48 protein-coding genes (2 of these 48 running past the window's edge) are annotated in these 57,671 nt (G+C 62.2%); 22 read left to right on the top strand and 26 right to left on the bottom strand.

Going from position 1 to position 57,671, the window contains the following annotated elements; genetic code table 11:
• Positions 1-183, bottom strand: the beginning of a protein-coding gene (locus tag BLS26_RS24615; protein ID WP_092515185.1) for a class I SAM-dependent methyltransferase. The gene continues 1,128 nt to the left of window position 1, outside the view; only the first 183 of its 1,311 coding nucleotides appear in the window; it begins with the start codon at positions 181-183; the stop codon falls past the left edge of the window.
• Positions 184-378: 195 nt separating this feature from the next.
• Between BLS26_RS24615 and BLS26_RS24610 the strand changes: the two genes are divergently transcribed.
• Positions 379-909: a dTDP-4-dehydrorhamnose 3,5-epimerase family protein gene (locus BLS26_RS24610; protein WP_092515184.1), complete on the top strand. Its 531-nt coding sequence runs from the start codon at positions 379-381 to the stop codon at positions 907-909.
• 10 nt (positions 910-919) lie between these two features.
• On the opposite strand, the gene BLS26_RS24605 is transcribed toward BLS26_RS24610, so the two are convergent.
• The 4 genes from BLS26_RS24605 to BLS26_RS24590 form a co-directional block, all read right to left on the bottom strand.
• Positions 920-2,218: a DUF4910 domain-containing protein gene (locus BLS26_RS24605; protein ID WP_092515183.1), complete on the bottom strand. Its 1,299-nt coding sequence runs from the start codon at positions 2,216-2,218 to the stop codon at positions 920-922.
• 35 nt (positions 2,219-2,253) lie between these two features.
• Entirely contained in the window at positions 2,254-3,339 is a 1,086-nt protein-coding gene (locus BLS26_RS24600) for an NAD(P)-dependent oxidoreductase (RefSeq protein ID WP_092518528.1), read from the bottom strand.
• A gap of 156 nt (positions 3,340-3,495) precedes the next feature.
• Entirely contained in the window at positions 3,496-4,452 is a 957-nt protein-coding gene (locus BLS26_RS24595; RefSeq protein ID WP_244541678.1) for a GNAT family N-acetyltransferase, read from the bottom strand.
• Positions 4,453-4,842: 390 nt separating this feature from the next.
• Positions 4,843-6,744, bottom strand: a complete 1,902-nt coding sequence (locus tag BLS26_RS24590) for a glycoside hydrolase family 55 protein (RefSeq protein ID WP_244541677.1) — start codon at positions 6,742-6,744, stop codon at positions 4,843-4,845.
• Positions 6,745-7,000: 256 nt separating this feature from the next.
• Between BLS26_RS24590 and BLS26_RS36920 the strand changes: the two genes are divergently transcribed.
• Both BLS26_RS36920 and wecB read left to right on the top strand, forming a co-directional pair.
• Positions 7,001-8,803 carry a WecB/TagA/CpsF family glycosyltransferase gene (locus tag BLS26_RS36920; protein ID WP_244541676.1) on the top strand — a complete coding sequence of 601 codons (1,803 nt, stop codon included), beginning with the start codon at positions 7,001-7,003 and terminating at the stop codon, positions 8,801-8,803.
• Between the two features lie 18 nt (positions 8,804-8,821).
• Positions 8,822-10,033 carry a non-hydrolyzing UDP-N-acetylglucosamine 2-epimerase gene (gene wecB / locus BLS26_RS24575; RefSeq protein ID WP_092515182.1) on the top strand — a complete coding sequence of 404 codons (1,212 nt, stop codon included), beginning with the start codon at positions 8,822-8,824 and terminating at the stop codon, positions 10,031-10,033.
• A 55-nt stretch (positions 10,034-10,088) separates the two neighbouring features.
• Here wecB and asnB read toward each other — a convergent pair whose 3' ends face one another.
• Entirely contained in the window at positions 10,089-12,029 is a 1,941-nt protein-coding gene (gene asnB / locus BLS26_RS24570) for an asparagine synthase (glutamine-hydrolyzing) (RefSeq protein ID WP_092515181.1), read from the bottom strand.
• A gap of 153 nt (positions 12,030-12,182) precedes the next feature.
• Here asnB and BLS26_RS24565 point away from each other — a divergent pair, with 153 nt between their 5' ends.
• Positions 12,183-13,424: a glycosyltransferase family 4 protein gene (locus tag BLS26_RS24565; protein ID WP_092515180.1), complete on the top strand. Its 1,242-nt coding sequence runs from the start codon at positions 12,183-12,185 to the stop codon at positions 13,422-13,424.
• Here the strand turns inward: BLS26_RS24565 and BLS26_RS24560 are convergent.
• On the bottom strand, positions 13,421-14,683 hold the full coding sequence (locus BLS26_RS24560; RefSeq protein ID WP_092518520.1) for an acyltransferase: 1,263 nt from the start codon (positions 14,681-14,683) through the stop codon (positions 13,421-13,423). The two genes, BLS26_RS24565 and BLS26_RS24560, sit on opposite strands and share 4 nt — an antisense overlap.
• 246 nt (positions 14,684-14,929) lie before the next feature.
• Between BLS26_RS24560 and BLS26_RS24555 the strand changes: the two genes are divergently transcribed.
• The 3 genes from BLS26_RS24555 (at position 14,930) to BLS26_RS24545 (ending at position 20,416) form a co-directional block, all read left to right on the top strand.
• On the top strand, positions 14,930-16,381 hold the full coding sequence (locus BLS26_RS24555; RefSeq protein ID WP_244541675.1) for an O-antigen ligase: 1,452 nt from the start codon (positions 14,930-14,932) through the stop codon (positions 16,379-16,381).
• Between the two features lie 196 nt (positions 16,382-16,577).
• Positions 16,578-18,851 carry an AAA family ATPase gene (locus BLS26_RS24550; protein ID WP_092515179.1) on the top strand — a complete coding sequence of 758 codons (2,274 nt, stop codon included), beginning with the start codon at positions 16,578-16,580 and terminating at the stop codon, positions 18,849-18,851.
• 260 nt (positions 18,852-19,111) lie between these two features.
• Positions 19,112-20,416 (top strand): polysaccharide biosynthesis/export family protein, encoded by a 1,305-nt coding sequence (locus BLS26_RS24545; protein WP_371360663.1) that lies wholly within the window; start codon positions 19,112-19,114, stop codon positions 20,414-20,416.
• Between the two features lie 90 nt (positions 20,417-20,506).
• On the opposite strand, the gene BLS26_RS24540 is transcribed toward BLS26_RS24545, so the two are convergent.
• Positions 20,507-21,112, bottom strand: coding sequence for a DUF1080 domain-containing protein (locus tag BLS26_RS24540; protein WP_092515177.1), 606 nt, complete (start codon positions 21,110-21,112; stop codon positions 20,507-20,509).
• Between the two features lie 229 nt (positions 21,113-21,341).
• Between BLS26_RS24540 and BLS26_RS24535 the strand changes: the two genes are divergently transcribed.
• The 3 genes from BLS26_RS24535 to BLS26_RS24525 all read left to right on the top strand — a co-directional run bounded on the left by BLS26_RS24535 (position 21,342) and on the right by BLS26_RS24525 (position 23,477).
• Positions 21,342-21,806: a cupin domain-containing protein gene (locus tag BLS26_RS24535; RefSeq protein ID WP_092515176.1), complete on the top strand. Its 465-nt coding sequence runs from the start codon at positions 21,342-21,344 to the stop codon at positions 21,804-21,806.
• A 49-nt stretch (positions 21,807-21,855) separates the two neighbouring features.
• On the top strand, positions 21,856-22,974 hold the full coding sequence (locus BLS26_RS24530) for an amidohydrolase family protein (protein WP_157676579.1): 1,119 nt from the start codon (positions 21,856-21,858) through the stop codon (positions 22,972-22,974).
• Positions 22,975-23,135: 161 nt separating this feature from the next.
• Complete coding sequence (locus tag BLS26_RS24525) at positions 23,136-23,477, top strand: hypothetical protein (protein ID WP_092515174.1); 342 nt, start codon at positions 23,136-23,138, stop codon at positions 23,475-23,477.
• Positions 23,478-23,484: 7 nt separating this feature from the next.
• Here the strand turns inward: BLS26_RS24525 and BLS26_RS24520 are convergent, their stop codons facing one another.
• Positions 23,485-27,600, bottom strand: coding sequence for a GAF domain-containing protein (locus BLS26_RS24520; RefSeq protein ID WP_092515173.1), 4,116 nt, complete (start codon positions 27,598-27,600; stop codon positions 23,485-23,487).
• Positions 27,601-28,006: 406 nt separating this feature from the next.
• On the opposite strand from BLS26_RS24520, the gene BLS26_RS24515 reads away from it, so the two are divergent.
• From BLS26_RS24515 to BLS26_RS24495, 5 genes are read left to right on the top strand one after another with little or no spacing between them, the layout of a single operon-like run.
• Complete coding sequence (locus BLS26_RS24515) at positions 28,007-29,059, top strand: Ldh family oxidoreductase (protein ID WP_092515172.1); 1,053 nt, start codon at positions 28,007-28,009, stop codon at positions 29,057-29,059.
• 25 nt (positions 29,060-29,084) lie between these two features.
• Positions 29,085-30,452 carry an LLM class flavin-dependent oxidoreductase gene (locus tag BLS26_RS24510; protein WP_092515171.1) on the top strand — a complete coding sequence of 456 codons (1,368 nt, stop codon included), beginning with the start codon at positions 29,085-29,087 and terminating at the stop codon, positions 30,450-30,452.
• Between the two features lie 23 nt (positions 30,453-30,475).
• Positions 30,476-31,261: a fumarylacetoacetate hydrolase family protein gene (locus tag BLS26_RS24505; protein ID WP_092515170.1), complete on the top strand. Its 786-nt coding sequence runs from the start codon at positions 30,476-30,478 to the stop codon at positions 31,259-31,261.
• A 3-nt stretch (positions 31,262-31,264) separates the two neighbouring features.
• A complete protein-coding gene (locus tag BLS26_RS24500; protein ID WP_092515169.1) occupies positions 31,265-32,998 on the top strand; it encodes a thiamine pyrophosphate-requiring protein in 1,734 nt (577 codons plus the stop codon).
• A gap of 31 nt (positions 32,999-33,029) precedes the next feature.
• Positions 33,030-34,010 carry a tripartite tricarboxylate transporter substrate binding protein gene (locus tag BLS26_RS24495; RefSeq protein WP_092515168.1) on the top strand — a complete coding sequence of 327 codons (981 nt, stop codon included), beginning with the start codon at positions 33,030-33,032 and terminating at the stop codon, positions 34,008-34,010.
• On the opposite strand, the gene mctP is transcribed toward BLS26_RS24495, so the two are convergent.
• The 6 genes from mctP to BLS26_RS24465 all read right to left on the bottom strand — a co-directional run bounded on the left by mctP (position 33,994) and on the right by BLS26_RS24465 (position 40,908).
• A complete protein-coding gene (gene mctP, locus BLS26_RS24490; protein WP_092515167.1) occupies positions 33,994-35,490 on the bottom strand; it encodes a monocarboxylate uptake permease MctP in 1,497 nt (498 codons plus the stop codon). The two genes, BLS26_RS24495 and mctP, sit on opposite strands and share 17 nt — an antisense overlap.
• 13 nt (positions 35,491-35,503) lie before the next feature.
• Positions 35,504-35,683, bottom strand: coding sequence for a DUF3311 domain-containing protein (locus BLS26_RS24485; RefSeq protein ID WP_092515166.1), 180 nt, complete (start codon positions 35,681-35,683; stop codon positions 35,504-35,506).
• Positions 35,684-35,817: 134 nt separating this feature from the next.
• Positions 35,818-36,447: a hypothetical protein gene (locus BLS26_RS24480; RefSeq protein ID WP_157676578.1), complete on the bottom strand. Its 630-nt coding sequence runs from the start codon at positions 36,445-36,447 to the stop codon at positions 35,818-35,820.
• A gap of 96 nt (positions 36,448-36,543) precedes the next feature.
• The gene (locus BLS26_RS24475; protein ID WP_197681276.1) at positions 36,544-37,569 is read right to left on the bottom strand and encodes a tripartite tricarboxylate transporter substrate binding protein; all 1,026 of its coding nucleotides are present in this window, start codon (positions 37,567-37,569) and stop codon (positions 36,544-36,546) included.
• Positions 37,570-37,764: 195 nt separating this feature from the next.
• Positions 37,765-39,036, bottom strand: coding sequence for a 2-hydroxycarboxylate transporter family protein (locus BLS26_RS24470; RefSeq protein WP_197681365.1), 1,272 nt, complete (start codon positions 39,034-39,036; stop codon positions 37,765-37,767).
• A gap of 423 nt (positions 39,037-39,459) precedes the next feature.
• A complete protein-coding gene (locus BLS26_RS24465; protein ID WP_157676577.1) occupies positions 39,460-40,908 on the bottom strand; it encodes a porin in 1,449 nt (482 codons plus the stop codon).
• 477 nt (positions 40,909-41,385) lie between these two features.
• On the opposite strand from BLS26_RS24465, the gene BLS26_RS24460 reads away from it, so the two are divergent.
• From BLS26_RS24460 to BLS26_RS36915, 4 genes are all read left to right on the top strand, one after another.
• Positions 41,386-42,117, top strand: a complete 732-nt coding sequence (locus BLS26_RS24460; protein WP_244541674.1) for a response regulator transcription factor — start codon at positions 41,386-41,388, stop codon at positions 42,115-42,117.
• Positions 42,095-43,477: a sensor histidine kinase gene (locus BLS26_RS24455; RefSeq protein ID WP_172804680.1), complete on the top strand. Its 1,383-nt coding sequence runs from the start codon at positions 42,095-42,097 to the stop codon at positions 43,475-43,477. The genes BLS26_RS24460 and BLS26_RS24455 overlap by 23 nt, the downstream gene beginning before the upstream one ends.
• 176 nt (positions 43,478-43,653) lie before the next feature.
• Positions 43,654-44,574, top strand: coding sequence for an ABC transporter substrate-binding protein (locus BLS26_RS24450; protein WP_157676576.1), 921 nt, complete (start codon positions 43,654-43,656; stop codon positions 44,572-44,574).
• Positions 44,550-44,750, top strand: a complete 201-nt coding sequence (locus BLS26_RS36915) for a hypothetical protein (RefSeq protein ID WP_244541673.1) — start codon at positions 44,550-44,552, stop codon at positions 44,748-44,750. The genes BLS26_RS24450 and BLS26_RS36915 overlap by 25 nt, the downstream gene beginning before the upstream one ends.
• A 94-nt stretch (positions 44,751-44,844) precedes the next feature.
• On the opposite strand, the gene BLS26_RS24445 is transcribed toward BLS26_RS36915, so the two are convergent.
• Positions 44,845-45,753, bottom strand: a complete 909-nt coding sequence (locus BLS26_RS24445) for a LysR family transcriptional regulator (RefSeq protein ID WP_092515159.1) — start codon at positions 45,751-45,753, stop codon at positions 44,845-44,847.
• 140 nt (positions 45,754-45,893) lie between these two features.
• Here BLS26_RS24445 and BLS26_RS24440 point away from each other — a divergent pair, with 140 nt between their 5' ends.
• The 3 genes from BLS26_RS24440 to BLS26_RS24430 all read left to right on the top strand — a co-directional run bounded on the left by BLS26_RS24440 (position 45,894) and on the right by BLS26_RS24430 (position 49,320).
• Positions 45,894-47,132, top strand: coding sequence for an HlyD family secretion protein (locus tag BLS26_RS24440; protein WP_092515158.1), 1,239 nt, complete (start codon positions 45,894-45,896; stop codon positions 47,130-47,132).
• A 165-nt stretch (positions 47,133-47,297) separates the two neighbouring features.
• Positions 47,298-48,785 (top strand): MDR family MFS transporter, encoded by a 1,488-nt coding sequence (locus BLS26_RS24435; RefSeq protein WP_371361016.1) that lies wholly within the window; start codon positions 47,298-47,300, stop codon positions 48,783-48,785.
• A 73-nt stretch (positions 48,786-48,858) separates the two neighbouring features.
• Entirely contained in the window at positions 48,859-49,320 is a 462-nt protein-coding gene (locus BLS26_RS24430) for a carboxymuconolactone decarboxylase family protein (RefSeq protein WP_092515156.1), read from the top strand.
• A gap of 131 nt (positions 49,321-49,451) precedes the next feature.
• On the opposite strand, the gene BLS26_RS24425 is transcribed toward BLS26_RS24430, so the two are convergent.
• From BLS26_RS24425 to BLS26_RS24375, 10 genes are all read right to left on the bottom strand, one after another.
• Positions 49,452-50,309, bottom strand: coding sequence for a D-amino-acid transaminase (locus tag BLS26_RS24425; RefSeq protein WP_092515155.1), 858 nt, complete (start codon positions 50,307-50,309; stop codon positions 49,452-49,454).
• A gap of 129 nt (positions 50,310-50,438) precedes the next feature.
• Complete coding sequence (locus BLS26_RS24420) at positions 50,439-51,170, bottom strand: amino acid ABC transporter ATP-binding protein (RefSeq protein WP_092515154.1); 732 nt, start codon at positions 51,168-51,170, stop codon at positions 50,439-50,441.
• A 9-nt stretch (positions 51,171-51,179) separates the two neighbouring features.
• Positions 51,180-51,872, bottom strand: coding sequence for an amino acid ABC transporter permease (locus BLS26_RS24415; RefSeq protein ID WP_092515153.1), 693 nt, complete (start codon positions 51,870-51,872; stop codon positions 51,180-51,182).
• A 10-nt stretch (positions 51,873-51,882) separates the two neighbouring features.
• Positions 51,883-52,614 carry an amino acid ABC transporter permease gene (locus BLS26_RS24410; protein WP_092515152.1) on the bottom strand — a complete coding sequence of 244 codons (732 nt, stop codon included), beginning with the start codon at positions 52,612-52,614 and terminating at the stop codon, positions 51,883-51,885.
• Between the two features lie 230 nt (positions 52,615-52,844).
• Positions 52,845-53,756, bottom strand: a complete 912-nt coding sequence (locus tag BLS26_RS24400; protein WP_092515150.1) for an amino acid ABC transporter substrate-binding protein — start codon at positions 53,754-53,756, stop codon at positions 52,845-52,847.
• A gap of 95 nt (positions 53,757-53,851) precedes the next feature.
• Complete coding sequence (locus BLS26_RS24395) at positions 53,852-54,763, bottom strand: amino acid ABC transporter substrate-binding protein (protein WP_092515149.1); 912 nt, start codon at positions 54,761-54,763, stop codon at positions 53,852-53,854.
• Positions 54,764-54,782: 19 nt separating this feature from the next.
• Positions 54,783-55,637: an alpha/beta fold hydrolase gene (locus BLS26_RS24390; RefSeq protein ID WP_092515148.1), complete on the bottom strand. Its 855-nt coding sequence runs from the start codon at positions 55,635-55,637 to the stop codon at positions 54,783-54,785.
• Positions 55,634-56,050, bottom strand: coding sequence for a hypothetical protein (locus BLS26_RS24385; RefSeq protein ID WP_092515147.1), 417 nt, complete (start codon positions 56,048-56,050; stop codon positions 55,634-55,636). Before BLS26_RS24385 ends, BLS26_RS24390 begins: the two co-directional genes overlap by 4 nt.
• Positions 56,051-56,170: 120 nt before the next feature.
• Complete coding sequence (locus BLS26_RS24380) at positions 56,171-57,004, bottom strand: IclR family transcriptional regulator (RefSeq protein ID WP_172804679.1); 834 nt, start codon at positions 57,002-57,004, stop codon at positions 56,171-56,173.
• A 138-nt stretch (positions 57,005-57,142) separates the two neighbouring features.
• Positions 57,143-57,671, bottom strand: the 3' end of a protein-coding gene (locus BLS26_RS24375; protein ID WP_092515145.1) for an MFS transporter. 770 nt of this gene lie beyond the right edge of the window; the window shows 529 of its 1,299 coding nt (coding positions 771-1,299); the start codon falls outside the window, past its right edge; the stop codon is at positions 57,143-57,145.

Here is a 57,671-nt window from a genome sequence, read left to right as displayed (position 1 = left end):
CACCAGCGCATGCAACGGATAAAACGGCTCCATCGCATCGGTCTGCTCGGCCGTCAGGAAGCTCTCGCACAGCGGAGACATTCCGAGGTCCATGAAGCTGGTGTTGAGAGCCTTGTCGCACAGCCGGCAACGACCGTGTGTGGTTTTCGACGCGATCAGTTGTGAGAAGGAATGTGCGTTCATGGGCCTGTGCTTCGCAAAATGAAATGGGCTGCTCGAACGAATTTCGTATCGTCAGCAACATCTATTGCATAAGGCCGTTTGATTTAAAGCGTTGTACCGTATTATGGTAAAATTCGAAGTAGTTACCAATGTTTAAGCCGGCATTCGTTAGCGTGTTGGCTGGTTAATTTCGGGACAATTGGGACAGTGAAAATCATGCGGTTCGAAGCGATCGGTCTCGACGGTGCGTGGCTCATTCACCCGGAGCGAATTGGGGATAGCCGCGGTTATTTCGTACGCACATTCTGCGTCAACGAGTTCGGCGAGCACGGGTTAGCGACCGGATTTCCGCAGCACAGCGTCTCGTCCTCGTCCAATAAGGGGACAGTTCGCGGCATGCATTTCCAGCGCGCGCCTCACGGCGAAGTGAAGCTGGTGCGTTGCCTCACCGGTGCGATCTGGGACGTGATCATCGACATCAGGCCGGAATCGCCGACCTTCCGGCAATCGCGCGGCTTCGAACTTTCGGGCGACAACGGACTGCAGCTTTATATCCCCGAAGGCTTTGCCCACGGCCTGCAGACGCTGCAGGACGACACGCGGGTTAACTATCTGATCTCGAAGTTTCACGTGCCCGGCGCCGCTGACGGCGCTCGTTACAACGATCCTGCCTTCGACGTGAAGTGGCCGCAGCCGGTGACGACGATTGCCGAAAAGGACCTGAGCTGGCCCGATTTCAAGGCTTGACGCTTCGCGCTCAAACGGGCTTCAGCAGCCCGTGATCGCCCAACAGCTTTGCCGTCCGCTGAACCACCGCGAACGGCAGCTTCGCCCGCTCCGCGATGTCGAGCAACGAGTTCGTGCCGTCAGACTGGTTGAGAATCCAGAGCATCGCCATGTTCGCGGCGGCGGCATCCTTGTCGCCCCCGATCGCGCCATAGAGCCCGCGCTTGCCTAGCTGCGGCTCACCCTTCGGGTGGGTATTAACGTAAGTGCCGTTGGCCTCGATCGCGCCGATGGTTTCGTTGATCAGTCGATAGGATTCGGCCAGCGCATCGGCGCGGATGAAATCGAGATTGTCCGCCGAGGTGTGGTATTCGGGAATGGCGCCGAACTTGCTGCGCGAAAACATCGCCACCGGCAGATTGAATCCGGGCGAGCAATATTGCCGCTCGTCGTAACCGTACGGCGAGAAGTCCTCGACCACCGGCGACAGGCCGGAATGATCAAGCGCGTGAACCATCGCCCGGTCGATCTCGGTATTGCCGAGCCGGCTCTTCTTGAACGTTGGCCCGCCGCGGTCGCCGACCATCGAAACCACGAGCCCGTGCTTGATCCTGGCCAAGCGATCTTCGTTGCGGGCGAGCCAGGTGATCGCGCCGATAGTGCCGGGCGCAAACAGGAAGCGGTAGCTGTAGCGGGTGCGCAAGCCTGAAAGGCGCTTGGCGAGATGCGTCAGCAGCGCGATACCGGAGCAATTGTCGTTTGCCAGCGAGGGATGGCAGACATGGGCGGACAGCAGGAACTCGTCCTCCGTCTCGCCTTTGTGCAGGTACTCGCCATAGGTGAGATGACCGTCGGTCAGACTGGAGTCGATCGAGACCTCGTAGGTCTCGTCGCGCAGCGCGGCGAATTGCCGATGCGGCATGCAGAAGGCCCAGTTCTCCGCGTAGTAGGACGTTCGATAGGGGATCAAATCGGGCTGATCGGGCAGCGTATAGATGTGCTGCTTCAGCTCGGCGAGCGACATGCGCCGCTGCACCGGCACGCTGTAGCTCATGACGTGCAAGTTCGATCGCTTGAAGTCGACGATCTTCTCGCCGCGTTCGTTCTTGATCCAGGCGTCGCGAATGTTCCATTCGCGCGGGATGGTCCAATCGAGGACCGGCGTGCCCGTGGCAACTTCGTGGATGTCGAGGTCGATATGCGCGCCGACCTCGCGCAGGGTCTGCCGGACCCCGTCGCCGGTGATGCTCCGGCAAATCGGAAAAATCCTCGCGGCGAGCGCAAGGATCTCTGTTCCGACGTCGTCGATGAGGGGTTTGTCCAGGGACATCCCGCTCCTTTCAGGGGCCGTTGGGCCCCGGGGCCTCAGGAACCGGCCAGCAGCGGCGCAGCGCCCGTTGTGGCTGACGTCCTGTTTCCGGTCGTGCGGTGCCGCAGATCGGTCTCGAGGATTCCGTCGGCCAGCAGCTTGTTGATGTGGCCGATGCGCTGATAGCGCGGGCCTTCGAAATCCTCCAGCGTGATGCCGGATGCACGATACGCCTTGTAGAGCTGTTCGGCACCCTTCTTCGCGTCCCATTGCGGCTTGAAGTTCGGCAGCCTGGTTTTGATCTTTTCGAAGCTGACGCGGTACGAGCGGGTATCCGGGCCGGCGCCGTCGGCAAAATCGACCTCGCAGCCGGGCACGACGTCGGCGACGATCTTGGCGAGATCGCGGATCTGATAGTTGTGGGCGGTCTGGCCGACGTTGAAGGCTTCGTTGAACACTGCTTCCACCGGGGCCTCCAGCGCCGCGATGAAGGCGCGCGAAATATCCTCGATGTGCACGATCGGACGCCACGGCGTGCCATCCGACTTCATGTGGATCTTCTTGGTGGTGATCGCCCAGGCGACGAGGTTGTTCAACACCACGTCGAAGCGAATCCGCGGCGACACGCCATAGGCCGTGGCCGGGCGCAGATAGACCGGGCAGAAGCCGTCGCCGGCGAGTTTGGCAATGCCGCGCTCGGAAGCGACTTTCGACTCGCCGTACGCCGTCACCGGATTGAGCGCGCCGGTCTCGTCGATCATGCCTTCGCCCGACTTGCCATAGTTGCTGCAGGACGAAGCGAACACGAAGCGCTTGACGCCGGCCTTCTTGGCGAGTTCGGCAAGACGTACGCTGGCGCGATGATTGATGTCGTCGGTCAGGCCCGGCTTCAGGTTGCCGAGCGGATCGTTCGAGAGTGCTGCGAGATGGATGACGCCGTCGATACCTCGGAGATCAGAGATCTCGGCATCGCGGGTATCCTTGAGGATGGTCGGCACGTCGCTGATCACGCCGCCCTGCGGAAACGTGCAGCGCTCATAGAGGTCGCTGTCGAGACCGATCACGTCGTGTCCGGCCTGCTGCAACATCGGCGTCATAACCGAACCGATGTAACCGAGATGTCCAGTCAGCAAAACGCGCATGTTCATACACCCTGTTTTTGTTTGGCGCCGGCAATTCCAAAGACCTGTACACGATGTCGGATCGTTAATTCACGTGTTCGATGAAACCGTAGTTAATCCAACGTCGTAACGGATACGCGAGATCGGGCGTTAAGGTTTACGAAGCTTTTCACGACTTCACCACAACGCGAACTGCGCCATGCCGTTGCGAGGCGACATCCTTCGCATCAGCGCCCGCGGTATTTTCCGGATGGTGTGCTGAACGCGATAGTTCGCTGTCGAACGCACCACGTCGAACCGGTTGGCGACCTCGCCACCGAACGCCACCATGAAGCGGTACCTGGCATCATTGGCGATACCGCCATCGAAATCGAAACAACGCCCGAGCGAATGCGCGAGCTCGATCCCACTCCAGAGCAGCAGGCTGACCGCACCGGGATGCGCGACATTCTTGTCGCGCGTCGACAGGAAATAGTGGACGTATTTGTCGTCCCAGACGAAGAACACCTTGGCGTGCGCGACACCCTCGGCATCGACGGCCGCGACGATCTTGCATTGCCGGCGCGCGCTGGCTGCCGCGAAGGCAGGCGCCAGCAATGCGAGATCGAAGTAGGATTCGGCGCCTTCCAGATTGGCCTCGTAGAAGCGCGCGAACCGGTTCACATCGTCGATCTCGCGAACCGTCAGGCGCTCCCGGGCGCGGCGAATGATGTTCTTGGTCTTGTCGCGCAGCCCTGCCCACAACGGGTCAATAGCTTCGCTCCTGCAATCCAGCAGAAAGGTCGGATGCACCTTGACGTCGTAGCCCGCGGCCAGAAACGGCGCGAGGTCGCCAAAGCCGGAATCCAGGGTCATTTCGACATGATCGTGACCGGCAATCTGTTTCAGCAACTCCGCGATGATCGAGTGAGTCGAGCGGATTCGGGTTTCGGTCTTGCCCGACTGAGGTGCAACGACCGGTCCGAGAAAGCGGGTGATCTGCGGCATCTCGCAGATTTTCACATTGCCTTCGCTGCGTTCGACAAATCGCAGCGATCCAACCAGGCGGCCGCCGCGATGACACGTCACTTCGCGCCAGCGTCCCGGCGCCAGCGCATCCAGCCACCAGTCTTCATGGAAAATGGATTTCCGCATCAGATCGCGAGCCAGACCGGTTGACGAATGTGAGGCAGACAAGCTTTCGCAAACCAACGACGGCCGCTGCACAGGACGGGTCCGCCGCAAGCATCGATCGGTGGTTGCCCCAAGCGTTTCATGTTTTTGCTTTTGCCGAACTCGAGCCCAGTCATAGCGCACGCAGCGTTGCCTTTTGACGCGACGCATCGACGCAAGCGGCATTTTCGGTGGTACAGCGCCAGTATAACAACTGCTTTACCCAGTTAGTATTAACGGCTCCATGGCCGCCATCGCGGAATGAAGGATCGCGCCTGCCAGATGGTAATCAAATTCGATCAAACAGTTCCGAAACGGAACCGCAGCAAACCACCGCGCGCAACGCCATACTTTCGTCGCAGCGTAACCGGCTCACGGTTGTGTGAGTGGCGTTCCGGCGTCATAGCGCGCCTTGGCCGGCAACACGTAAAGCTTGGTTGCGCCCGCCGCATCCACCCATGGCCAGGTGTAGCCGTGTCCGGCATTAAAGAAGGCGGGCTTCCCGGTCAGATATAACGAGTCGGGCAGCGTATGATCGGCGATGGCCGGATCCCACTTCACCGTGTTGGTGAGGTAATCGAAGTTGCCGTGGCGGATGGCGGTGGCGGATACCTTGGCGTCGATCGGATACGGACTGACCGCGTCCCAGCCGAGCATCCAGATTCCCGGCTTGCCGTTCGCAAAACTGGTTTCGTAAACCCATCCACCCATCTGGCCGGCAGCCCCAAGCACATTGCCGGCAAACGTCATCCAGTAGGAACTGGCCATCAGCCCCGCCGCGCGTTGCGGTCCGTTGCGGGGTTGCGTGGCGTCGTCGATCTTCCCGCCGGCCTGGTTGTCGAACGGCGCCCGGATGCCGCGCAGATGATTGCGGAAGAAGGTGAGATAGACGCTGTTGCCATGGGTATTGTCGCTGTCGGCGTTGTGGCCGTAATTGCCCTCGAACAGAACGTGATGCGGTCCGACCATGTGGCTGGCGTTCAGCCCTGCCTCGATCCAGGACCCCTGCGTATTGATGTAGCTCATGTCCATGTAGTTGTAGCCGACCACCGAGCCCGCGCCGGCGGATCGTGCCGCGATCACCTTGTTGGCCCGGACCGCGATGCCGTTCTCGATCAGCACTTCGGATGATCCGGCCGACAGGCTGATGGCGTAGCCACCGCCGCCGGGTTGCGCCCAGGCGGCATCGTGTACGTAGAACTCGCGGAGCTCGATCCGGAACGAGCTGTGAATCGCAAAGCCCTCGTCGTGCCACACTGTGTTGTCGATGTTCCTGGCCCAGGATTGCGCCGCCCAGTTGAAGCGGAGGTTGCCGGCATCGCCGCCGGTCAGCTTCATATCCTCGACGCCGGCGTTCATCACATGCGGCCGCGAATACATCGATAACTGCGCGGCGTGGCTGGATCGGTAGCTGATGTGGATCGGCGTCGTGAAGGTGATGGTGTTGCCGGCGATCGAAGCAATCTGCTTGATCTCTGATGTCGGCCGGTCTTGCCGAGAGAACCAGGACCCGGCGGATTGCGGCGTCGTCGGAAGCGCCTCCGGCGCAAAATCGTCGACGAACTGAACCGCAGGCTTGTGCTTCTGCCACACCACGCGCCAGTCGGGCGCAGCCCAGACCTGCCCACGTCCCTGCGGATCGGAGAGCCATTCGGCGCCGGAGGCTTCGTCGAGCAGCACGATCTGCCCCGGCCTGAAGCCGGCGATATCATTCACCTTGACCGCGTACGTTCCTTTGACCGCATCGGCGGTGAGATTGGACGAACCGTGGACGTCGGTAACGTTGTCCGTCGACGAGAACATCGACGGACCGACAAGGATCAGCGGTGACGGTTTGGCGCCGACCTCGGACTGGAAGGGCTTGGCGCCATCGGTCTTTGCCAATGTCGTCTGGCCCGGCCCGGCGCCCCGCAGCGTGATCCCCTTGTTGATCACGACGTAATTGCCGCTGTTGATCAGGAAGGTGCCGGCCGTCAGTTGCACCACCTGCCCTATCGGGCAGACGTTGATGGCAGCTTGTATCCGCACCGTGTCATCGGATGCCGGATTGTTCGGCGATAGCGTCGCGCATACCGTCGAACGCGCCGGGATACCACCGACAGCCATCATGCCGGGTTTCCAGACCGTCGCCCGATCCGCCGGCAGGAAATTGCTCGTCTCATTCCCGGCGGCGTTAACGCCATCAGGCGCGCAGAGCACAGCGCCGATGACTGCGATCGACATGGAAGCGAAGAAGCGAAAGAGCGATGGACGCATCGTTACGATCGCCTTCATTTGGTTAAGTCCCTTGCGCGCGGATGACGTACCGTGGTCACCGTCGCGTGCAGATATGACATTGGAGTCTTTATCTCCCCAGCGGAAGCTCGGCTTAACATTAACTTGCGAAGCGGATGCCTCGAACCATCATCAACGGCGTCCGGCATGATACCTGCTCAATACGTCTCATCGCGTCCAAGCACCTGACCGCCTTGTCCCGAATAAGGACAGAACGGCCAAAACCGGCGCATAGACAGACAAGTGATGTCCACCGATGAAACATGAACCCAACCGCGAACTGTTCCGAAAGCCGACAGACGCGCGTGAGCTGCTCAACGTGAGCCGCTCACGACGCTATCTGCTGGTGTCGCCCTGCCGGGACGAGGCGCAGTACCTCCGCCGCACGCTCGACAGCGTGGCGTTGCAGTCGGTGCCGCCGGCGCTCTGGATCATCGTGGACGACGGGTCGACCGACGAAACTCCGGCAATCCTGGAAGAATATTCAAAGCGGCTGCCTTACGTGCGCGTGATCAGGCGCGACGATCGCGGCGGCCGCAAGGTCGGTCCCGGCGTCATCGAAGCCTTCTATGCAGGTATCGAGCAGGTGCAGCTCGAGGACTTTGATTACCTCTGCAAGCTCGACATGGATCTCGACCTGCCGGTTCGCTACTTCGAGATCCTGATGGAGCGAATGGAAAACAATCCGCGCATCGGCACGACCTCGGGCAAGCCCTGGTTCGTCCATCCGCGCAGCGGCGCACTGGTGCCGGAAGTCTGCGGCGACGAGATGTCGGTCGGCATGACCAAGTTCTACCGGATCGCCTGTTTCAAGGAGATCGGCGGTTTCGTGCGCCAGGTGATGTGGGACGGCATCGACTGCCACCGCGCGCGGATGCTCGGCTGGATCGCCGAGAGCGTCGACCTCGAACCGATCCGCTTCGTTCATCTGCGTCCGCAGGGCGCCAGCCAGAAGGGCATCTGGACCGGACGGCTTCGCGCCGGCTTCGGCCAGTATTTCATGGGCACCTCGCCGCTCTATTACCTGGCCGTCGCCGGCTATCGCCTGACGGCCCATCCGGCGTTGATCGGCAGTGTCGCCATGTTGTGGGGCTACATCAGAAGCTGGCTCAAGGGCCTGCCGCGCTACGACGATCCCGAGTTCAGGCAGTTCCTGCGTTCCTATCAGCACGCCTGCCTGCGTATGGGCAAGCGCGCCGCCACCGCCCGCGTCAACGCCGAGCGGGCGCGTCTCTGGCATGAGAGCCACCCGACACTGGGGCAGGATGAAAACGCGGCGAAGAGCAAGGAACGCGCCGAGCTGATGGGATTGAAATTCGACACCGTGACCATCGAGGCCGCGGTGGCGCACTGCCTCGAGCTGTGCCAGGCACCGCCCTCTTCCAACACGGTGATCACGGCCAATTCCTCGCATCTGTGCATGATGCGCCGCGATCCGGAACTGGCATCGGCCTGCCGTGCGGGCGATCTGATATTGGCCGACGGCATGTCGGTGGTCTGGGCGCTGCGGGCCTCGGGCCAGCCGGTGCCGGAACGCGTCGCCGGCGTCGATCTGATGGCACGCCTGCTGGCGGCGGCCGGTGAACATCGGCTGCGAGTCTATTTCCTCGGCGCCAAGCGCGAAGTGGTTTCGGCGCTCGTCGAGCGTTGCCGGACGCAACATCCCGGCATCGAAATCGCCGGCTTCCGCGATGGCTACTTCGGCCCGGGCGACCATCCGCGCATTATCGATGAAATCCGGGCCAGCAAGGCGCACATGCTGTTTGTCGGCATGCCGACGCCGTTCAAGGAAACCTGGGTCGAGCGTCACCGCGAGCGCCTGCAGGTGCCCGTGATCGTCGGCGTTGGCGGCAGCTTCGACGTGCTCGCCGGCTTCATCAAGCGCGCCCCGCACTGGGTACAGATGGCGGGCATGGAGTGGTTCTGGCGGCTGATGATGGAGCCGCGCAAGCTCTGGAAGCGCTACCTCACCCTCAACAGCGAGTTCAGCTGGGTTGCCGGCCTCGAGGTGCTCGCCCGCCGGCTCGGACGGCCGCCGGTCGAACAGAGCCAGAAGTAACGCCATCAGGAGATCACGATGACGACGAAGCGCAACATCCTGGTCTTCATGGGCACCCGCCCCGAAGCGGTCAAGCTCGCTCCTGTCGTGGCGGCGCTGCGTGCTTCCCACGATTTTCACTGCACCGTGGTGGCGACCGGCCAGCACAAGGAAATGTTCCGTCAGGTCGCCGACACTTTTGGCTTTGCAGTCGACGCCGATCTCGACGTGATGCGTCCGAACCAGACGCTGGCGGGACTGACGGCACGGCTGATCACCGGGATCGACGAATGGCTGGAAACGGCCAAGCCGGACATGGCATTGGTGCAAGGTGACACCACCACTGTCCTCGCCGCGTCACTCGCCTGCTTCTACCGGCGCATTCCGATCGGCCATGTCGAGGCGGGACTGCGCACCGGCAACATCTGGTCGCCGTTCCCCGAAGAAGCCAACCGCAAGCTCGCCACACCGCTGGTCACGCTTCACTTCGCACCGACCGAAGGCGCGCGCGATGCCCTGCTCCGTGAAGCGGTTCCGGAAGAAATTATTTCGGTGACCGGCAACACCGTCATCGATGCCTTGCGCATCGAGGTGGCGCGCCAGAAAGCCGACCCGGCGATACGCGCTGGTATCGACGCTGAACTCAGCCAGCTTCTCGGCGCCGACTGGGCGGAGGCCCCGACCGTGCTGATCACCGGCCACCGCCGCGAGAATTTCGGCGACGGCATTGCGCAGATCTGCCGGGCGATCGCGATCCTGGCCGAAAAATTCCCGGACCACCGGTTCGTCTACCCGGTCCACCTCAATCCCAATGTGCTCACCCACGTCAACCGCCTGCTCGGCGGCCTGCCGAACGTCCGGCTGATCGCGCCGCAGGGCTATCGCAACTTCGTCGCCCTGATGGCGCGCTGCAAGCTGGTGCTGACCGACTCCGGCGGGGTCCAGGAAGAAGCGCCCTCGCTGGGCAAGCCGGTGCTGGTCATGCGCGATACCACCGAACGTCCCGAGGGCGTCACGGCCGGCACGGCGTTGCTGACCGGCCCCAACGCGCCGGCCATCGTGGAACACGCGGTGCGGCTGCTCACGGACGACGCGGCCTATCGGTTGATGGCAACCGCGCAAAATCCCTACGGAGACGGGCATGCCGCAGACAAGATCATCGAGCGCATGCGCCGCTACTTTGCAGGTGATGCGGCGACATCGGCAACCTCGCCCGCGCTGCAGCCGGCGTTGATGGAACTGGCGAAGTAGTCCTTCGCCTCCACTGCGTCGGCGTAAGCCGGCGAGGTCTTAGTGGAAACCGTCTTCAGCAATACACGCGATTCCGGTGGCACCACCGGATCAAGACGTAGACCGACCACACCCGCGACCAGTAAAAGCCTGACCCGCCGTCAAGGAAGGTTTGCCAGAGCTTGGCAACCGCCACTGGATCGAGACCGCACGGCGCGATCGCCTGCGGATCGCGTAAGGTCTGATCCATGACTTTCTTCAGGCCCTGCCGGATCCAGCGATCGAACGGCAAGACGAATCCGCTTTTGGGCCGATCGAACAGCGTGGGGTCGAGGCCGCGCAGGCCGATCTTTCGCAACATGTCCTTGCGGCCGAGCGGCGCATAACGTGCCTGATCCGGCAACCGGTCCACGCTCTCGAACAGTACATGATCCACCAGCGGCACGCGTTGCTCCAGCGAGGCCGCCATGCTGGCCACGTCATTGTCGCGCAGCAGGCGCTCGCCGAGAAACAGCCGCTGCTCCATCACAGAGATCGCCGACAGCGGTAGGCGGCCTTTGGTTTCGGCAGTAAGCCGCTGGCGCATGCTGGAAGGCAAGCCATCGGCCAGCACGTCGGCAAAACCAGGCGCCAGCAATTCACGCTGCCATCCCGGCAGGAACAGCGCACTGGCCAATTGATAGAGCGCCACGAGATCGTCGCCGTGACGGACCATTTCCGGCAATTTGGCCCAGCGGGTCTGCGGCGGCACCGCCTGCGAGGTGCGCCGCAGCGGCCAGGTCACCAGCTTCGCCGCGGCCACCTGCAGGTCGCGCGGCACGAAGCCGGCGCGTTTCGACCAGCGCTGCAACACCGGCAGATCGCGGAAGGTCGGATAACCGCCGAAAAGCTCGTCGCCACCGGTGCCTGATATCGCGACGGTAAATCCGGCGTCACGAATCGCGCGCGACATGAAGTAGGCGTTCAGCCCGTCGAAAGTCGGCTGGTCGAGGCTATCGAGCGCCGCCTCCAGATTCGAAACGAAGTGTCCTTCGGTCAGCACCACCTCGTGATGCTCGGTGCCGATGGCTTTCGCGATCTGTTGCGCAATCGGGCCTTCGTTGAGCTCCTGCTCTTCGAAGGCCAGCGTGAAAGTATGGATCGGCGTTTTGGCGGCGCGCTGCGCCAGATTGGCCATCGCCGAAGAGTCGACGCCGCCGGAGAGAAACACCGCCAGCGGCACGTCGCTGGCGAGATGCAGCTTTAGCCCCTCCTCCAGAATCTGGGCCAGTTCATTCTCGGTCATGGTCGGATCGGGCGCGTGATCGGGGATGCGCCAGAAATCTTCCTGACGAACTTGCTTGCCCGAACCGTCAAGTTCGAGAAGCTGCCCGGGCCAGAGCAGTTCGACGCCTTTGACCGCCGTATTGGGGCCGGTCACAAAACCGTTCCAGACGCTGCTGGCGACCGCTTGCGGATCGAGGCGCGGCGTGCCCAGAAGTCCCGATGCCAGCAGCGCGCGAAGCTCGGAGGCAAAGACCAGCGACCAGCCGCTGTTCGGATCCGACGATCGCGCCACATAGAGCGGCTTGATGCCCAATTGGTCCCGCGCCAGCATCAAGCGACGCTGCTTCTGGTCCCAGCACGCGAAAGCGAACATGCCGCGCAACCATTTCACGGCATCCGGCCCGTGCAGGCCGAGCGCGCGCAGCATCACCGCGGTGTCGCCGCTGGACTGGAATTGCTGCCCTTCGGACTCCAGCCGCCGCCGCAAATCCCGATAATTGTAGATCTCGCCATTGAAGACTATGACATGCCCGGTCACCGGGTCCAGCATCGGCTGCACGCCGGCCGGCGACAGATCGAGGATCGCGAGCCGGCGATGCGCCAACAGCGCGCCCCAGCCACGATCGTCAGGCGTCGAAGCCCAGATGCCGGCGGCGTCCGGGCCGCGATGGACCATGGCGTCGTTCATCCGCTGCAGCGCTGCGCGGTTGGTCTGGTCCAGTCGTCCAATTATACCGGCAATGCCGCACATCAAATCAGTCCCTTGGGAAGCACCTTATCCCACGATTTGCGCGGCTCGTCGCAGGATGCGAGGGAGCAGCTAAGGTACTGCTTGGCTTAACGTTAATCCAAACTGCCCGGCAATTCACGCGGGCGAAACCTATCACTGCGCCTATAACAAACCATGAGCCCGGAACGCCTCAATATCCTCTACGTCTCGCAGATGCCGGCAAGCCCGCCGCGCTTCGGCGCGCAGGCGCGGCTGCACGGGCTGATGACCCAGCTCGCGCGGCGCCACGACATCACCGCGGTGATGCTGGTCGACGACGAATTCGACATCGAGGAGTGCCGGGTCGCGATGCAGGCCTACTGCCGCGAGGTGGTGCTGATCAAAAATCCGTATGGACGCGACGGCCTCGCCAAGCGGTTGCTGCAGCTCCGCTCGCTGGCTTCGACCAAAAGTTTCGAGCGGTTGCGGGTCGTGGTGTCCGAGATGCAGCAGGCGCTCGACAAGGTGCTCCGCGCCCAACGGTTCGACATCGTCAATCTCGAATTCACCTTCCTCGGGCATTGCGACCTGTGGCAGGCGCCGCCGGGCGCGAAGATTCCGGTCGTGGTCGTGGACTCCCACAACATCGACTACGACCTGGCGCGACAATACACCCGCACCGGCGGCAGCCTGCTTCGGCGACTCTACGCCGAAGCCAACTGGCGCAAGCTGCGGCGCGAAGAACTTCGGACCTATGGTCGCGCCGACGGCGTCTACCTCTGCAGCGTCGCCGACCAGCAGCGCCTGCTCGACGATATCCCCGCGGCCCGCACCATGGTGATTCCCAACGCCGCCGACGTCGATTTCTACAAGCCCCGTCCGACCGATCCACAGCCGGACGGCCGCACCATCGTGTTCTTCGGGCTGATGTCCTACATGCCCAATATCGATGGCGCCACTTACTTCATCCAGGAGATCTGGCCGCGGATCGCCGAGGCCAATCCGGACGCGCGCTGCAAGATCATCGGTGGCTCGCCGTCACCGCAACTGCTGGCGCTGGCCGGACCACGGATCGAGTTTACAGGTTTTGTGCCGGACCTGCGGCCGCACCTCGCCGAAGCCGCGGCCGTGATCGTGCCGTTGCGGCTGGGCGGCGGCACGCGCCTGAAGATCGTCGAGGCGATGGCGATGGGCAAGGCCATGGTTTCCACCACGCTTGGCGCCGAAGGAATCGATGCGATTCCCGGGCGTGATATCCTGATCGAGGACCAGCCGGATGCGTTTGCGGACGCGGCGATCCGACTATTGGCCGAACCTGAATTGGCGGCGCGGATCGGAAATTCGGCACGGCAACTGTCGGAAGCGCGCTATGCCTGGAGCGCGGCCGCCAAGGCGCTGGAAGGCTTTTATCGCGAGATTCTGGAAGCCAGCGGTTAACCGGAGACGGTTGTCGCTTTGGACGTCGAGTCCTTGGCGGTCGCATAGAAACGCTTCAATCCGAGGAAGCGCTTCTCGAACAATTCATAGCTTGCATAGGCAATCATCACCGACACCGCAGCACCGAGCGTCGCCTGCAGCGCGATCGCAGCACCATGCGAGCCAAGCCACGCCGTCAACTCGCGCTCGGTGTGATTGACCGTCAGGTAATACGAAATGAAGTGATGGTAGACGTAGAGGCCGTAGCTGTAGGTGCCGAGAAAGACCAACCAGCGGCTGCGAAAGAACCGCGAGACCTGTGATCTCTCGGACGCCACCAGAGCCCCGATCAGCAGGCAGGCCAGCAACACCTGAATGACAGCGGCACGAACCGGCAGCACCAGTTCCATGCTGTCGCGCGACACCAGCCGGGTCCAGACGAAAGTCAGCAACAGCAGCGCCGAGGCTACCGTCACCACCGAAGGCAACGCCCGCACCAACCGATCCAGTCCGCCGGGCTGCCGCGCCATCACGGCCAGGAACGCCCCGAGCGCGAGGCCATCGAGGCGGAACGGGGTCAGGACATACGTGGTCCACCAGCTCAACCCCATCAGCGATCCGGTCAAGCGCGCCAGCATCGCGCCGAGCGAGACCGCGAGGCAGACGCCAATCAGCATCCGCGGCCGGCGCGCCATCAGAAACACCGCGAGCGGCCAGACCAGATAGAAATGTTCCTCGATGCACAGCGACCACAGATGTTCCAGATAGGAGAACGACCAGTCGCCCTGGATCGCGATGTAGATGTTGACCGCGTAGAGCCAGGCCCAGGCCTGACGGTCCACGAGATAGTCGAGCGACGGTCCGCGCAGAATCGAGATCAGCGGCCCGACAAAGAACACCAGCGCCAGCACGCCATAATACAGCGGAAAGATCCGCAACACGCGGCGCATGTAAAAATTGCGAAAATAGTTCGGCTTGTTGCGGGCGTCATAGAGAATGCCCGTGATCAGGAAACCGGACAGGACGAAGAACAGCTCAACGCCGTAGGATCCGTAATTGGTGATTCCGACAATGGCGCGCTCGACCGCATTGGTCGGTTCCATGTTGCCGAGGAAGTGAAGCAGCAGCACCATCAGGATCGCGAGCCCGCGCACGCCGTCGAGCACGGGCAGATGACCCTGCAGATCGAGCCGAGGGGTCGCGCTCGCCGAGGATGGGGCGCCGGGCGTGGCCCTTGGCGTGGAACCCGGCGACGAATTAACGAACGCTTGAACGAGCATCTGGCCAGCCTGTCGGTGCTTCTCTCCGGCCATGCCGGAGCGGCGATATTCGGATGTGGCGCACCTCTAAAAAAAATGGCTGCGCGCCACCGGAATCTGCGCAGTCGAGGCCCGCGATGTCGAGCGGAACGGCGCGCTGGAACGGCAAGTCTGAAATTAGGGTTAAGTCATTGATGCGGCACATGCGGCATTAACTATCGGCATGCTAGGAACACACATTAAAAGCGACCGCTGCTAGAGTGCCGCATGCCCAGAGCCGCCACGCATTCTCAGGAAATGGATGGAGCGCGATCGTCGACACGGACGTTCGACGGCTACGCGCTCATTCCGATCCTCGCGTGCGTCTACGCGACGATCGTGTTTCCGCTGATCATCGTTTCGTGCGATCCGACCGACTCCGCCTGCTTGATGGAAGCCCGGCCGGAGAGCAAGATTTTCTGGCCGGTACTCGCGGCGATTGCACTCGTGCTGGCGATACGAAATTTTTCCCGCCTCAGCTTTCCGCCCCACATTCTCTGGCTGTTCGGTTACCTTGCGTTGGCTGGAATGAGCGTGCTGTGGGCGTTCAAGCCGGAGACCTCGTTCATCCGGTTTTCGCAGCAGGCGATGATCGTCGTCTCCATCGTGGTGCCCGCACTGCTGGCGGCGCGAAAGTCGGATTTGATGCGGGGCCTGTTCGTTTGCTTTGCGATCGCCACGATCCTGAACGTGTTCTTCGTGCTGGGCCGGCCGCCGATCGACACCAAGTTCGCGACCTGGGGCTATCCCGGATATTTCTCCGGAAAGAACTATCTCGGCGAATGCGAAGCGATCGCGGCGCTGCTGGCGCTTCACGAGACGCTATATCCCGGCAGGCGGCGGGTGTTCGGCGTTCTCATAGCCATTGCAGCCGTGGTGCTGCTGATATTGAGCAACTCCAAAACAGCGCTGGGACTGCTATTTCTGACGCCAGCACTGGCTGGAGCGACCCTGCTGCTGCGAAAGGCAACGCGCTTTTCGCCGGCGATCATTCTGCTGTCGATTCCGGTTTGCTGGCTGATCCTGACCACGCTGACCGGCTTCAGCATCTACCGCATCTCCTACATCCTGTACGGCGATCCGACATTTACCGGCCGCTCGATCATCTGGGACTTCGTCGAGTCGGAGATCGAACACCGGCCATTGCTAGGATGGGGATACCAGTCGTTCTGGCTGGCCGGACCCGATGCGCCCAGCATCGTCGATGCGCCGGGCTGGGTGAAGGACATGCCCAACGGCCACAACGGCTATTTGGACGTCAAGGTCGAGTTGGGCTACGCCGGCTACGCGCTATTCATGGCGTTCGTCATCGCAACCCTTCACGCCATCGGGCGGGTCGCCGATCGCGCGCCGACCCGGGCCTGGGTTCTGCTCACGCTGACGCTTCAGATCATCATCACCAACGGCCTCGAGAGCATATGGATGCGCGGCTTCGAAATGCTGTGGATCGTGTTCCTGATTCTGGCCGCCGAAATCGCCCGCTACTGGAAGCCGCTTCGCGCCGGAGCGGCACGCACGGTGAGCGGACCAAGACCCGGGCACCCGCGAACCAACCGCCCTGGTTCATCGCGCGGCCCGCGCAGATCCGCCGTTTCCAACGTCTGGCTCCATTCAGTTAACGGCAGCGAACCCGCCGGCAGTCCATCCCCGATGCCGCCAATGAAACCCCAGATTGATTAATTAATGCACATTAACCATCGGCAGTGATCAGCCAGAACTCCAGGACAAACAAGGATATATTGCAGGTCATCGCCGCTGTTGACGGGAAGCAACGACGACAATCGCGAACAACGAGATCGCCTGAGAGCTGATCAACGGCCGCTGAATTGCACGGCCCCTCTCAACGATTGAATAGCGCTCGAGTGGATACGATCCAATGGATGCCAGAACCAACGAACTGCCTCTCGAGGCCGAGTACGAATATTCCGATGTGAATCATTCGCAGCGATCGAGCGCGCGTCCCTCGATTGGCGCCACCGATATTCTCGAGACCTTGCGCCGCAGCTGGCGCTTTCCGCTCTACGGATTCTTGATCGGACTGGCGCTGGCGGCGGTCTATTTCGTCACGGTGCCTAACCCATACAAAAGCTCTGCGCGCGTGCTGGTCGACCGCAGCATGAGCCGGTACCTGCAGAACAACAAGATCGTCGACCAGCCGACGTTCGACGAAGCGGAAGTCGGTAGCCAGCAATACGTGATGTCGTCGGACAGTGTCATCGTTCCGATGATCCGCTCGCTGGGCCTGACCCGCGACAGCGAATTCGTCGGCCAGCCCAAGATGGGCGGCGCGCGGATTTCGGACTATCTCGGTGACATCAAGAAAGCCGTCGCCGGTCTGTTTGGCGTGCGCGTCGCTCCCGTCGATGATCCCGAAGCTGCGCTCGAGCGGACCGCGGTCGAAGCGATCTCCAAGCGTCTGACCGTCACACGCGAAGACATCGCCAACGTCATTAACGTGGCATTCGAATCCGAAGACAGGGCCAAGGCGGCCAAAATCGCCAATGCGATCGCCGAAAGCTATGTCGCGACGACGATGAGCGCCAAGCTCACCTCCACCAAGGTCGCGAGCCAGTGGCTGCAGGATCGCCTGGTCGAACTGAAGAAGCAGGCCGCGGACGCCGATCTCGCGCTGCAGGACTTCAGGGCCGCCAACAACCTGAAGACCGCCGCCGGCGGCCAGGAGCAGCGTGCCAACCTGGAAACCCAACTCGCCAACGCCCAGATCGCCGCGGCCGAAGCCAAGAGCCGTCTCGACCGCATCCGGCTGCGAAACGGCGAAGACATCACGACGCAGATGGGCACTGATGCGTTGAACAACAACGCCAAGGCCGGACTGACGTCGCCCGGCGAACTGTTTTCCCTGACCAACAACGAACTGATCAGACTGCGCGGACAGTACCGCGACGTGTCGGCAAGGGCCGCCGACATCGAATCCCATGTCGGCGACAAGCACCCCATCGCCGTCAAGATTCGCCGGCAGGCCGACAGCCTGCGCGAAGCGATACAGGCTGAGGAAAAGCGAATTGCCGATTCCTACGCCAATGAATATCAGGTCGCCAAGGCACGCGAGACCGAGATCGCGGCCACCGTCTCCAATCTGGCCGGCGGCACCAAGGCCGGCAGTGAACTGCGCGAACTCGAAAGCTCGGCAGAGGCGCTGCACAAGCTCTACGACAGCACGCTGCAGAAATACAAAGAGATCAACACCATCGAAACCGAAACCATGCCGGTCCAGAGCGCGCGGGTGATCACGCGCGCCGTTCCGGCGTTGTCCAAGAATTCCAAGAAGGGCTGGGCCGTGCTCGCGGGCAGCATGATGCTCGGTCTCTTCCTTGGCGCAGGTGCTGCCGTCGGCAAGGAATGGGTCGCGGACGTGTTCCGGACTCCCAAGGCGGTCGAGCAGGTCACCGGAACCAAATGCGTGGTTCTGCCGCTGGTCGAAGCGAAGTCGACGCCGATGGAAGAACTCGTCCTCGATGCGCCCTACTCCCGCTTCACCGAGGCGCTTCGTAACGTCAAGGCGCAGATCGATACCAACCGAGGCGTACACGGCGCCAAGGTCATCGGCATCGTGTCCTCGCTGCCGAAGGAAGGAAAGACCACCGTCGGCGCCAATCTAGCGGCGCTGATGATCGCAGCATCCGGCGCGCGTACCCTGGTCATCGACAGCGATTTCCACGTCAGAAGGCTGAGCGCTGCGCTAGCGCCCGACGCGCGCGAGGGACTTCTCGAAGCCCTAGAAAATCCCACCCGGCTGCCCTGGCTGGTCTCGCGGCGGCAGCGGTCGGGACTTCATGTCCTGCCATGCGTTGCCCCAGCCCGTATTCCGAATTCGGCCGAACTGCTGGGGTCGCCGATGATGGCGCAACTGCTGTCCGTCGCCCGCAAATCCTATGACTACATCATCATCGAGATCGCACCCGTGATGTCGGTCGTCGATGTGAAGATGATCGAGCGCTTCGTCGATCAGTTCGTCTTCGTGGTCGAGTGGGGCGAGACGAAACGGGATCTCGTGCTCGACGCGCTCGCGGAAGCCGACATCATTCGCGACCGTCTCGCCTGTGTCATCCTCAACAAGGCCGACCCGGTCGCGATCCAGAAGATCGAATCCTACAAGGGCATCAAGTCCGGGGATTATTACCAGAGCTGAACCCTGGCGCGGCAAGCGCGCCCGGAGCCGATCGGCTCCGCCCTTACGCTTGCCCCGACCTATCCGGCCAAGGGCGGCCGGCTCCGCTCGCGATCGATGCGTGTCGATCGGACAATTTACAACCTGTTCCACCAGATTTCGCGCAACGCGCGATCATAATCGCCGGCAGAATCCCTGCTGCGCCGCGGTATTAACCCGCCTTTAAACATAAGCGAATAATTTTTCGCCTGTAGCGTCTTGTTAACCCGGAGTCCCCCCTCGTGGCAAAAAGACTAAACTTTTGCGACGAGCAAAGGGCGGACCCGGTCGCGACGCGGTCGCTGCGTCTGCCACGGGACCTGTCCGGCGCGCTGCGGTTCCTCGCCCGCGCCTCCGTCTTGTCGATACTCCTCGCCCATGGCGGCTGCTCCAGCCTTCCGACCTCCGGGCCATCAAATGCCCTGGCTCGCATGGATCAGGTCGACCCTGCCGCCCTGCCCTATGCGATGGTCAAGGTCACGCCGGACGTCGAAAATATCCTGGAGCGCAATTCGGTTCGCCTCGGCCGGGTGTTTATCGACCGGCGCGGTCCGGCCGAAATCCGCTTCGGCATCGGCGATACCGTCAGTGTCACGATCTTCGAGGCCGCAGCCGGCGGCCTGTTCATTCCGGTCGATGCCGGCGTTCGTCCCGGCAATTATGTGACGCTGCCGAACCAGCCGGTCGACACCCAGGGCAACATCACGGTGCCATACGCGGGCAACATCAGGGCGCAGGGACGAACCGCGGTGCAGGTGCAGACCGCGATCGTCAACGCGCTGAAGAACCGCGCGCTCGAGCCGCAGGCAGTCGTTGCGCTCGTCGACCAGAAGGCCTCCTCCATCAGCGTGCTCGGCGAAGTCGGGACCCCATCGCGGTTTCCCGCGAACGCCGCAGGCGAACGCCTGCTCGATGCGATCTCGCGCGCCGGCGGCCCCCGCAATCCCGGCTTCGATACCTTCGTGACGCTCGAACGCGAGGGACGCCAGGCGACCGCGCCGTTCGGGTCGCTTCTCAACGAGCCGACCAACAACATCTTTGTCCGGCCGCAGGACATGATCTACGTGTTCACGCAGCCGCAGACCTTCGTCGCCTTCGGCGCGTCGGGACAGCAGGGACAATTCGGATTTGGCGCCTGGCGGCTCTCGATTGCCGAGGCTCTGGGAAAGACCGGCGGACTTAACGACAACCTCGCCGATCCCGCGTCGGTTTATCTCTATCGCGGCGAGCGGCGCGAAGTCGCCGAACAGCTCGGCATCGATTGCTCGCGGTTCAGCGGCCTGGTCGTTCCGGTCATCTATAATCTCAACCTGCGCGATCCGGCGGGCTACTTCCTCGCCACCAAGTTCGAGATGCACAACAAGGACGTGATCTTTACGTCGAACTCGACGTCGGTCGAATCGAGCAAGCTGATGACGTATCTGCGGTTGATCACGGCCACCGTGAACGATCCGCTGATGGCCGCCGTCAACGCCTACACCGTCAAGGGCCTTGCCGCGGGTACGGGCGGCGCGACCGTCGTCAACACCACATCCAGCCTAAAGTAGCGCTTCCGACTTTGCGGACAAGGAAAAGCTCACCCGTCGAAGACGGGTGAGCTTTTTGATTCCGGAGCGAGATTGCTCTGCCGCGCTCGATTACAGCGGCTTGATCTGCACCTTGCGGAACTTGACGACGCCCGAGCCGTACTGAAGCGCGAACGGCCCGCCGGCATTGTGCCTGCTGTCCTGGACGTCGGCGGTCTTCTGGCCGTTGAGCACGACCACGAGATGCGAGCCCTGGGCGGTGATCTCGTAGGTGTTCCATTTGCCCGCCGCCTTCGGCATCGGATCGACCTTGGCGACATCGACGATCGCGCCGGTGCCGTAGCTCGGGTCGGGCCGCTTGTCGAAAATATTGACCTCGTAGCAGATCTTGGAATCGATCTTGTCCCTGGCGTCGCAGCGGATGAAGATGCCGCTATTGGCTTCCTCATCGGTCCAGAACTCCGCCCTGATCTGGAAGTCCTTGTAGGAATCCTTGCTGACTAGATAGGAGAGAACCTTGCCGTCGTCGAGCTTGTCGGCGGCGAGCGCGCCGTCCTTCATCTCCCAATTGGCCTTGCCGACTTCGGTCCAGTCACCCTTTTTGGTGCTGTCGAGCAGCGTGATCCAGCCATCGTCCTGGCCCGACGCCACGCCCGAAAACTGGAAAGCGGCGGCGCCGATCAGCAAACCGGCCGCAAGTTTCGACATACGCTTCATGTAGCAAGTCCTCCTTTGGTGTTTTTGTTGGGCCGCAACCTAGCACTGCAATCCGCGGCGTAAATCCCGTTTTTCATGCTGCAGTTGCGTTGTCGGTCACTTCATTTTGTCGCACGCACCTGTCATGCAGGTATCTACGCGGCTTGCTCCTCGGGAACGAGACCGGCTAGCATCGGCAATAATAGAGACGAGCGATGCACAGCTCGCGGAATGATCAGGGGAGAGAACCATGAAGGCGACCGGTTTCTGGCGATATCTTGCAACCCCGCTTGTGTTCGCCGGAATGCTCGGCATCAGCTCCGCCGCTGAACTCAATCCCGCCGCCGTGGCCTACAAATTGCCCGACCAGATCCCGTGGAGCCCTGTTGACGCACGAGGCGGGCAAAACGCTGTCGTTGTTGGCGATCCAAGCAAACCCGGCTTCTACATGGTCTATACCAAGTGGACCAAGGGCAATCATTTCAGCCGCCCGCACTTCCACCCCAACGACCGCTACATCGTCGTGCTGCAGGGCACCTGGTGGGTCGGCACGGGTCCGAAATTCGATCCCGCCAATACCACGCCGATGCCGGCCGGCAGCTTCGTCACCCATTTCGGCAAGCAGGTGCATTGGGACGGCGCCAAGGATGAAGACGCCGTTCTCCTGATCATGGGCGAGGGTCCGGCGACATCGACGGCGGCGGAAGAGAAATAACCCCGGCGCGGCAACGCTATTCCCGCAATTATTTCCCATGGAATTGTCCATGCTGTTTCAATGCAAAGTCTGCGGCCCCGCGACCGATCACGGCAGCGCGCCATCGCGCTCCGGGAAAGCAAAGCCGTTCAGCAAACCCTGGCGCACCATCGACATTCACTGCCATTGCATGGTGCCTGAGGCCAACGCGATGGTGCTGAAGGCGACCGGCATTCAGGGCGGCGGACACACGCCCAACGCCAACGCGCATGTCAACGATCTCACCAGGAGCATCCAGCCGCAGCGCGGTAAGATCGATTTTCCGAAACTGACCGATCTCGAAACCCGCTTCGCCGACATGGACCGCGACGGCATCGACGTGCAGGTGATCTCGCCCTATCCCGGCCATTTCGTGTATGCCGCGCCACCGGAAGTCGCCCGCGACAGCTGCCACATGGTCAACGATCACATCGCTGGCATGGTGGCGAAACATCCGGACCGGCTGCTGGGCATGGGCACGGTGCCGCTGCAGGATCCCGGCATGGCCGTTGCCGAACTCGACCGCACCGTCAACAAGCTCGGATTTCGCGGCGTCGAACTCTGCACCAATGTCAGGGGTGTCGATCTGACCCGCGCCGGCCTGGAAAAATTCTTCGCCCGCGTCGAAGAGCTCGACGTGATGATCTTCCTGCATCCGTTCGGCACCAGCCTGGTCGGACGCATGGAGGATCATTATTTTCCGAACACGATCGGACACCCGCTGGATTCCGCGCTATGCGTCGGACAACTGGTGTTCGACGGCTATCTCGAGCGGTTTCCCAAACTCAAGATCTGCATCGCGCACGGCGGCGGCTACATCCCCGGCTATTGGGGCCGCTTCGACCACGCCTGGGCGCATCGCGAGGATTGCCGCGTCACCATCCAGAAGAAGCCGTCGGAATATCTGAAGAAGCTCTATTTCGACACGGTGGTGTTCGACGAACGCGAGCTCAGGCACCTGATCGAGATCTGGGGCGCCGATCACATCATGCTGGGCACCGATTATCCGTTCGACATGGCGGAGCCGGATCCGGTCGGCTTCCTCGGCCGGGTCACGGGCGTCAGCGAAAAGGACATGGCGCTGGTGGCCGGCGGCAACGCCGAGCGGCTGCTGGGCTTGACGGCCAAGGCCAAATCGGCGGCAAAATAGGACTTGAGCAAAATAGGGCCTGGCAACCGTTCCCCCGTTGGCGCGTTCCATCAGGAACGCCATGCGAATTTGGCCCCCGCTGGCGATATCCGGCCATGACCGGGTGGCGCGCATTGGCGCCGCGCGCGGAATGCGGATATCATCTGGCGTCAGGAGATTGAATGCATCCAGCGGCGAAACTGCAATTCGAGCGCATGATCGGCGAGTTTACCCGATGGCGCGCGGTTCCCGAGGACGCGCGATCGCCGGCTCCGGCCTGGTGGTGGGGACCGGCGATGGAGTTGCGCAACATCGCCGAGCCGTTACCGATCGAATGGTGCGCGGAGCTCGCGCTGCCTGACGGCGCGACCTGTACCGCCGGCGCCGACGTCTTTCTCAAGGCGATGGCCGGGGAGACGCTGGTGCCCTGGCCTTATGATTTTCCGCGCAAGGCGGCAATGGCCGAACCTGAGGTCCGCGAGCTGCATCCGCAGCCAACAGACGACAGCGCCTTTCCGCCTTGATTGAGGCTCAGTCTTGATTGAGGCTAAGTCTTGCTCGAACTTCGGCCTTGAGGATTTCGTCCTCCGCGCTGGGCTGTAGCGGCGGCGAGGAAATCTGCGCCTCGGCCCGCAGCAGATTGGCCATCTCCCGCGCCGGCAGTGGTTTCGAGAACAGAAAGCCCTGCATTTCGTCGCAGGCATGGCTGCGCAGGAACGCTTCCTGCTCCACGGTCTCGACGCCCTCAGCAATGACGGTCATGCCGAGCGCCTTGCCCATGCTGATGATCGCCTGCGCGATCGCCTGATCTTCGGTATCGATCGGTAGGTCGCGGACGAAGGAGCGGTCGATCTTGATGGTGTCGATCGGGAACTGCTTCATCAGCGACATCGACGAATAACCGGTGCCGAAATCGTCGATTGCGAGGCGAATGCCGCGGCTCTGGACCGCATCAAGCACCTTGATCGCGCGGGACACGTTGCGCATCACCATGCTTTCGGTGACTTCGAGCTGCAGCAGCACCGGCGACATGCCGCTTGCGAGCAGCGCCTCGTCGACATCGTGCAGCAGATGCGGGTCGGCGAATTGCCGCGGCGACAGGTTGACCGCCATCGTCACCGGCCGCAGGCCGCGACGCTGCCACGCCATGTTCTGTGTGCAGGCTTCCTTCAGCACCCAGCGGCCGATCGGAACGATCAGCCCGGTTTCCTCGGCGAGCGGAATGAACTGGCCCGGCGAGACGATGCCGAGTTCGGGATGGTTCCAGCGCAACAGCGCCTCGACGCCGGTGATCTGGCCGCTCACCATGTCGACCTTGGGCTGATAATGCAGCGAAAACTGGTCGCGCTCCAGCGCGCGGCGCAGCGCGCTCTCCAGCGTCAGCCGCTCGATCGACTGCGTCTTGATCTCGCGGGTGAAGAAACGGAAACCGTTCTTGCCGTCTTCCTTGGCGAGATACATCGCCATGTCGGCATTCTTGGTCAGCGTCTGCATGTCGGCGCCATCAGCCGGATACATCGCAATCCCGATCGAGGCCGTGGTGTGACATTCGTGGCCGCTCAACTGCAGCGGCTGGCTCAGCACCGACAACAGTTCGCTGGCGATCCGCTCGACCTCGTGGCGCTCGGCGGCCTCTTCCAGGATGACCACGAATTCGTCGCCACCGAGCCGAGCCACGACGTCGCTCGAACGCAGCGCGCGCCGCAGCCTGCCGCCGATTTCCACCAGCAGCATGTCGCCGGCGTCATGCCCCAGCGAATCGTTGATGACCTTGAACCGGTCGAGATCGATGAACAGCACGGCAAACCGGCGATCGTAACGTTGCGCGGCGTCGATCGCCAGCCGCAGCATCCCGTTGAACATGTCGCGGTTCGGCAGGTTGGTCAGGCTGTCATGCGACGCCAGATACTCGATGCGCTGGTCGGCTTGCGCCTTTTCGTCGACGCGGGCGAAATTCTCCAGCGCGAACGACACATTGTCGGCGAGCCGCTGCAGCAGTTCGGAGAATTCCGGCGTGAACGTATCCTTCTCGGTCGCGACGAACACGAGAATGCCGACCACCTGCCCGCGCGCAAACAACGGAAACGACGCGCCGGATCGCGTGCCGTCCTTGATCGCCTGGGGATGGAACGCCTGGCAGCGCGGATCGGCGAGATAATCGTTGATGATGCAGGCCGCTCCCGAACGGAACGCCATGCCGCACGCTCCGCGCCCTTCAGGGTGGGCTTCGTTGGTCGACATCAATACGGAGCGCGCGCTGACGGCAGCCGGTCCGCCGGTGGCGACGACGTCGAGGTAGTCGCTGCCGGGTTTCGCCAGCGCGATGGTGGTCGAGGTGAACTTGCCGCCGGTGGCGGCCGCCGCACAGACCAGATCGAACAACTCGGTACGGGACTTTGCCCGCATGATTGCTTCGTTGGTGGCGCTGAGCGCCGCGAACATCCGCCCCAGCCGCTCCTTCTGTTCCTCGGTCCTGGCCTTCTCGTCGGCGCGGTCGAAATTCTCCAGTGCGAACGACACGTTGTCCGCGAGCCGCTGCAGCAATTCGGCGAACTCCGGCGTGAACGTGCCCTTCTCGAGCGAAATGTAGACCATGACGCCGACCACCCGCCCCTGCACGAACAGGGGAAAGGCCGCGCCGGAATTGGCGCCGTCGTGGCGCGCCCGGGCGTGAAACGCCTGACTTGGCGGGTCGGCAAGATAGTCGTTGATGATGCTGGGCCGTCGCGAACGTATCGCACGGCCGCCGACCCCGCGCCCTTCCGGATGGGCTTCGTTGAATGACAATTTCACTTCGCGCGCGCTGGCTACCGTCGGCCCCGCCGCGCCTGCGACGTCCAGATAGTCGCTATCCGACCTAATCAGCGCGATCGAGGTCGAGGTGAACTTGCCACCCTGAGCGGTCGCTTCGCACACCAGTTCGAACAACTCGCTGCGCGACCTTGCGCGCACGATCGCTTCGTTGGTCGCGCTGAGCGCGCCCAACATACGCGCCAGGCCTTCCTTCTGCCCCTCGGTTTTCGCCTTCTCGTCGGCACGATCGAAACTCTCCAGCGCGAACGATACGTTATCGGCGAGCCGCTGCAACAATTCGGCGAATTCGGGCGTGAACGTATCTGCTTCGGCGGAAATGAAGAACATCACGCCAACGGGCTGACCGGAAACGAACAGCGGAAAGGCTGCGCCCGACCTTGCGCCGTCGCTGAGAATGAATTTTTGAAACGTCGCGCCTCGCGGATCACCGCGCAGGTCGTTGGCGACGCAAGCTTGCCGGGAACGAAATGCGTTTCCGCACAACCCGTGCCCTTCCGGGTGAGCCGCGTCGAACGAAACCTTCACCCGGCGCATGTTTTCCGCGGTCGGTCCGGCCACCGCGACCATATCGGGATAGTCGCTGTCGGGCCGCGCCAGCAGGATGCTGGTCGAATTAAAGCGCCCGCCGTTGGCGGCGGCTTCGCACACCAGTTCATGCAGTTCGGCGCGGGACTTCGCCCGCATGATCGCCTCGTTGGTGGCGCTGAGCGCCGCGAACATGCGCGTCAACCGCTCCTGCTGCTGGTCGGCAACGGCCTTTTCGCTCGCGCGTTCGAAATTATCGAGCGCGAACGATACGTTCTCGGCAATCCGCGCCAGCAGCGCGATGATCTCCTCGTCTTCCGCCCAGGATTTGCTGACGAAGAACAGCAGCACGCCCACGCTTCGGCCCACCCTGGTCAGGGGGACCGCCACACAGGCCATCACGCCGGACTCGCGCTGAGCCTCTTGCCAGGGCCCACCCTGCACGGTCGCTGCCAGGTCGTCATTGACGCAAGGGCGCTGCGTCCGGAACGCTTCACCGGAAATGCCCTTGCCATATTCATTATCGGGATCGATCGAGAAGCGCGACCGCGTAATCAAATGGAGGCTTTCGCCGGTGCCGGCGACCGGCTTCAACCAGTTCGAGTCTTGCTCGGCCAGCAGCACGGCGGTGGCGACGGATTTTCCGCTGTAGACGGCGGCATCGCAAACCCGCTGATAGAGTTCCTGTTCGGTCTTGGCGCGCAGAATAGCTTCGTTGGTGGCGCTGATGGCGCCGAACATCCGGTTCAGCCGCCGCATTGCCCGCTCGCCGTCCTTGCGCGCGGCCTCATGATCGAAATTGTCGAGCGCGAACGACACGTTCGCCGACACCCGTTCCAGCATCGAAATGATCTGGCGATTGAGCGAGCCGGGTTCGCGCCGGGTAACGAGGAAGACGCCGACGCTGTGGCCATTGCAGGTCAGCGGCAGCGCTGCCGCCGCTCCGACCTGTCCGGTTTTGGCGCCGTCGCGCCAGGCGGTCGAACGCGGGTCGTTGAGGAAATCGTTGCTGATGATCACCCGCTGGTCGCGAAAGGCCTGCCCGCAGACCCCTGAGCCCTCGGGTGTACCGGCCACGATCGAAATGTTGATACTGCGCAGGCGGGTGATGTCGTCGCCACAGCCGGCAGCGAAACGCAGCAGGTTGGTACCCGGCTCCAGCAGAAAGATCGCCGAGGCCAGGAAGTCTCCGCTGAAGAAGGCGGCTTCGCTGACTTTCCGGTACAGTTCTTCGGGTGATTTTGCGTACAGAATCGCTTCGTTGGTGGCGTTCAACGCCGCAAACGTACGCACGATTTCGGTCTTCACGTCCCCAAGCTCCCTGCGGACAACACGGGCCAGCCCCCGCGGGATTTATGCGCGGGAGACGCCTAAATGGACGTTATTGGCGGTCCGAAGATACGATTCAGAGTAAATGCCGGCCGAACGGCCTCCGCAGAAACACTGAGAAATTAAGGTTCTGTTGGGGATGTTGTGGCCGCCGGCACGCGCGTTGCCATGCCGGCAATTTCCGTGTGCCGCCACACCGGTTCCGCCTGATGAAATCCCGGTCGCGCCAGGCGCGTCCTGCGGCATGGCACTCAGGACATTCTGCGCTTGCTCTCAAGCCACCGCTTTGAGACCATGCGCGGTGGATAACAAGCAATATCCGCAACAAGCAAGCCTGCAACAAGCAAGACCCGCCGCTCGCGTGGGCATTTTAAGAGGAAATCCCATGCCGATCGTTCAGGCCGACCGTCTCACGCGCATCGGCGCGGCGCTGCTGAGGGCCGCCGGCGCATCGGAGGAGGAAGCGGGCGCGGTGGCGGTCGGCTGCGTCAACGCCAACCTCGCCGGACATGACTCCCACGGGGTGATCGCGATCCCGACCTATATCGACCGCGTCAAGGCTGGTCACATCGTACCTGGCGCGAAGTGGACCATCGTGCAGGAATCGCCGACCACCACCGTAATCGACGGTCACTGGGGGTTCGGCTTTCACGTCAACGCCAAGGCAATGGCGATGACGATCGAAAAGGCCAAGACCGCCAACGTCGCGGCCTGCACCGTGTTCCGGCAGAGCCATGTCGGACGGTTGGCCGCCTATCCGATGATGGCGATGCGGGCCGGCATGATCGGGATTGCCGCCGCGGATTCCGGCCGTTCGCCGAAGCATGTCGCACCGTTCGGCGGCCGCGAGGCCCGGCTCGGCACCAATCCGATCTCGATTGCGGTGCCGTCCGACCTCGAAGCTCCATTCTATCTGGACATGGCGACGTCGGCGGTCGCCGCAGGCAAGATCGCGTTGTCGGTCGCGCGCGGCGAACAGATTCCGCAAGGCTGGATCATCGATGCCGAGGGCCGGCACACCACCGACCCCACCCAATACCGCAAGGGCGGCGCACTGCTGCCACTCGGCGGCAGCGAGGGCTACAAGGGCTCGGGCCTCGCCGCGATGGTCGAGGTGCTGTGTGGCCTGCTCACCGGGCTCGGTTTTGGCGTCGAGCCGACCGGCCGCCACAACGACGGAACGTTCATGGCGGTGTTCAACGTCGCCGCATTCCGGCCGCTCAAGGATTTCGAAAAGGAGGTCGGCGAATTCGCCCGCTATCTCAAATCGACGCCACCGTCGGAAGGCTCTCCCGGCGTGTTCTATCCGGGCGAGATCGAATACATCCGCGAACAGAAGCGTCGGGCCGAAGGTATCGAGATCGAGGACGCGACCTGGGACAAACTGAAGTCGCTCGCGTCAGACTACAAGCTCGCCGCCGAACTCGATCTGAAATGAACCCCGCCCGCACAAGGAGAATAACATGACACGGCAAATGGCGATGGTGGGCTTCCTGCAGGCGCAGAACTGCACCAACCTGCCGAGCTCGTGGCGACATCCGGAATCGCGCGACGATTCGATGTCGGCCGATTACTACCAGGAAATCGCCCGGGTTCTCGAAGCCGGAAAATTCCACATGGCGTTCTTCGACGACCGCCTCGCAATGCCGGATCGCTACGGCAACGATCACGCCCATACGGTCGAATACGGCATCCGCTGTGTGAAGATGGACCCGATCGTGGTGCTGACCACGATGGGCATGGTCACCACCAAACTCGGGTTAGCCTCGACCTGTTCGACCACCTATTTCGAGCCGTTCGACGTCGCCCGTCGGTTTGCCACCCTCGACCTGATGACCAATGGCCGCGCCGCCTGGAACGTCGTGACCTCCGTTAACGACGGCGAAGCCCACAATATGGGCAAGGACGCCCATCTCGATCATGATTATCGCTACGACCGCGCCGACGAGTTCATGGAAGTGGTGCTCGGCCACTGGGATTCCTGGGAAGACGGCTCGCTGATCATCGACAAGAAGAGCGGGCGCTTTGCCGATCCGACCAAGGTGAAACGGCTCGATCACAAGGGGACGTTCTTCAAGTCGCGTGGCCCGTTCACCGTGCCGCGCTCGCAACAGGGCCATCCCGTCGTCATCCAGGCCGGCGCTTCCGGCCGCGGCCAGCGCTTCGCCGGCCGGTGGGGCGAGGTGATTTTCACAGCGGCGCGCAACCTGACCGGCGCCAAGCAGGGCTATGATGCGATCCGAAACGAAGCCGCCAAGGCCGGCCGCGATCCCGACCAGATGTTCCTCTGCAACCTGATCACCCCGGTCGTGGGCGCGACCCAATCGGAAGCCGAAGACAAGATGGCGCTGATCGGCAAGCTGCCGCTGGAGATCGACGCGCTGTCGCTGCTCGCCGAGGGACTGAACTTCGACTTCGCCGCCAAGGGCATCGACGAGCCGCTGACCACCGAAGAGCTTCAGGGCATGCAAGGCATGCTCGGCATCCGCGACGGCGTGCTCAAGACGTCGGGCAAACCGAACCCGAGCACGCGTGACTTCATCACCTTCTCCGGCCGCGGCCAGACCCAGGACGCCATGGTCGGCGGGCCGAAGGAAATCGCCGACAAACTGGAAGAGATGTTCGTCAACCGCGGCTGCGACGGCTTTGTCATTGCCGCAACCTATGTGCCCGGCTCCTATGCTGACTTTGTCAAGCACGTGGTGCCGGAACTGCAGCGCCGCGGGCTGTTCCACAAGGATTACGCCGGAACGACGCTGCGCGAAAATCTCGGTCTGCGGCGTCCCGCCGCCGGCGCCTGGAAAACCCCGCCGCAAGTCGCGGCCGAATAACAAGAAGAACAAGAGGAATCCACATGCGCTGGCTCAAATTCACCGCCGCCGGAAAAACATCCTGGGGCCTCGTCGAGGGCGACAAGGTGGTCACCGTCAACGGCGATCCCTTCGGCGAATGGCAGCGCGGCGCGCAGACCCATGCGCTGAAGGAGGTGAAGATCGAGCTGCCGCTGATCCCGCGCACCTTCTATTGCGTCGGCCTGAACTACCTCAAGCATCTGAAGGAAGCCGCCGACAAGGCCGGCACGGTGCCGAACGTGCCTGACCGGCCGGAGATCGGCTATCGCGCCCAGAACGCGCTGATCGCACACGACGAGGATGTGGTGATCCCGGCCACCGCGACCGAGAAGATTCATTACGAAGGCGAACTCGCGGTCGTGATCGGCAAAAAGGCCAAGCATCTTACCGAGGCCAATGCGATGTCCTGCGTGTTCGGCTACACCATCGGCAACGATGTCAGCGAGCGCACCTGGCAGAAGGCCGATCGCGGGCTGTGGCGCTCCAAGAACGCCGACACCTTCAAGCCGATGGGTCCGTGGATCGAGACCGACGTCGATCTCGACAAGATGGAAACCACCATCCGGGTCAATGGCAAGCAGACCGGCCATTTCCACACCAACGACATGATCTTCGGCATCGTGCCGTTCATCGTCGAACTGACCAAATATTTCACGCTGTGGCCGGGCGACGTGATCTGGATGGGCACCGACGGCGCCTCCCCCGATATCAAGGCCGGCGACGTCGTCGAAATCGACATCACCGGGATCGGCACGCTGCGCAACAAATTCGTCGCCGAGAAGCGATAGGGCATGAGCCGGTACAGCACCGCACATTATTTCCTCGAAGGCCTGGTCGATCTCGGTGTCGAATACATCTTCGCCAATCTCGGCACCGACCATGTCTCGCTGATCGAGGAGATGGCGCGCTGGGACAAGGAAGGCCGGGCGCATCCCGAGGTGATCCTGTGCCCGCACGAAGTCGTCGCGGTGCACATGGCCGGCGGCTATGCGCTGGCGACCGGACGCGCCCAGGCCGTGCTGGTGCATGTCGACGCCGGCACCGCCAACGCCTGCATGGCGATCCAGAACCTGTTCCGCTATCGGCTGCCGGTGCTGCTGTTCGCCGGACGCGCGCCGCACACGCTGCATGGTGAACTGACCGGATCACGCGACACCTATGTGCATTTCGTGCAGGACCCGTTCGACATCGCCAGCATCGTCCGCCCCTATGTCAAATGGGAATATTCGCTGCCCTCAGGCGTGGTCGTGAAAGAAGCGCTGGCCCGCGCCGGCGCCTTCGCGCACAGCGACCCGCCCGGCCCCGTTTACATGATGCTGCCGCGCGAGACATTGGCCGAGGAATGGGACGAGACCGCGATGCCGCCCTATCCGGCGGCGCGCTATGGCAGCGTGCACGCCGGCGGCGTCGAACCGGCGCGAGCGAACGCGATTGCAGAGGCGTTGATGGCGGCCGAGAATCCGGTGGCATTCGCGGCCTATCTCGGCCGCAAGCCGGAAGCGGTCGCCGTGTTCGATCGGCTGGCGCGCACCTGCGGCATCCGCGTCGCCGAATTCAATTCGATCGACCTCAACATCCCGCAGGACTCGCCGTGCTTCGCCGGCTCCGATCCGCTGCCTCTGCTGGAGCATGCCGATCTCGGCCTGCTGCTCGATTCCGACGTGCCGTTCGTGCCGCAATACGCCAAGCGTGCGAACGCGATCAAGTGGATCCAGATCGATATCGATCCGCTAAAAGCCGATTTTCCGATGTGGGGCTTTGCCACCGACATGCGGGTTCAGGGCGATTGCGCCACCGTATTGAACCAGGTGTTAGCGGCGGTCGAGGCTCGCTCCGACGACGCCTACCGCAAGCGCGTCGCTGAGCGCATCGCAAGCTGGGGTACCACACGCGGGGCGTCGACCAAGCGACGCGCGACGGCTGCCGCCAACAAGGGTGTTTCGGGCGCGCTGAACCCGGCCTTCGTCTTCGCGACCCTTAGCGGGAAACTTGCGCCTGATGACGTCGTCCTCAATGAGGCGATCCGTAACGGACCGATCCTGCAGGAGCATGTCGTTCGCACCCGGCCGCAGAGCTATGTCGGGCTTGCCGGCGGCGGGCTCGGGTTCTCCGGCGGCATGGCGCTGGGGCTGAAGCTAGCGCAACCCGGCCGTCGCATCGTGCAGGTGATCGGGGACGGCGGCTTTCATTTTTCCTCGCCCGACAGCGTCTATGCGGTGGCGCAGCAATACCAGATCCCGATTCTGACCGTGGTGCTCGACAATGGCGGATGGCAGGCGGTGAAATCAGCGGTGCAGCGGGTCTATCCGAAGGGCATCGCCGCCGAAACCGATCAGTTCCAGTCGCGCCTGATGTCGGGCCGCCAGGGCGACCGGCGGGAATTTTCCGAGGTGGCCAAGGCGTTCGGCGCCTATGGCGAATGCGTCACCGAGCCGGACGAACTTGGCCCCGCCATCGATCGCGCGTTTGCGGCGCTCGATGACGGCAAGGCCGCCGTGCTGCATATCAAGGTGACGAAGCTCTAGCGTTCATTCCGATATTCAAGAGGTCGATTTCATGCGAACGCCTGGCCGGAATTTTCTGATGACGGCGTGCCTTGGATGGCTGGCGCTCGCCACGCCCACGCTGGCGCAGGAAGACCCTTCGAAATATCCGAGCCGGGCGATCCACATCATCGTCGGTTTCGCGGCAGGCGGCGGCAACGACATCATCGCTCGCGTGTTCGGCCAGAAACTGTCCGAGAGCCTCGGCCAGCCCGTGATCGTCGAGAACAAGCCCGGCGGTGGCGCCATCGTCGCGACCGAATACGTCGCGAAGTCGCAGCCGGACGGCTACACGCTCTTGATGAGCGCCAGCGGCATCTCGATCAATCCAGCCGTCTACGCCAAGCTGCCCTATGATGCGATCGACGACTTTGTCGCGGTTTCCGAGCTGGCGTCGTTCCCGCTGATCATGATCGTCAACGCCGCATCGCCGATCAAATCGGCGGCGGAACTCGTGACCTATGCCAAGGCCAATCCGGACAAAACCGACTATGCGAGTTCGTCTGCTTCGTTCCAGTTGGTGACCGAACTGTTCAAGCAGAAGACCGGCGCACCGATGCAGGTCATTCCCTACAAGAGCGCCAACGAGTCGGTGCTGGCGGTGGTGGCGGGCCAGGTCACCACGACCATTGCGGATGCAGGTCCGGTCTTGCCGCAGGTCAAGAGCGGCACGGTTCGGGCGCTCGCCGTCGCCGCGCCGAAACGGATGGAAGAGCTGCCTGATGTTCCGACCTTCCAAGAGGCCGGCGCCGATGTCGACGCCGTTCTATGGAGCGGCATTTTTGCGGCGAAGGGTACACCGCCGGCGATCGCCAGGAAGCTCGAAAGCGAATTCATGCGTATCGCCGCATTGCCCGATGTGAAGGCACGGCTGAAGCCACTCGGTATCGACACCGTCGGCAATTCGTCGGAAGCGTTCGCAAAGATTTTGTCCGACGATATCGCCCGGTGGGGCGGTGTCGCCAGGGCCGCCAATATCAGGATCGAGCAGTAGCGCTGGTTCGGTTCGGCGAGATCACTCCGGCAATCACCGTCGCGACTGCGGCGACCGCGATGTTCAGCAGCAACGCGCCGAGCCCGACATAGAACACGTAACTGGCGCCGCCGAGATCGATGGTCGCCAGCGGTTTGAGGCCGTTGCTCCAGGCCGTCCACGATCCCCAGCCGATGCCGGCGGCCCAGCCGAGCAAGAGGCCTTCGGAGCGGAACCAGCGCGTGAACAGGCCGAACACCAGCGCCGGAAAGGTCTGCAGGATCCAGAGTCCGCCGAGCAGTTGCAGGTCGAGCGCATATTGCGTCGGCAGGAACAGGATGAAGGCGAGCGCACCGACCTTCACCACCAGCGACGCGATCTTCGCCACCGCCGCTTCGCCGGCGTGGCTGATGTTCGGATTGACATAGGACTTCCAGACGTTGCGGGTGAACAGGTTGGCGGCGCCGATACTCATGACCGCCGCCGGCACCAGCGCACCGATCGCAATCGCCGAGAACGCAAAGCCCGCGAACCAGGACGGGAACAGCACCTTGAACAGCATCGGCACCACGTCGTTCGGCGACGATACCTTGATGTTGGCGGCGTAAGCCATGTAACCGAGCAGCGCGATCAGGCCGAGCAGCAACGTATAGGCCGGCAGCAGGATTGCGTTCTTGCGGATGGTATCGGCCGACTTCGAGGCGAAGATGCCGGTCAGCGTATGCGGATACATGAAGGCGGCCAACGCCGAGCCCAGCGCCAGCGTCGCATAGGGCAGCATCTGCGCCGGCTTCAGGATCAGACCGGTGGCGCCGCCCTTGGCCGCAAACGCATCGTTGGCGGCAGCGAACACCGCGCCATAGCCGCCGAGTTTGGCCGGCACGATAACGACGGCCACCAGCACCACGATATAGATCATGATGTCCTTGACGAAGGCGATCAGCGCCGGCGCGCGCAGGCCGGAGCTATAGGTGTACAACGCCAGGATGATGAAGGCGGCGACGAGCGGCAGTTCGCCGGTCAGTCCCATCGCCTTGATCACGACCCCCATGCCGATCAGTTGCAAGGCGATATAGGGCATGGTCGCGACCATGCCGGTGATCGCAACCGCCAGTTCGAGGCCGCGCGAGCCGTAGGTGCCGTGAACCACGTCGGCGGCCGTCACGTGGCCGTTGGCATGCGCCTTCTTCCACAGCACGGGCATCACCGCGAAGACGAAGGGATAGACGATGACGGTGTAGGGCAGCGCAAAGAAGCCGTAAGCGCCGACCGCATAGACCAGGGCCGGCACGGCGATCACGGTATAGGCGGTATAGAAATCGCCGCCGACCAGGAACCAGGTGATCCAGGTGCCGAACTGCCGGCCCCCGAGCCCCCATTCATCGAGATGTTCGCTGACCGGTCCGGCTTTCCAGCGCGCGGCCAGAAATCCCATCACGGTGACGAGCGCAAAGAAGAAGATGAAAACCGAGAGCGCAACCCATTCGATCTGATCGGCCATGGCGATGCCCTCCCTAGGGCGTTTCGTCAGGCGTACGGCTGCGATAAACCAGCCAGATCAGCAGCGAGGAGATCGGCACCCAGGCGAGCTGGTACCAGTAGAAGAATGGAAAGCCGAACAACGAAGGCTCGGTGAAGTTATAGAAAGGCACCCACAGCAGACCGATAAACGGCAGCAGCAACAGGATCCACATCAGCGGGCTCCGGCGTTGTGCCAGCTTGTTCGGCCGGCGTTCCCTACCTCATACGATTTAAGAGCCGGATTGTTGCGGCGACAAGCGAATTTGTTGCTGCAACGCGATGCGCAGCCCGATCGGTGGCTGTCTCGTCAGAACGCCGGCGCCTGCCCGTTTCGGCCATAGGTGATGCGCGGCGCCTGCACGGTACCATCAGGCTGCTTTTTCGCGGCGGCCACGAAAATCTTGGTGCCGGGCTGCACTTCTTCCTTCTTGCCCATCTCGTAGGTGACCACGACGGTTTCCGGGGTGACGAGCAATTTCTTCTCGCCGTCCTTGTACTTCACCGATAGGGTCTGCCCGTCGACGCCGGTGACGGCCTGCTCGACATTCGCATTGGTCATCTTGCTCTTGGGCATCAGGTCCCAGTCGTAATGGCCCTCGCCGGTGCCGCGCATGGATTCCGGAAAAATGTGAACCTCAATGGCTTTCTGGACGCCGTCAGCCTGCATCATGCCGGCCGAGCCGACAAACATGCCCTGCTTGATGTCACTCATCTTGGACGGAACGATCACGACAAACAGCGGGTTGTCGGTCAGCGTCAGCTTCAGCTCGGCGCCGTCACGATTTTTGACCACATAGACCGGACCGTCGATCCGCTCGACGGTGCCGCGGATGCGGACGGTTTCCTGCGCCGATGCCGGCAGGGCGATACAGATAGAAACAAAGCTCGCGGCGGCAAATAGGCGACGTCCCATTAAACGACGTACCATGGCTGACATGGTCATCCTCCCCGGTGTTATCGGCCGTTGACGGGTAGCGACAGGGCGCAGGCCGTTTCGCCCACCCCTGCAACCCCAGGCGGTAGCGATTATTCCCTATTCCGGCTTGATGCCGGCATCCTTGATGACCTGACGCCAGCGGGCTTCCTCGCGGAGAAAATATTTGTCGAGCGCTTCGGGCGGCTCGGCCACCATGACGAGGCCTTCATTGACGCCGAGCTTCTTGAAGGCGTCGGACTGCACGGCTTTCGCAGCCGATTTGTTCAGGCGGTCGATGATCTCGGGTGGCGTCTTCGCGGGCGCATAGACGCCATACCAGGCCTCGGCGGCATAGCCGAGGACGCCGGCTTCCGACACTGTCGGCAATTGCGGGAACGCCGGCGAGCGTTCCGCCGAGGTCACGGCGATCGCGCGCAGTTGCCCGGATTCGACCAGCGAAGCCGCACTCGCCACCGTCGTGAACATCACCTGGATCTGTCCGCCGAGCAGGTCGGTGATGGCGGGCGCAGCGCCCTTGTAGGGCACCGTCGTCAGGTTGACCTTCGCCATGTGCTTGAACAATTCACCGGCGAGATGGGCCGACGTGCCGGTGCCGTAGGTGCCATAGGAGAGCTTTTCAGGCTCGGCTTTGGCCGCCGCGACAAGGTCCGCGATCGATTTGATCGGGGACGCCGGATTGACCACGACGAGATTGAACGAACGCGCCACCAGCGCCACCGCGGCGAAGTCGCCATGAGCGTCGTAGGGCAGCTTGGCCTGCAGGCTGGGATTGACCGCGTTGGCGAACGTCCCCATCAGCAGCGTATAGCCGTCGGGCGCACTGGTCGCGACCGATTGTGTGCCGATGATGGTCCCCGCCCCCGGCTTGTTCTCGATGATGACGGAGACGCCGAGATCCTTCGACATCTCCTGCGCCAATGTCCGCGCCACCACGTCGGTGCCGCCGCCCGGCGCGAACGGGACCACGATTTTGACAAGGCGCTCGGGATAGGCCGCAAAGGCCGCGCCGGTTGGATACGCGAATAACAGTGCGCATGCTGCAAGCGCGAACAGAACGGATAGCTTCGCGGCGTTGTTTCGGGATTGCATGTTGCCTGACTTGCGGCGGGAATAAGGAAGCATCAGCAGATCACGCCCGACCTGACAATGCTATGCCGCATGTGAAGCATCCGAAGCCCGGGACAAGGCCGGCAACTGGCTGAAGTCGCGGGTCGACCGCGGCAAGGAGCCCAGCCGGTTCAACACCCCGCATTCGATCGCCGCCGACGCCAACGGCTGCTCTATCGTTCCAACGGCTGGTCCGCCCGCGATGGCCGGTCAGGTTATCCAGCGCAGGATCACCAGCACACCGGTGACCGTGATGGCGCCACCAATCCGCGTTGCGATCTGGGCAAAGGGCATCAATTGCATCCGGTCGGCCGCGGTCAGGATCGCGACGTCGCCCGTCCCGCCCTGGCCCGAATGACAGGCATTCACAATCGCCGTCTCGATCGGATACATGCGCATCAGCCAGCCGATAAACGCACCCGTCGCCATCAATGTGAACACGGTGGCGACGATCGTAACGAGATTGGGGATCGTGAAGGCCGCCATCAGCTTGTTCCAGGGCGTGAGCGACACGCCGATCGCGAACAGCAACGGATAAGTCATGCCGAGCTGGACAAACCGGTAGACGACGAGCCCCCCCGCTTGCAGCCGCGGCGAGACCGCGCTGGCAAGCTTGGCGACGACCGCAAGGAACAGCATTGCGACGGGCGCCGGCAGGCCGATCAGGTGGAAAAGCATGACGCCGAGCAAATACAGAACGATTGCAGTCAGCCCGGCGCCGGCGATGGCCGTAATATCGACCGTCGAGACTTTCTCGTCGGTGTTGAGGCTGGTCAGATCTTCTCCGACCCCGGCCGGCTGCAGCCGCCCTTCGCCGGTGAGGTGCGGATATTTCTTGCCGACAAAATTCAGGATGCCGGAAAAAACGATTGCCGTGAGGCTCCCGAGCATGACCGGAGGAAGCACCTGCGCGAAGAAGTCTCCTTGTGGCTGGCCAAGGATGGCTGCATATCCGATCGAGAGCGGTATAGCGCCTTCACCGACGCCGCCTGCCATGATCGGAACGACGATAAAGAAGAAAGTCTTGTAGGCGCCGAGCCCCAGCAGGGTGCCGACCAGCGTTCCAACGGCTCCCGCCACGATCGACCCCACGCCAAGCGGCACAAATATCTTGAGGAATCCCTTGATGAGGACTTCTCGATCCATGCCGAGGATGCTGCCGACGATGATCGCGGCGATATAGATGTAGAGAAAATTGGTGAACTTGGTGAAGTCGACGATCGACTTTACGATCGGAGCCGGCAGCAGTTGATAGTAGACGAGCGCGGACGGGATGAACGTCGCAAAGATGGCGCCGGCACCGATGTGATGCAGGATGGGCAACCGCTTGCCGATCTCCGCGCAGGTGAAACCACCGAGCACAAGCACGGCAATCATCATTGGCGCATCGGACTTGACCTCGCCCTGCATCGTCAGAACCGTCACGAGAACGACGAGGATCAGATAGATGGGGAGGGAAATGATTCCGATATTGAGGTCCATCAGCCGCCACCAACCGTTCGGCCAGAACGGTACGGGCGCAGATGTGTCGGTATTCTCGTGCTCGCCAGGCCAGGTCGCCGTTTGGGTTTTCTCCAGCATGACTTACTCCCCTATATATACTCGCCGCTAGTTCGACGGTTGCCGCGACCTTGATCGGCGCACATAGGCCAGATCAGAAGTCGCATTTGTTATGAATGAGACTGCGTGCATGGGTGCGGGCGCGGGCGTCCGAATTGCCCCATGCCGAATTGCTTCGGCATGGGGTACGATTTTGAGAAACCAGGTCAGGGCATCTTCCCTGGTGACTCTTCGCCAGCAGCAACTCCACGAGAGAGCCGCACGGCAACGGGTGAGTGCTGCCAGGCGGGAATTTCCGGACGGTCGGAATATTTCCGACCGCCCTTCACTTTCAGAGCGCCGCGGCTACCACTTGTACCGAACGCCGGTCACGACCTCATCCGCCGAAGTGAACTTGTGCGTCTGGCTCGCGCTATATCCGCCGGTGGTCTTAAGATGATCGCCAGCGACATACACATCGACATTGGGGATCGGGTGATAGATGAACGACGCGTAGGTCGTCATTCTGGTCCCGGTCCCGGTCGCGACCGCCGAACTTGCGTCCTTGAACGGAACGAACGTGTAGCCAGCCCCCGTCAGCGCGGCGTTCTTGGCAAAGAAATCCTGCCAGCCAAGTTCGAAGTCGTAGAACTTGGAGGGCGTGATCTTGCCCGACACGGTCACCACATCGTCGTTTCGCATACCGACCAGACCCTGATCGGCGTTGTAGTGCATGTAACCGGCGTTCAGCCGGAGGAGACCGCCATCCCAGTTTCCGCCGATGCCCCAGGACTGATGGATGTGCCCGATGTTGGTGGAGCCGATCGTCGGGATCTCCAGCACGTTGGCGCGGGTGTAGAAGGCTGAGACGTGGAACTCGCCGCCGTTCCAGCCCGCAGCCACGGCTTCGCTGCTTCCCTTGTCGAACGAGGCTCCGGGGATGGGACCGCTGCCGTTTGGACCGCCGGGGCCATTGGCGTCGCCGAAATTGTAGGCTGCACCGAGATACAATCCGTTATCGAACACCTTCTTCCAGACCAGGCCCTGGTCGTAGCGGGTATCGCCCTGGCCGCCTGCGCCGTTGCCGCCGCTGGTGTAGAAAATGAGCTGCTTGAAGTTGTTGTTGTTGGTGAACCCGCCCTCGCCGGTGCTGAGTTTGGAACTGCCGTAGGGATCGGCCCAGATATTGGCGACGTCGCGCGGCAGCGTGTTCTGCCGGCCAATCGTGAACTTGCCGAGCGTCGAGCTCTCGAATCCAACCCAGGCGTCGCGATTAAAGATAACGCCGGGCGTATCCATGTTGCCGCTGGGCAGCTCGAATTCGCTCTCCATGCGGGCAATCAGATTGAAGTTGTCTTCCGGGAACAGCTTCTGCGTGACGAAAATGCCCCATCGGTTGCCGCTGAACCAGGACACGTTCAACCCGACCGTCGAGGCCCCCTTGGTATTGACGTTCGTGACGTAGCCGAGCGTCGGTTCGATGATGCCGTAGAGCAGAACATCGGTGCCCGAGGTTTCGATGATGTGGACTGGACGGCCGGAGACAAAGCTATCCCAAGGTCCGGTTTTCGTAGCCATCTGGCCGGGAGGCGGCACAGAGGCTTGAGCCTCCTTTGCCCGCTCCATCTGCTTTACCTTATCATTCAGCGCCTTGACCTTGCTCTTCTGCTCTTCCATTTCGGACAGGCGCTTGTTCATCGCCCTGATCTCGGCCTTCAGTTCACCGAGCTCATCCGCTCGCACAGGCGTAGCGGCCAGCGACGCCACTGCGGTGAACGTGGCTGCGGCCAGAATATATCGGGCGGCAGGGTTCATCCTGGCGCTCATGCCTTTTTCAGGCACAGCCGCGCTGGATAGCCACTTCCACTGGAGTTGTTTGGTTAGTCGCATGTCGCCCCCCTCGAGAGATTGTTAATTCGCTCTCGGAAACTGGCGTCGACTGCTGTCAGAACCCTGTCATCTCGGGATGGCTCGGCGGCGGACGATCTTTCCGTGCGCATCGTTGCAAGATCGACACACTGCGCCGCCAGTGCCTCGCGAGAGCAAGCCTTCGCAGCTGCGAGATCAACGAGGGAACCCACCAGTAAATATGCCGCCCGCACCGGCTCACTTGAATCGCAACGCTTGACCAGATTGTCGGGGCTGCTTTAGTTGGTCGAAATTCCAAAAAAATGCGCGCTCTCGAATGGCGCTTGAGCCACAAGAGCGGGTCGGTTGCGCCCGCCCGGCTTGGACTCTGAGGAAACGACTGGCTGCAAACAGCGATTGCTGTCGCGCAGATTGGGAAGACGAATGGTCGTCTTTTCGGGTGGGATGACGTCACATGCATCAGATTTCATGCGCGCGCTTCTGATCGAAGACACCGTGGATCTCGGTTCCGCGATTACGGCACGCTTGCGCGGTGATGGTCACGCCGTCGAATGGCTGACGGATGGCGCTCACGCGTCGCAGCGGATCAAGGAAGATGCGTTCGACCTGATCATCCTCGACCTTATGTTGCCAAACATGAGCGGCACCGATCTTCTGAAGCTGATGCGCAGCTTGCGCATCAAGACGCCTGTGCTGGTGATTACGGCACGAGGCGAGATCGGCGACAAGATCGATCTTCTTGACATCGGGGCCGATGACTATCTCGTCAAGCCATTCGATTTGCGGGAGTTGGAAGCGAGGATGCGCGCTGTGGTGCGCCGGCACAGCGGCACTTCAACAAGCAAACTCGAACTCGGCGATGTGACCATCGACATTGCGGCGCAATTTGTCATCGTTTCCGGCAAGCGCGCCGAGCTGACGCGGCGCGAGTTTCGCTTGCTCGAACTGCTGGTGCTGAACCTCGAACGAGTCGTGCCGAGGGAGCGGCTGATGGATCAGCTTTTCGGCTATGAAAATGCCGTCAATCCGAACGCCCTCGAACTGTACGTCTCCCGTATCCGACGCAGGCTGAAGCCGTCAAAACTCCGCATCGAAACCGTGTGGGGCATCGGATATGTGGCAAAGATCGACGATGCCAAAACAGACCTCCATTAAGCGCGACATACTGTTCGGCGCCATCTCGCTGCTGGCGATCCTTGGCGTCGGCCTGTTTCTATATGTCCGCAACTTCTCCCAGAACGCCGCGGACATCGCCTTTGACCGCGTGCTCGCGGCTTCCGCGCTCTCAATTGCCGACAGCATTCGGGTCGAAGACGGCAACCTGACGGTTGAATTGCCGCTGGCAGCGATGGAAATACTGGGCGCGGCGCGCGAGACCAGGGCGTTCTATGCGGTTCGGGCGCCTGATCATTCCCTCATCACCGGCTATGCCGACCTGCCCGATCCGAAGCTCGACGCGCCCGACCCTAAACCACACTTCTTTGACGCCATCTATTCGAACAGCCCGGTCCGTGTCGGCACCGTGCGACGCTACATGGATTTCGGCGAGAAGTCCGGTTGGGTTGGCGTGACAGTGGCCGAAACCCGAGAGGCCCGAACGCAGCTCGCGACCCTGATCTTGAGGAACTCGTTCGCGCCAATGGCGGTTGCGGGACTCATTATTTGCCTGCTCATTTCCACAGGCTTGAACAGGGCATGGGCGCCGCTCGTCGCGCTTGAGACCGAGCTGAGCAAGCGCACGTCGGCCGACCTCACGCCGATCCGAACCCCGGTTCCGAAGGAAGTCGCCTCCCTCGTTTCCAGTCTCAACGAATTCATGCAGCGCCTTAACGGCGTCCTGAACACGTTGCGCGGAATAGCTGTCGAGACCACGCACGAAATGCGCACTCCGCTCGCCTCGATCCGCGCATTGGCCGAAGTGGCCGCGTCCGAATCGGATCCCAGGTTGCTGCGCGGCTACGTCCGACGAATTCTGGCCAACGCAGTCGACGCCACCCGCATCGTCAATCAGCTGTTGGCCGAGGCCGCGATCGCGCACCACATCGAGACCTCGACCAACCCGCATTGCGATTTCCTCGAGTTGTACCTGCAAGCCGTCGAGCGGCTGCCGACGGTCAACATGCAACGTTGCCGGCTGACCGATCTGTCGACGGCGCACGAGGATTTCCCGGTCTGCGGTTCACCGTTGGTGTTCCGCGAACTGATTGACAATCTCCTGGACAACGCGCTCAAATATGCCCCCGATAGTGCGGTCGATATCGACCTGCGCACCTCGACCGATGGATCGGCGATCGAATTTGACGTGGCCGACCGTGGGCCGGGCATTCCCGACCCGGAAAAGACGCTGGTGCTCGAGCGCTTCCAGCGCGGTTCGACCGGGACGTCGGTCGCCGGAACCGGTCTCGGCCTGAACATCGCAAAGAGCGCGGCCCTGGCCGCCGGCGGCGAGTTGTCCTTGCTGGATCGACCCGGTGGCGGACTGATCGTGCGCGTGGTTCTTCCGAGGGCTGCGTGATGAACAGATTTCGAACTTTCCCTGCGCTGTTCGTCGGCCTGTTGGCGACGCTGATATGCTCGCCGCAGGCCAGCATCGCCGATCAGTCCAAATCCGCCAACGAGCTGATGATCTTTCGCGCGCAGACCGCCGCTACGGCCACGTTGCTGATCCACGGCACCGCGGATATCGCCGCAATGGGCCCGGTGATCGAAGGTTTCCAGAGCGTGTATACGGATATTGAGGTGAAATATCGCCTCTATGAGACCGTGCCGCTCTATCAGGACGCGACGAGTACAGACAAGAACAAGCCGGTCGCCGACCTGCTTGTCAGTTCGGCCATGGATCTCCAGGTCAAACTGGCGAATGACGGATACTTGCAACGGGCCTGGATCAACGCGGACGGATTGCCCGACTGGGCCATCTGGCGCGACGAGATATTCGGCTTTACGCTGGAACCGGCGGCGATCGTCTACAATATCGACGCCCTGCCCCCGGACGAGGTTCCGCGATCACACCAGGACCTGATCCGAACGCTGGAACGTTCGCCTGAGAAATTTCGTGGAAGGATCGCCACCTATGACATCGGCGTAAGCGGGGTCGGATATTTGTTTGCCACGACAGAGTCGATGCTGTCGGCCAACTTCTGGCGCCTCGCACATGCCCTCGGGGTCGCCAAGACAAGGCTGTTCTGTTGCACGCAGGATATGCTCGACTCGCTGGTTCGTGGCGATACCGTGATCGCCTATGATGTTCTCGGCTCCTACGCGCTTCGGCATTTGGAACGGCACCGAAACCTCAGAATTGTACTGCCGGAAGATTATGTCGTGGCGGCCGCACGGACCATCGCAATTCCGCGCAAGGCCGAACACCCGGAGCTTGCCAAGCGCTTCGTCGAATATGTGCTTTCGGAAGCCGGCCAGGCGATCATCGCGGAGTCGTTTGGCCTCTCGATTGCCGGGCTGGGCGCCGATCGCGAGCAGATGAAGGTGCGGTATTCCGCCGAGAAACCCGGCCTGCTCAACTCCCCGACGCTGGGCCTTCCGGCGTTGACCTATCTGGATATCATCAAGCGCGAGCAGTTCGTGCGGACATGGCGACAGATCGTATCGCCATAGCGATGCGCGCGGTGACGACAGCCCATCACGAATACCGATTGATCCGCTTCTGCCAGTCCGGCAAGCAGTTGAAGCAGTTCGGCTGGATCCACGCGATGGCATGTCCGTCCGAGAACACGCTGTTCGTGGCGGAGTTGTTGAACTGGCGGGTGCAGAAGTTGATCTTGAAGCCGTAGTTAGTCCGTCATTGCGAGCGAAGCGAAGCAATCCATGGCGCCACGAGGCCAATATGGATTGCTTCGTCGCTTCGCTCCTCGCAATGACGGTTGATCACGAATACGGATTAATCAGCTTCTGCTGTTCCGCACTATGATGCGCCAGCATGTCGATGAAGGTTCTGACCTTCGCCGACAGATGGTGGCGATGCGGGTAGACCGCGTTCATCGCTAATTCCAGCGGCCGGTATTCCGGCAGCAGGCGCACCAGGCGGCCGGCCTCGAGATCGTCGTGAACCAGAAAGCCCGCCGCGAGGCTGATGCCGCCGCCTTCCAGTGCGACCTTGCGGATCGTCTCGCCGCTGTTGGTCATCAGATTGCCGGCCACCTTGACCGATGCCGGCGCGCCCTTGCGGTCGGTGAAGCGCCATTCGTCGTAGGGATAGTTCACATGGCGCAGGCAATTATGATTGGCAAGCTCTGACAAGGCCTGCGGCCTTCCGTGCTTTTCCAGATAATCGTGCGAGCAGCACAGCACGTGCCGCCAAGTGGCCAAGCTGCGCACGATCAGGCTTGAGTCCGGCGGCGGCGTCAGCCGCACCGCGATATCGAATCCCTCGTCGATCATGTCGATGTTGCGCTCGCCCATCTGCAGATCGACCTTCACCTCGGGATAAGCGGCGAGGAATTCGGCGACCACCGGCGACACGAACTGCACGATATGGGTCGCGCTATAGATCCGCAGCGTGCCGCGCGGCGTCTGTTGCTGGGCGCCGGCGAGGTCGTCGGCCTGTTCGATATCGGCGAGGATCTGGACGCAGCGGTCGTAGTAGGCCTTGCCGACTTCGGTGAGGCTGACCTTGCGCGTGGTGCGCTGAAGCAGTCGCGCGCCGAGCCGGTCTTCCAGCGACTGCACATGGTTGCTCACCATGGTGGTCGACATCTCGAGGCGGCGCGCGGCGGCGGAAAACCCGCCGCTATCCACAACCCGGACAAAGGCCGTCAAACTGGTCAGCCGGTCCATCGGCAAGCCCCCAATTATCCGCTGGGACTGGATAATCTTTCCAGTTCTAGCCGGATTATCACATCACGACTGACATTGCATCTTGCGGGGGTACCCGGCGCCCTCTTCCCGAGGACACCAGCCAGAGCTGCGAGGATGCCATGTCGACCACGACCTATACCACTGGCACTACATCGAAAATCAGTCTTCGCCCGTCGCAGAAGGCGATCAAGCGCGCGGCCCTGGCGCTGCTGGTCGCCCTTGGAATCGCGACATCAGCGGATTTTGGCTACGGCTATCTCACCACCGGCCGCTACCTGGAATCGACCGACGACGCCTACGTCAAGGCCGACTCCACCATCATCTCCCCCAAGGTCTCCGGCTACATTGCGCAGGTGCTGGTCGGCGACAACCAGCCGGTGAAGGCCGGGCAGCTTCTGGCCCGGATCGACGATCGCGATTTCCGAGCGGCGCTCGATTCCGCGCACGCCGACGTCGATGCGGCGGAAGCTTCGGTGCGCAACCTCGATGCGCAGATCGCCCTGCAGCAGCCGGTCATCGAACAGGAAACCGCCGACGTCGCTGCCGCCGAGGCCAATCTGCAATTCGCGCAGGAGGAACGGGCCCGCTACGACGGCCTGATGAAAACCGGCTCCGGCACCATTCAGCGTGCGCAGCAGACTGATGCCGCGTTGCGCGAGAAGAATGCGCAATTACTGCATGAGAAGTCCGGTCTGGTGGCCGCGCAGCGGAAGGTCGACGTTCTCACCACCGAACGCGCCAAGGCCGTGGCGCAGCTCGATCGCGCCCGCGCGGTCGAACATCAGGCGGCGTTGAACGTGTCCTACACCAGGATATCGGCGCCGGTGGACGGCACCGTCGGCGCGCGTTCGCTGCGAACAGGTCAGTTCGTGCAGGCCGGCACGCAGTTGATGGCGGTGGTGCCGCTGGATGCGGTCTATGTGATCGCGAACTTCAAGGAAACCCAGCTCACCCACGTGCGCAACGGCCAGCCGGTCGAAATCAGCATCGACAGTTTCCACGGCACCAAACTGAAGGGCCATGTCGACAGCCTGTCGCCGGCGAGCGGGCTGGAATTCGCGCTGCTGCCGCCCGACAACGCCACCGGCAATTTCACCAAGATCGTGCAGCGCGTGCCGGTGAAGATCGTGCTCGACGACCATAACCTGACCGGTCTGCTGCGGCCGGGCATGTCGGCCGAGCCGACCGTCAACACCAAGGCGACGGTGCTGGCCGAAAGCGAAGCCAAGGCACGGCTGGCCTCGGATGCCGCGCTGGCGCACCGAACGGCGGCTCAGACACCTGTTCGGCCGGAGATTACCAAGTCCTGCCGAACAATCCTTCCCTATCCTACCCGATTATCGGACCTGCACGCTTGATGCATCCTGCCTCTGCCTGAACACGAGGAGAGACCCATGACCGCACTTCAGCCCACCATCGATGCCGCCTCCGCCGCCAATCTCGGCACTCCCGCGCAGGCCGTGGCACCCGCGATCCCGGCCAAAACGTGGATCGCGGTGATCGGCGCCACGCTCGGCGCCTTCATGGCGGTGCTGAACATCCAGATCGTCAACGCCTCGCTCGCCGATATCCAGGGCGCGATCGGCGCTGGGATCGATGACGGCGGCTGGATCTCGACCTCCTACCTGATCGCCGAGATCGTGGTGATCCCGCTCTCCGGCTGGCTGGCGCAGGCATTCTCGATCCGCGTTTATCTCCTCACCAACGCCATCCTGTTCCTGGTGTTCTCGGGCGCCTGTGCGTTGGCCCAGGATCTGCCGCAGATGATCGTGCTACGCGCGATCCAGGGTTTCACCGGCGGCGTACTGATCCCGATGGCGTTCACCCTCATCATCACGCTGCTGCCGAAGGCGAAGCAGCCGGTTGGCCTGGCGTTGTTTGCGGTGTCCGCGACCTTCGCGCCCGCCATCGGCCCGACCATCGGCGGCTACCTCACGGAAAACTGGGGCTGGCAGTACATCTTCTACGTCAACCTGGTGCCGGGCGCCGTGATGATCGCGATGCTGTGGTTCTCGCTGGAAGCCAGGCCGATGAAGTTGTCGCTGTTGCGCGAAGGCGACTGGGCCGGCATCGCCACCATGGCTATCGGTCTCTCCGCGTTGCAGACCGTGCTCGAGGAAGGCAACAAGGACGACTGGTTCGGTTCGGCTTTCATCGTCAACCTGTCGGTCATTGCAGCGGTTTCGCTGACCGCGTTCCTGTGGATCGAACTATCAACCGAAAAGCCGTTACTGAACCTGCGCCTGCTGGCCCGCCGCAACTTCGGCTTCGGCGTGCTCGCCAACTTCCTGCTCGGCATCGCGCTGTACGGATCTGTGTTCATCCTGCCGGTCTATCTGTCCCGCATCCAGGGCTATAACTCCGAACAGATCGGCATGGTGCTGGCCTGGACCGGTCTGCCGCAACTGCTGCTGATCCCGCTGGTGCCGCGGCTGATGAAGCGCTTCGACCCGCGCCTGGTCATCGGCGTCGGATTCGCGCTGTTCGCCGCTTCCAACTTCATGAACATCGCCATGACCAACGACTACGCCACCGATCAGTTGTTTTGGCCCAATGTGGTGCGTGCCGTCGGACAGGCTTTGGCCTTCGCGCCGCTCTCGGCGGTCGCCACATCAGGCATGGAGGCGCAGAATGCCGGCTCGGCCTCCGCACTGTTCAACATGATGCGCAATCTCGGCGGCGCCGTCGGCATCGCCGCGCTGCAGACCTTCCTGACCAAGCGCGAGCAGTATCACTCCAACGTGCTGATGCAGTCGGTGTCGATGCTGGAACAGGCGACCCGCAACCGGGTTGATCAACTGACCCAGTATTTCATCACTCATGGCATCGCCGATCACGCGGAAGCGACGCATCGCGCGGTGATCGCCATCGGCCGGATCGTGCAGAAGCAGGCCTTCATCCTGGCCTTCAGCGATACCTTCTATCTGCTCGGCGCCGCGCTCATCGTCGCACTCATGGCAGCCTTGCTGCTGAAGAAGCCCGACCATCTTGCAGATGGCGGCGCACACTGATTTTTTTAGACGCGTTTTCTCGAAAACGCTTTTGGGATTATTCCACCACTCCCAACGCAACAGGAGAACGACCATGAAACCCCGGATGAACTTCTACCAGGCGGCTCCCGACACCATCAAAGCGCTCGTCGCGCTCGAAACCCAGATCCAGGGCTCCGGTCTGGAAAAATCGCTGATCGAATTGGTCAAGACCCGGGCGTCGCAGATCAACGGTTGCGCCTATTGCATCAACATGCACACCGAGGACGCCCGCAAGCAGGGCGAGACCGAGCAGCGGCTGTATCTCCTCAACGCCTGGCGCGAGTCCCCGCTCTACACCGACCGCGAACGCGCCGCTCTGGCGTGGACCGAAGCGCTGACTTTGATCGCCGAAACGCACGCACCGGACGATCTCTACGCCGATGTCCGCGCCCATTTCAATGAAGCGGAGACGGTCAACCTGACCATGCTGATCGGGGCCATCAACGCCTGGAACCGGCTTGCGATTGCGTTCCGTGCGGTGCATCCGGTGAAGGTAAAGGCGGCGGTGGCGTAGCGTCACCCTTTACTGTCATGCCCCGCGAAGGCGGGGCATCCAGTACGCCGCAGCTTCTCGATTTGATAACGAACGTCTCTGGAATACTGGATCGCCCGCCTTCGCGGGCGATGACAAGGTCGGCGAGTGAATCACACCGCCGTCTGCTTCGCGAACTCGACATAGATCTCGCGCAGCCGGTCGGTCATCGGGCCGGGCTTGCCGTTACCGACCTTCTTGCCGTCGATCGTCACCACCGCCTGCACGAACACGGTGGCGCTGGTGACGAAGGCTTCCTTGGCGGCCAACGCCTCTTCGATCGTGAAGGCGCGTTCCTCGACGCGGAGCTGGCGTTCCTCGGCAAGCGCTACCACCGCCTTGCGGGTGCAGCCCGGCAGAATCTCGCTGCCGTTCTGGCGCGTCACGATCACGTCGTCCTGGGTCAGGATGAAGCACGACGACGAGCCGCCCTCGGTCACCTTGCCGTCCTCGATCATCCAGGCTTCGCCGGCGCCGGCGACCGCCGCGGCCTGCTTGGCGAGAACCTGCGCCAGCAGCGCCACGCTCTTGATGTCGCGCCGGGTCCAGCGCAGATCGGGCACGGTGATGACGCCGATGCCGGTCTTGGCCGACGGCGCGTTGACGATGTCCTTCACGGACGTGAACATGATCAGGGTCGGCTTGACGCCCTTCGGAAACGCAAAATCGCGACCGGTGTCGGCGCCGCGCGTCACTTCCAGATAGACCATGCCGTTGACGAGTTTGTTGCGGGTCACCAGCTCTCGCTGGATTTCCTGAATGCGCTCGAGGCTCTCGGGCAAGGCCAGCTCGATCTCACCGACCGAACGCTGCAGCCGGGCCAGATGCGAGGCATTGTCGATCAGCTTGCCATCCAGCACCGCGGCGACTTCGTAGATGCCGTCGGCGAACAGAAAGCCGCGGTCCAAAACCGAGACCTTGGCCTCTGACATGGGCACGAACGAGCCGTTGACGTAAGCGATCTGTTCCAAAGCGGATTCTCCCGGGGAGGCAAGACGAAGACGGTCCTTCCTATACGCAAATTGTTAATGCCGATAAACCCTCCCGACGTGATTCCGGGGCGGCACGCGATTGCACCGAGCGCCTCGGAACAATGAAGCCTAATGCGACAGAATCTTCGACAGGAATTTCTGCGCGCGGTCGCTGCGAGGGCTGCCGAAAAAGTCTGTTTTCAGCGCGTCCTCGACGATTTCACCCTGGTCCATGAAGATCACCCGGTGCGCGACCTTGCTGGCAAAGCCCATTTCATGGGTCACCACCATCATGGTCATGCCCTCGCGGGCGAGGTCGACCATGACGTCGAGCACTTCCGAGATCATTTCGGGATCGAGCGCCGAGGTCGGCTCGTCGAACAGCATCGCGATCGGGTCCATCGCGAGCGCCCGCGCGATCGCCACGCGCTGCTGCTGGCCGCCGGACAGTTCGGCCGGATATTTGGTCGCATGGGCCTGCAGGCCGACGCGGTCGAGCAGCTTCACGGCTTTGGCCTTCGCTGCGTCGTGCGAACGGCCCAGCACCTTCTCCTGCGCCAGGCACAGATTTTCGATGATCCGCAAGTGCGGAAACAGCTCGAAATGCTGGAACACCATGCCGACCCGCGCGCGCAGCTTCGGCAGGTCGGTCTTGGGATCGTTGACCTTGATGCCGTCGAGGATGATCTCGCCCTCCTGAAACGGCTCCAGCGCGTTGACGCATTTGATCAGCGTCGATTTTCCCGAGCCCGAGGGACCGCACACCACCACCACCTCGCCTTTGGCGACGCTGGTGGTGCAATCCTTCAGCGCCTGGAAGCTCGGCCCGTACCATTTGTTGACGTGGCTGATTTCGATCATGCTGGGCCTTTACCTGACAATGGCAATGCGCGCCTGCAGGCGCCGGACGCCGTAGGACGCGAGACTGGAAATGGCGAAATAGACCGCGGCGGCAAACAGGTACATCTCGACCAACCGTCCGTCGCGCTGCGCCACCTTGCTGGCGGCGCCGAGAAAATCCGGGATCGACAGTACGTAGACCAGCGAAGTGTCCTGGAACAGCACGATGGTCTGCGTCAGCAGGACCGGCAGCATGTTCCGGAACGCCTGCGGCAGCACGACATAGCGCATGGTCTGGCTGTAGGTCAGGCCGAGCGCGTTGGCGGCGGCCGGCTGTCCCTTGGAGATCGACTGGATCCCGGCGCGCATGATTTCGGAAAAATACGCCGCCTCGAACAGGATGAAGGTGATCAGCGAGGATGCGAAAGCGCCGACACGTATCGGCCGCGACGCGCCCGTCAGCCATTGCCCGATATAGGGCACCAGGAAATAAAACCAGAAGATCACCAGCACCAGCGGCAGCGAGCGCATCAGGTCGACATAGAGGCCCGCAATGCGGCCGAGCAATTTGAAGCCGGACAATCGCATCAATGCGATAAAGGTACCGAACACCAGTCCGCCGACCGCGGAAAGCGCAGTGAGCGTCAGGGTGAACGTCATGCCGTCGAAAAACAGGTAGCCCAGCGAGCGGCGGATGACGTCGAAATCAAAGGTGCTGAACATCGCCTGACCTTCACTTCCCGGAGATGTAGCCGGGGATGGCCACCCGACGTTCAAGGAAGCGCATGCCGGTGACGACGACGATGTTGATGAGAAGATACAGCACCGTCGCGGCCGTGAAGGCTTCGAACACCTGGAACGAAAATTCCTGCATGGCGCGGGCTTCGCCGGTCAGCTCGATCAGCCCGATGGTAATGGCGACCGACGTGTTCTTGATGGTGGAGAGAAATTCGGACGTCAGAGGTGGCAGGATGACACGGAAGGCGATCGGCAGCAGCACGTAACGGTAGGCTTGCGTCGTCGTCAGGCCCAGAGCGGTCGCCGCCATCTTCTGCCCGCGCGGCAACGATCCGATACCGGCGCGAAGCTGTTCGGCGACGCGCACCGACATGAACAGGCCGACGCCGATGGCCGCCGTCCAGAACGGCGCGTTGGGCATTTGCTTCAGCCACAATCCCGCGGTGCGCGGCAGCAGCTCCGGCAGCACGAAGAACCACAGGAACAGTTGCACCAAGAGCGGAATATTGCGAAAGAACTCGACGTAGCAGAAGCCGACCGCAGATGCCGTCTTCGACGGCAGCGTACGCATCACGCCGACGATGGTTCCGACCACCAGCGCTATGATCCAGGCCAGCAGCGCGGTCTTGATCGTCAGCACCAGCCCCGACATCAGCATGTCGAGATAGTTGCCGGTGCCGTTCGGCGACGGCTCCCAGAAGATGCCCCAGTTCCAGTGATAGTTCACTTTCGCCCCCGCGAAGCGCTGCCCATGTCATGCGCCAACGCCTGTGAGATTAGCGCTTATGCGAGCAACGTCCATGCAAATCTCCGGCCATTCCTCGCTGGAAATGGCCGGGCCAGATTTAATGCTCCTCATCCTGAGGAGCGCGAAGCGCGTCTCGAAGGATGAAGGCCCGGCTGTGGCCTCATGGTTCGAGACGCCGCTTTCGCGGCTCCTCACCATGAGGATCGACACTACTTGTAGGAATCCGGATCGGGCGAGTCCGAAGGCTTGGCGAACTCGTTCTTCAGCTCGGCAGCGATTGGCGTGTTGAGATTAAGCCCCTTCGGCGGGATCTTCTGCAGGAACCACTTGTCATAAATCTTCTGGCCCTCACCGCTGGTATAGAGCGCGGCCGTGGCGTCATCGACCACCTTCTTGAAGGCCGGGTCGTCCTTGCGCAGCATGATGCCGTAGGGCTCCGGCTTCGAGAACGCATCGCTCGAAATCACGTAGGCGTCCGGATCCTTCGATCCAGCAACGAAGCTCGCCAGCAGGATATCGTCCAGCACGGCCGCAACCGCCCGATCGGTCTCGACCAGCAGGAACGACTCGGCATGCTCCTTGGCGGGGATGATGTTGATGCCGAGGTTGCGGGCGGCATTGGCTTCGGTGAGCTGCTTGATGTTGGTGGTGCCGGAGGTAGAGGCCACCGGCTTGCCCTTGAGATCGTCGATCGAGTTGAGCTTGCTCGACTTCTTGGAAACGAACCGGGTCGCCGTCAGAAAATGCGTGTTGGTGAACGCCACCTGCTTCAGCCGGTCCGTATTGTTGGTGGTCGATCCGCATTCCAGATCGATGGTGCCGTTGGCCATCAGCGGAATGCGCGCCGATGACGACACCGGATTGAGCTTGACCTCGAGCTTGTCGAGCTTCAGCTCCTTCTTCACGCCCTCGACAATCTTGTAGCAGATATCCATCGCATAGCCGATCGGCTTCTGGCTGTCGTCGAGATAGGAAAACGGTATAGACGATTCACGATAGCCGAGGGTGATCGCGCCGGTCTCCTTGATGTTCTTGAGGGTCCCGGTCAGTTCCTGCGCGCAGGCCTGTCCGGCGCAGCAGGCGATTGCGAGCGTGTAGGCGACCGTACGCCATTGCTTCATTCGAGTTCTCCTGATTGGACGACATCCGGCCTATAAACGTCTACGCCCATGCAATGACCGGGCCACTGCATGGGCGGGGAGACGTCTGTCTAGTTTTACTTGTAGGAATCCGGGTCCGGCGAGTCCGAGGGCTTGGCGAACTCGTTCTTCAGCTCGGGCCCGATCGGCACGTTGAGATTCAGGCCCTTCGGGGCGATCTTCTGCGTGAACCATTTGTCGTAGATCTTCTGGCCCTCGCCACCGGTATAGAGTGCGGCGGTCGCCGCATCGACCACCTTCTTGAAGGCCGGATCGTCCTTGCGCAGCATGATGCCGTAAGGCTCGGGCTTGGAGAACGCATCCTTGGAGATGACGTAGTCGCCCGGTGCCTTCGATCCAGCGATGAGGCTCGCCAGCAGGATGTCATCCATCACGAAAGCCACCGCGCGGTCGGTCTCGACCATCAGGAACGCCTCGGCGTGATCCTTGGCGGGAATGATGTTGATGTTGAGATTGCGCGCGGCGTTGGCTTCGGTGAGCTGCTTGATGTTGGTGGTGCCGGCGGTGGAGACCACCGTCTTGCCCTTGAGATCGTCGATCGCGCTGATCTTGCTCGCCGTCTTGGTGACGTAGCGGCTCGCGGTCAGGAAGTGGGTGTTGGTGTAGGCGATCTGCTTCTGGCGCTCGGTGTTGTTGGTGGTCGAGCCGCATTCGAGATCGATGGTGCCGTTGGCGAGCAGCGGAATGCGGGTCGACGACGTCACCGGGTTGAGCTTGACCTCGAGCTTTTCAAGCTTGAGCTCCTTCCTCACCGCATCGACGATCTTGTAGCAGATGTCCATGGCGTAGCCGATCGGCTTCTGGCTGTCGTCGAGATAGGAGAACGGTATCGAGGAGTCGCGGAAGCCGAGCGTGATGGCGCCGGTTTCCTTGATATTCTTCAGCGTCCCGGTCAGGTCCTCGGCTTGGGCCTGGCCTACGCAAAGCGCGGCGGTGAACGCCAAGCCGATGATAGTCGAGCGTTTCATACTGTACTCCTCGTCTGGGTTACGTCGATTGCTTGAGAATCTCGCCGAGCACCGGCGAGATGTAGCGGCGAAACTGATCGGGATTTTCGCTCATCGGAAAATGACCGAGCTGCTCCATGATGGTAACACGGGCGCCGGGGATCGCGGCGGCGGTCCGCTTGGTATCTTCCGGCGTGCAGGAGAAATCATACTCGCCGGTGAGCAGAAACAGCGGGCATACTTTAGTATCGATCTGCCCGACCCGGCCACGCAGGTCGCCGTCGACCCGGTAGAAATAAAGATCGCCCTTGAAGACGCCGGGACCGCCCTGTTTGTAGGCCCACAGCGTCTCCATCCGCGAAGGGGCCGGGCTTTGCGGCGCGATCAGGCCGGAGACCAGCGCGGCGCAGACTTCGCCGCCATGGACGTCCGGACGGTTGAGCCAGTTGGTGTCGTACCATGGCGCCTGGAAATCGGCAGCCTCAAGCCCGATCAGCGCGCGGAATTCCGCGGCATGATCGATCGCAAGATTAAGGACGATGCGGCCGCCGATCGAGCACCCCATCACCACCGGCCTGTCGAGCTTCAACGCCCGGCAGAAAGCGCGGATCGTCTGCGTGTAGCGCGCCGTGGTCAGCTGATATTCCGAACCGTCCCAGTTATCAGGTGGATTGGATTTGCCGTGCCAGGGCATGTCGAAGGCGATGACGCGGAAATTCTTCGCGAACGCTTCGTCCGTGAGCAGATGCCGCCATTGCCGGTTGTCGGCGCCCGCGGTGTGCAGACACACCAAGGGAATGCCGGCGCCGGTTTCCTCGAAATAGATGCGATGCATCTCGCCATCGATATCGACGTGAACATAACGGCCGACGATTGCCTCGATATCGCCGTTCATGACGCCACCATGACAAAATTCTGCCGCGGCAGCGCCAGCACGTCCTTGAAATACTGCAGGTTGGCGATGAAGGGATGCAGATCGCCCTCCAGCCCCGCTTCGCCGCGCTTGGTCAGCGCCAGCAGATCGTGAAAGCCCGGCTGCGGCGCGGCCTGCCAATGTTCGGCCCAGGCCGCAGACGAAGCGCGATAGGCAAATCGCCACGACCGCATCAAGACCGGCGCCGGCGTCAGGTCGACGATCCGTCCCTGACGGATCGAGGCGTGAAAGGGATGCCCAGTCGGCCCGAGCAGACATTCGCAATCGAGAAAACGGCCGCGCGCGATCAGCGCCGGCGTCCGGTCGAGCAGGCCCGGAATTCCGGCAAACGCCTGAATGACAGCGGCGTCGGTCGCGTTCGTAGCTGAAATCATGCGCCCCAGAGCGTGTCCCGCGGTGCCGACATTGGCCGGCACAAGATGGCCCGAAGCGCCTGATATCGCAAGGTACCGCGACCTTTAGCCTAGCTTGATTATTGCTTGCCGCCGCGGCCGTTATCCCGCCTTGATCACCTTCAGCGTGCCCGGTCTGGCCGGTTGCGCCATCGCCCGCATCAGGATCTGCACTTCCTTTTTCAGCATCTCGGCGAGTTCGGTCTCGCGCCGCCGGATGCGGTCGCTGGAAGCGCCGATGCTTAAGGCCGCGACCACCTGACCGGTGTCATCGCGGACGGGCACGCCGACCCCGCCCATGCCGGGATAGGCAGCATCGAGCAGCATGGTATGGCCATGCTTGCGCGCGGCGGTAATGCGCTCGCGCAGATATTTCGGCGTGATGCGCGGCGATTTCGCCAGGCGCGGTCTCAAGACCTCGATGATGGCCTCGATTTCGGCATCCGGCAGCCACACCATCAGCGCAAGGCTGCCGGCGCCGACGCCCAGCGGACGGCGGCTGCCGATCTGCAGGTAATTCGGCTGCAGCGGATGGCTGCCGACGGAGCGCGCCAGATATAACGCCTCGACGCCGCTGCGCACCGACAACAGCGCCGTATCGGCGGATCGCTCCGACAGCCGCAGCAGGCTCGGCTGCGCCAGTTCGGCGATGTCGACGGTGCGGCGGGCGCTGATCGCCATCACCCGCGCCTCCTGGCCGAGCTCGTAAGTTTTTGCGCCGGCGACGCGGCTGACGAAGCCTTCGTCGATCAGCGAGCCCAGAATGCGCAACGTCGTCGCCTTGTTCAGCGAAGTCGCATCGGCGATTTCGGTCAGCCGCAGCGGCGAGTTCTGCGCCAGCACGCGCAGGATCGCGCAGACTTTTTGAATGGCGTTGAACTTGTCGGTCTGGCCGACCACGGACAACACCGACTTTCGTTTGGGCGTCCCCGCCATCGTCTGGTCTCCGCTTTCCCCCGATCCTAGAGCGAGCGAAGCGCTTGCGACAGGCATTTATTTCGCCTGACAGACCTTTCCTTGCAGGATTTCTGCCCAGATTTCGCGGCTATTCTCCGGTGTGGAAATATCATTCCGTCAGGCGAACCCGTCATCCGCCGCCGTCCGCCGGATCGTGACCAGCGCGCACAGGCTGACGAGGCCGCAAAGGGTGATGTAATAGCCGGGCGCGAGATTGCCGAAAAAGGCAAGGCTCCCCATCCAGGCCATGATCACCGGCGACATGCCGCCGAATACGGTAACTCCGATATTGTAGCTCAGGCCGAGGCCAGTGCCGCGCGTCATCGGCGGGAACAGTTCGGACATCAGCGCCGCGAGCGGCCCGAAGTAGAGCGCCTTCAGCGTGCCGAGGCACAGCACGACCAGGATAATCACCATTGGCGTCGGTGTCCGCGTCAAGATCAGGAAGGCCGGAAACGCCGATACCAGCAACAGCAGACAGAATGCGATCATGTGGGTGGTGCGCCCGATCCGGTCCGAGATCATTCCGGCGATCGGCGGCAGCACCGTGACCGCGATGCCCGCAGCCAGCGCCGCCTGGAAACCTACCGACGGCGGCAGCTTCAGCGTTTTGACCACGTAGGTCGGCATGTAGACGATGAGGTAG

Source organism: Afipia sp. GAS231 (assembly GCF_900103365.1).
Taxonomy (GTDB): domain Bacteria; phylum Pseudomonadota; class Alphaproteobacteria; order Rhizobiales; family Xanthobacteraceae; genus Bradyrhizobium.
The sequence above is the reverse complement of the archived record's forward strand: the minus strand, read 5'-3'. Positions and strand labels throughout refer to the sequence as shown.

Bases quoted from the DNA above. Each gene is read 5' to 3' on its own strand.
- BLS26_RS24450 (WP_157676576.1), top strand. From the start codon at position 43,654: ATGGGCCCGGTGATCGAAGGTTTCCAGAGCGTGTATACGGATATTGAG.
- BLS26_RS24535 (WP_092515176.1), top strand. From the start codon at position 21,342: ATGAAGGCGACCGGTTTCTGGCGATATCTTGCAACCCCGCTTGTGTTC.
- BLS26_RS24400 (WP_092515150.1), bottom strand. From the start codon at position 53,756: ATGAAGCAATGGCGTACGGTCGCCTACACGCTCGCAATCGCCTGCTGC.
- BLS26_RS24465 (WP_157676577.1), bottom strand. From the start codon at position 40,908: ATGAACCCTGCCGCCCGATATATTCTGGCCGCAGCCACGTTCACCGCA.
- BLS26_RS24590 (WP_244541677.1), bottom strand. From the start codon at position 6,744: ATGAAGGCGATCGTAACGATGCGTCCATCGCTCTTTCGCTTCTTCGCT.
- BLS26_RS24525 (WP_092515174.1), top strand. From the start codon at position 23,136: ATGCATCCAGCGGCGAAACTGCAATTCGAGCGCATGATCGGCGAGTTT.
- BLS26_RS24480 (WP_157676578.1), bottom strand. From the start codon at position 36,447: ATGTCAGCCATGGTACGTCGTTTAATGGGACGTCGCCTATTTGCCGCC.
- BLS26_RS24455 (WP_172804680.1), top strand. From the start codon at position 42,095: ATGCCAAAACAGACCTCCATTAAGCGCGACATACTGTTCGGCGCCATC.
- BLS26_RS24530 (WP_157676579.1), top strand. From the start codon at position 21,856: ATGCTGTTTCAATGCAAAGTCTGCGGCCCCGCGACCGATCACGGCAGC.
- BLS26_RS24390 (WP_092515148.1), bottom strand. From the start codon at position 55,637: ATGAACGGCGATATCGAGGCAATCGTCGGCCGTTATGTTCACGTCGAT.
- BLS26_RS24445 (WP_092515159.1), bottom strand. From the start codon at position 45,753: ATGGACCGGCTGACCAGTTTGACGGCCTTTGTCCGGGTTGTGGATAGC.
- BLS26_RS24420 (WP_092515154.1), bottom strand. From the start codon at position 51,170: ATGATCGAAATCAGCCACGTCAACAAATGGTACGGGCCGAGCTTCCAG.
- BLS26_RS24495 (WP_092515168.1), top strand. From the start codon at position 33,030: ATGCGAACGCCTGGCCGGAATTTTCTGATGACGGCGTGCCTTGGATGG.
- BLS26_RS24555 (WP_244541675.1), top strand. From the start codon at position 14,930: ATGCCCAGAGCCGCCACGCATTCTCAGGAAATGGATGGAGCGCGATCG.
- asnB (WP_092515181.1), bottom strand. From the start codon at position 12,029: ATGTGCGGCATTGCCGGTATAATTGGACGACTGGACCAGACCAACCGC.
- BLS26_RS24560 (WP_092518520.1), bottom strand. From the start codon at position 14,683: ATGCTCGTTCAAGCGTTCGTTAATTCGTCGCCGGGTTCCACGCCAAGG.
- BLS26_RS24385 (WP_092515147.1), bottom strand. From the start codon at position 56,050: ATGATTTCAGCTACGAACGCGACCGACGCCGCTGTCATTCAGGCGTTT.
- BLS26_RS24505 (WP_092515170.1), top strand. From the start codon at position 30,476: ATGCGCTGGCTCAAATTCACCGCCGCCGGAAAAACATCCTGGGGCCTC.
- BLS26_RS24500 (WP_092515169.1), top strand. From the start codon at position 31,265: ATGAGCCGGTACAGCACCGCACATTATTTCCTCGAAGGCCTGGTCGAT.
- BLS26_RS24540 (WP_092515177.1), bottom strand. From the start codon at position 21,112: ATGAAGCGTATGTCGAAACTTGCGGCCGGTTTGCTGATCGGCGCCGCC.
- BLS26_RS24595 (WP_244541678.1), bottom strand. From the start codon at position 4,452: ATGCGGAAATCCATTTTCCATGAAGACTGGTGGCTGGATGCGCTGGCG.
- mctP (WP_092515167.1), bottom strand. From the start codon at position 35,490: ATGGCCGATCAGATCGAATGGGTTGCGCTCTCGGTTTTCATCTTCTTC.
- BLS26_RS24470 (WP_197681365.1), bottom strand. From the start codon at position 39,036: ATGGACCTCAATATCGGAATCATTTCCCTCCCCATCTATCTGATCCTC.
- BLS26_RS24380 (WP_172804679.1), bottom strand. From the start codon at position 57,004: ATGGCGGGGACGCCCAAACGAAAGTCGGTGTTGTCCGTGGTCGGCCAG.
- BLS26_RS24440 (WP_092515158.1), top strand. From the start codon at position 45,894: ATGTCGACCACGACCTATACCACTGGCACTACATCGAAAATCAGTCTT.
- BLS26_RS24415 (WP_092515153.1), bottom strand. From the start codon at position 51,872: ATGTTCAGCACCTTTGATTTCGACGTCATCCGCCGCTCGCTGGGCTAC.
- BLS26_RS36920 (WP_244541676.1), top strand. From the start codon at position 7,001: ATGAAACATGAACCCAACCGCGAACTGTTCCGAAAGCCGACAGACGCG.
- BLS26_RS24600 (WP_092518528.1), bottom strand. From the start codon at position 3,339: ATGCGCGTTTTGCTGACTGGACATCTCGGTTACATCGGTTCGGTTATG.
- wecB (WP_092515182.1), top strand. From the start codon at position 8,822: ATGACGACGAAGCGCAACATCCTGGTCTTCATGGGCACCCGCCCCGAA.
- BLS26_RS24395 (WP_092515149.1), bottom strand. From the start codon at position 54,763: ATGAAACGCTCGACTATCATCGGCTTGGCGTTCACCGCCGCGCTTTGC.
- BLS26_RS24430 (WP_092515156.1), top strand. From the start codon at position 48,859: ATGAAACCCCGGATGAACTTCTACCAGGCGGCTCCCGACACCATCAAA.
- BLS26_RS24485 (WP_092515166.1), bottom strand. From the start codon at position 35,683: ATGTGGATCCTGTTGCTGCTGCCGTTTATCGGTCTGCTGTGGGTGCCT.
- BLS26_RS24550 (WP_092515179.1), top strand. From the start codon at position 16,578: ATGGATGCCAGAACCAACGAACTGCCTCTCGAGGCCGAGTACGAATAT.
- BLS26_RS36915 (WP_244541673.1), top strand. From the start codon at position 44,550: ATGGCGACAGATCGTATCGCCATAGCGATGCGCGCGGTGACGACAGCC.
- BLS26_RS24515 (WP_092515172.1), top strand. From the start codon at position 28,007: ATGCCGATCGTTCAGGCCGACCGTCTCACGCGCATCGGCGCGGCGCTG.
- BLS26_RS24460 (WP_244541674.1), top strand. From the start codon at position 41,386: ATGGTCGTCTTTTCGGGTGGGATGACGTCACATGCATCAGATTTCATG.
- BLS26_RS24605 (WP_092515183.1), bottom strand. From the start codon at position 2,218: ATGTCCCTGGACAAACCCCTCATCGACGACGTCGGAACAGAGATCCTT.
- BLS26_RS24510 (WP_092515171.1), top strand. From the start codon at position 29,085: ATGACACGGCAAATGGCGATGGTGGGCTTCCTGCAGGCGCAGAACTGC.
- BLS26_RS24565 (WP_092515180.1), top strand. From the start codon at position 12,183: ATGAGCCCGGAACGCCTCAATATCCTCTACGTCTCGCAGATGCCGGCA.
- BLS26_RS24475 (WP_197681276.1), bottom strand. From the start codon at position 37,569: ATGCTTCCTTATTCCCGCCGCAAGTCAGGCAACATGCAATCCCGAAAC.
- BLS26_RS24435 (WP_371361016.1), top strand. From the start codon at position 47,298: ATGGCGGTGCTGAACATCCAGATCGTCAACGCCTCGCTCGCCGATATC.
- BLS26_RS24610 (WP_092515184.1), top strand. From the start codon at position 379: ATGCGGTTCGAAGCGATCGGTCTCGACGGTGCGTGGCTCATTCACCCG.